The following is a 57,671-nucleotide window of genomic DNA, read 5'->3' as shown; positions in this document are numbered from 1 at the left end:
AGGTGTATATCAACCAACTACAGGTACTATTGATTTTGCTGGTAAAAGTTTAGTTGGATTAAAACCTTATCAGATAACTTCTCGAGGAATTGCACGTACTTTCCAGAACATAAGATTGTTCTCGGAATTAACTGTTTTAGATAATGTAAAGATAGCATATGATTCTCATGCAAAATATAGTTTAGTGGAGTCTGTACTTCGTTTGGGCAGATATTTCAAAGAAGAAGATGAAATCACTAAAAAAAGTCTAGAATTATTAAAGATTTTTAAATTAGAAGATAAAGCTTATGAAGTGGCAAAAAATTTACCATATGGGGCACAACGTCGCTTAGAAATTGCCAGAGCTTTGGCTACTAAACCAAAATTATTATTGTTAGATGAACCAGCAGCAGGTATGAATCCACAAGAAACACAAGAATTGATGGAAATGATACGCTGGATACGTAAAGAATTTGGTTTATCTATTTTACTTATTGAACATGATATGAGCTTAGTAATGGGAATTTGTGAACGCATCTATGTTTTGGAATATGGTTGTATTATTGCCAGTGGAACTCCAGAAGAAATTCAGAAAAATCCTGAGGTTATTAAAGCTTATTTAGGTGGGGAGGTGTAGAATTTATGTTAAAAATAAATGATATGAATGTTTATTATGGTGCAATTCATGCTTTAAAAGGAATTAGCCTAGAAATCAATGAAGGTGAAATAGTTACTTTGATTGGAGCTAATGGGGCAGGAAAATCTACAACTCTACGCACTATTTCAGGGCTTTTAAAACCAAAGACTGGTACAATTGAGTTTGAAGGTAAAAATATTGCCGGAATGCCAGCACAAAATATCGTAAAAGCAGGTATTTCTCAAGTACCAGAAGGTAGACGTGTTTTTGCAGAAATGACTGTTATGGAAAACTTGGAATTAGGTGCATTTATTCGTAAGGATAAAGCTGGTATTGCCAAGGATTTGAAAATGGTATTTGAACGTTTCCCAAGACTTGAAGAAAGGGTAAATCAACAGGCAGGAACTTTATCCGGTGGGGAACAGCAGATGCTTGCTATGGGACGAGCTTTGATGAGTAGACCTCGTTTATTACTTTTAGATGAACCGTCCATGGGTCTTGCACCATTATTGATAAGAGAAATTTTTTCAATAATACAAGATATCAATAAAGCAGGCACTACAGTTTTATTAGTAGAACAAAATGCAAATATGGCACTTTCTATTGCTAATCGTGCATATGTTTTGGAAACAGGACGAATTACACTTTCTGGTGATGCCAAAGAACTTGCTGCTAGTGAAGAAGTAAGAAAAGCATATCTTGGTGGCTGATTTTATATAGATAATTGTTGTATGCAGGGATTCGTTAGATTTATAGCGAATCCTTTCTTATAGGATAATAAAATAAATTTATATGAGGTGAAAAAAATGTTTGTTATTAATAGAATGACGAAAAATCCTATGACAGTAACAGATGATACTAAAGTTGATGAAGTAGCTCATTTAATGAAAAAACATAATTTTCGTCGCTTACCTGTTGTAGATGATGGCAAATTAGTAGGATTTTTAAGCGATAGTGATTTAATGCGTGTAGCACCATCGTCTGCAACAACTTTATCAAGATATGAGATAAATTCTTTACTTGCAAAAATTTGCGTTCGAGATATCATGAAAAAAGATGTTGTTTCTGTAAATGTAGATGCAACTATTGAAGAAGCTGCACTTATTATGTATAAAAATAAAATTGGCGGTATGCCAGTTGTAAGTAATATGGGTGCTGTAGTAGGCGTTATCACAGAAACAGATATTTTCAAAACATTTGTAGATGTAATGGGCTTAGCTGATGGAAAAACTCGTATTACTTTGGAAGTTACAGATAAAATTGGTGTAGTTAAAGATATCGCAGAAATCTTTGGACAAGCAGGTGTTAGCATTGATAGCTTGATAACTTGCAAAAAAGAAGATAATAAATACGAAATCGTTATTCGTGGTGATATTACTAATATTGATGATATCAAAGCAAAATTAGAAGCTAAAGGTTATAAAGTTATTCATACAGTAAAAATTGGCTGATTTATAAAAATAAAAATGCACTGCTAAATTTATATTTAGTAGTGCATTTTTTGTTTAAAGATTATTATTCAAGATATTAGGAAATAGTAGTCCACCATTTGTTGAATTGTTGATTATTTTGGTCAAGAAATACAGCTTCCCCTAATAGTGGAGTGAGCAGTTTATATGATTTATTTTGACTAGCTGTATAAATACGTTCAAAAGGATCTTGCCAGTGGTGAGGGCTTAGAGCAAATTTTCCACAATGTACAGGTAAAAGCATTTTAGCTTGTAAATCCATAGTAGCTTGAGCTACTTCTTCTGGCATCATATGAATTTGTGCCCAAGATGTATTATATTGACCATTTTCCATGATAGCTAAATCAAAGCCTTGGAAATAATCACCAATTTCACGGAATTGAGGACTATATCCTCCATCACCACTATAAAAAATTTTTTTGGTAGGTGTAATGATGGCAAAAGAAGCCCAAAGAGTTTTATTATTATCTAAAAATCTTCCTGAAAAATGGCGAGAAGGTAGGATATGAATTTTTAAATTATCACTAAGTTTTATTTCACGATACCAATCTTCATCATGAATTATATCAGGATTAAATCCCCAATGATAAAAATGACTACTAACACCTAGAGGGCAAACAATATGCTTGATTTTATGCTTTAGGCTCATAACAGTAGCGTAATCTAAATGGTCCCAGTGGTCATGAGAGATGATTAGAATATCAATATCAGGCATATCATTAGCTGTATATATATTTGTACCAGCAAAGGCTTTATTGATGAAAAACAAAGGGGAAGCATAATCACTAAATACAGGGTCAACTAATATCTTGATACCATCAATTTGCAAATAAAAACTAGAATGACCAAACCAAACAAGTAAATTTTCTTTAGGATTTAAAGCGTTTAAATCTGTTTTTTGCGTAGGAATATTTTCCTTAGGTATAGTTACACCTTTAGTAGGAAATAGAATTTCTTTGATACCATTATAATAATTATCTTTATTGACTAAAACAGATGTAGGCTCAAGATTTTGAAATTCTCCATTTACATAGTGAGGAGATTTTAAAATCTTAGTCAATTCATCATCCTTAGGTGAACGACCAATTTTAGGTTGATTGATAAAACCAATATCACCTATAGCTAATAAAGCTGTAGTAATACCGGCTAATTTAAAGAAATTGCGACGAGAAATAGACATAAAAATTACTCCAATATATAATAATTAATTTAATTATACATATTGGAGTAAACTTAAAGTCAACATTAAACTTACTTTTCTTTGGTGGGCAAAGAAAAGTAAGAAAAGAATATCCACCGCAGATAAAATTTTAGTTTTGAAAATAATTATCGCTTCATACAACGCTTAGAAACTCGCTTCGCTCAAACATTCAGACTAAAACCGTATTCAGCGATAATTATTTTCAATAACCTTTGGTTACCACTAAAATTTTATAATCCGGAAAATAAAAGTTACAAATTATTATTATATAGTGAATAATAATTTTATAATTAAATGTTAAAAATAGAGTTAATTATAATAAATGCAAATTTTCCATGCATTAGCAGACTTTTACGGTAGCTGAAAGCTATTGACAAAGATAAAACTAGGGCTACGGTTTTAGTCCTACTGTTTGAGCGAAGCGAGTTTAGAGCGTTGTAGACATAGTTTTATCTTTGTCAAAGTAAAATCAATATTGCGGGGCTTTTCTTTTTGGTTCATTTTTCTTTTGGTTAAAAGAAAAACGAACAGATAGATGATTATTTTTTTACGAGTAAGCATACAGATTCATCTGTATCTTGTTTGTACCACCACTGTTTTGAATGCTTGCCATCAGTAAAGATAGGGAACTTGAAGGTGATGCCATTTACGTATCGGCCATTCGATAAATGCGCAGGGAACAACTCTGCACGTTCTATTACTTCGTTCACCATACCATTCTTTTCCTGATCGGTATATCTATCAGACCTGAAATTGTCTCCAAGATCCACCAGCCTGATTGCGACTGCAGAGTCTAACGACACTTTTGCATCGGCCTACTGCTGTATCCCTATCTCTACATCCTGTATTTGCTTCTTCCATCCTTGTATAGGCAACATTCCCTTGATGTCCATACGACGTCGTCTGCCTGCGGATAATATTCAAACTGTTGCGGTAATAAGTCTACATCACCTGTAACCAATAATCCGTCACCCCAAGTTGCTCCTTCAACACGTAGTTCGCGTGTTTTTTGTTTCTCTTTGTCTTTGTCTGTGATAGGATACTTTACGTTTGATGAATATCCTTTAATGATCTCACAAACGTATACATGTTTAGTATCCCTCTTTGTATCGTATCTCCATATAAAAATAAAACAAAGGTGTTTCAACAATTCCCTGTCACTACTTGTATCTGCCATCAGTCACCTGCATAAAACGTCCACTGGATCTTTTATTTGTCTCCCTCTATTATATACAGATGTCTTCCTAATAAAACGTACCACTGGCACCTTTTAAAGTTCAAACATCAGTAAAAATAGCGCTATATCAAATCGTTATCTTCGTTTTGCTATCTGGTAACAGTTTTTGTTGAAACTTCAGAACCATTGCGGCGATACATCTCCAAGAAACTCAAAGTTGCACCGCTCGTCACTAATCGTGATTTACTATGGGTATCAGGGGCAAGCACTCCGCTCTTTGTCTGCTCCTGATATCCCGAATTTTCACATTTATGTCGGAACGCTGCCTTCCTGTTCGCTTGTTTTTATAAGGGAACAGACAACTTAACGTTTTTCTTTCGCTTATCCGTTAAGCGTACGTTCATATGTTTAGCATGTCTTGTACACTTCACTGAGCCTTTTCTTTTTATTGGATGTTTCCGCCATTGTATCCACTATATCCATTAGTGTTGTATGAAGGTGTTGTCATTGTTTCTGACATCTCAAGATCCTCGATGTTCGCTGCAGCATTCACCGTAGCTTTCTCACATCTTATCTTACATGCAGAGCTCTGGTGTGCCTTACGCTCTCTGATCTTTAAGAGCTAAGGTTCAGACTTTATTACAGCCATTGATACGAGAGCGGCAAGCACTTTTGCAACGACTATAACTCCATCTTTTGGCAATGCTGATAGCAGCCAGCCTCAACGTTACGAAAGATTTCATCATTGATCACAGTCAGTACAGAGGAGCGGTTTTCTTTCACTGTCTCAAGCTGAAGATCTTCGATTTTCTTTTGATAATCTGCAATCTTTTTCGAATAATTTTTATTTGCCATATATAATGTTCTCACTTTCGTTAGTGCAAAAAAATAAGCCCGATGACCTACATTCTTGTAGCTCATCGGGCAAAACATACAACACAACTACGGTCCGTAGTTTCTATTTGGATCATTTATAGTATAACATGCATTTTCAAAATTTGGTAAGTCTGTAATTATCAGTGTATTTTGTATCACCAAATACTTTGAATTCTACAAAAAGCCCATAGAACCTCACCAAGATATAAGACATCAAAAGACATACTTATCGCAGTGATAATTGTTATTTCGTTGGTTTTCTCTTTTTAGAAGTATCTTCCTTCTTGCGTTGATATTTTCCTTTTAATTTCACATTGCCGGTATTATCTTCTGTCAATACAGATAAATATTGTTCTCGCGAAATAAAACGCTGTTGGTAACAATATTTTAATACTTTTGTTAAAGCTTTCACTTCAATCTGACGAACACGCTCACGTGTAATACCAATTGTACGTCCAATACCTTCTAACGAAGTTAATGGATAACCATCAAATCCATATCTACGTATCAGAATTTTTTGTTCTCTCTCAGATAAAGTATTTATGGCATCTCTAATTACTTTTCGGTCATTAATATCAATCCATTCATCAAATCTATTTTCATAATCAGTATCTTTTAGGAATTCCTCACGCAGAGGATCCTCTAAAATGTCTTCTATACTTTCAGATGGACGAAGTATAGAAATCCAATGATATGCTTCTTGTGTTGTATTGCATCCCGCATACTTCATCAATGCAGAATACAATTCACAGTTATCCATTTCATTTATATCATCACATTGGCAGCCATCAAATAATAATTGCATGACCTGATGAATGTGTTCTCGATAGTGAACAGGAATGCGCATATTTCTATCATATGGAGAAGCATTTCGATCCATGACTTGTCTCATCCACATTGATACATATGACGGAAATAACCCCATAACGTTATCGTTATACTTTCGAGTAGCCATTATGATACCGATACAAGCTTCTTGAAAGGTATCCTCAATGTCGACACCAGTTTTTTTATAATGATATAATGCACTTTTTACAGATGCTCTCATACTCATGTCGAATAATCGATTTTCTGCAAACTCTTTGTTTGGAGAATCTGTATGGATATCTTTCAAATAGTAATCATATTCTCCTAAACGTGCTGCTTGGATATTTCGAACATAATCAATCACATCCTTCATTCCAGGAGAGATTTCAAGCACTTCTTGATAAATAGACTCATAATCAAGTTGTGCCATATCGAAGTCTTCAAGCTCATCTTCATCAGCATCTACCCACTGAAGATGTCGGTTATTCCAGCGATCTTTAGTACCTTGGATTTCTCTATCAGCAATAACTCGCTCCTGAAGACTTTGCAATCCAGAATCTGTACTTTCATACAAAGCCAGAAGCGCATTTTCAACTTTTAGCAGATGTAATATTTCATCTTTTAAATATGAAAATTTGTTGTCCGATATCACAGGTTCAAGAACATCGGTAGAAAATATCAGCTCCTCTCCATTAAGATCATATAATTTTAATACCTGTGAACTTCCTTTACTTCCTTTTTCTAAAAAAGCTGACGGTAAAGCCTTAGATACTTTATATACTCTCAAGAAAAGTAAAATACCACTTTTTCGGTCAGAAAAATAATCCAAATATGGCTTTATTCCCCATGCAGGCATATGTTCTCGACTAAGCTGCCTAATCACGGAGGGTGTAACTCGAAATTCAACCTCCGTATCAATTACTGCAACATAGTTGCTCGTCGGTACACAACTATTATCTTCTATTGACATCATGATGTCTGTTACACCACCACGATATTTACCGTTATACCCAGTGAAAGGTGCAAAATACATATATTGTCGAAAAAACTCAGGACGAATAATATTTCTTCCGAATACGGTAATCTGACAATATTTATCGTAGTGTCGGCCAGCATCTTGCAACAAAAATATTGAATTTTGATCTTCACGCAAAGCGTACGCTACTTGCACCACAATGATTCACCTCACATATTTTTGTTTATAGGAAATAATCTGCCATCTTCAAGCAAATCTCCAAGTTGATTTAAGCCATAGCACATTAACACTCTTGCAAATTTATAAGGAGTATCTTCACCTGGATATAACGCCTTCATAATATGCGCAATGTATTTATCAGGATCAACAGAACCAATATTGTAATGATTGCCTTGGGTGTCGTAGATATTATCCAAATCTATCAATTTATCGGAGGTTCCTACCTCATCCCAATAATACTTAATAGCATATGCCATCCCAAATTTCGCAGCCACTAAAGCGTCAGGGAAATTACCACTATCCTTCATACAATTTGCAATCTTAGAGGCATGCTTGGATAAACTAAAAAATGTTATATTCTCAGCCATGATTTTACCTCCTCACTTAATCTCTGTATGCATAGATGATACACGTTCAAGCTTATATTCATGAATCAACTTATTACCAATCTCTTTTCGTGCAACCTGGTCATCAATCTCACCTGTATAAGCTAACAGTATTGCCTGTTCTGCCATTGATGACAGTGTATGTGCAATATTCGCTTTGTGTGTGGGATCCAATCGTCCAAATGGAGAGTCCATAATGATAGGTCCACGCAATGGAGCATTCATATGTAGTGCACCAATAAGTGATAAAGCAACAATATGCTCATAGCCAGAAGACCTTCCAGGAACTTTACGACCTGAACGATGAATGATTTCTAAACCATAGTTATCGTTAATCTGCAGACCAACATAATCCTTATCGCCTGTCAACTTTACAAACAGTTCAGTTGCATCTTTTTCAACGTTTTGTTTCAGTCGTTCACGATACAGTGATTTACTTTTTTCGAAAATCTGATAAACATGTTCGCACAGATCATATTTACGACTGGCAACACGATAATCAGTACCGCCTGCCATCTTATCTATGGTAGCTGCAACCTTATCTTTATTCACTTTTAATTCTGCTACTTTTTTTGTTTCATCTTCTATACCACGTCTGATATCACGAAGATTCTGCTCGACTTCAGAATGTTTACGAGAAATACTCAACACGTCTGCTTCCTTTACATTTTCGCCATATCGTGAAATATTTTCACGAAGCTCTTCGATGGTCTGCCTATACATTCCGATATCCAATTCAAGTTCATCTTTTCGTTCTTCTAGCATCGCGATTTTTGTCTTCATATTTTCTGTATCAGAAGATAAATCTCTAATAGTCGACAACTGTAAATTCAAGTCAGAAAGGCGTTGTCTTTCTTTCTCTGTCAATCCTGCAAATTCATTTGTCGATTCACTAATGTGATTACGAAGCTTCTGAATAATATCACTAGATACATCCTGTCCACACACAGGACAAACACGATCACTGATGGCTTTCTTCATTTCAAGAATGAACCTATCCGCAACCTTCTTTTTTTGACGCTTTCCATCAAGAATTGTTATTTCAGACTCAATGTTTTCACGAATATCACGAATTGTATTAAGCAACATTCCACGCCATGCATTGCGCATAACTTCACGAAGTTGCGCCTGAATATCAGCTAATTTACCTTCAGCTTTCTTTTTATTTTGCTCAGCTTCATTTCGCTGAGTGATCCAATTACGAAGTTTATCAGTATCCTGCATTTTTCCCTCAAGATTATTTTTCTCACGTATCAGTTCAATCTGTTCAGCCTGTTTTTCTCGTATAATATTCTGATGCTCTTCAATATTTGCTGTTAGATTTTCTAGTTCTTGACCAAGTTGCATTGTCTTGTCATCTGCACGCGCAGCTCTTGATTTCTGTCGTTCATAATTAGATAGACAGTCTTCAACATCAACTACTCCATTCTGCAGTACAGGAACGCCAAGAATCTTTTCGATAGATGTCTTTATCTGATCTCCATCAGCAGTATTAGTTTCCAGCAATTCTTCATACTCCTGAAGAAGTTCTGCATCGAACAAGAAGAATCTCGCCACCTGTTCAGGCATGATAACATTTAACTCATGTTCTCTATCCTCAGGTGACAAGATAGAACCATTCTTATTCAAAGAAAGCACTTTTTCATAATCTTCTTCACCAGCGGGTTTAACAACGCCAGGCCTTAAAGCCAGTTGTCGAGTCAAACGATAAGTATCACCATCATTCGTCATATCCAGAATAACAGAAAAACCGTATCTTTCTTCAACAACTGCCTCAGCGTTACACATCGCACTTAAATTTTTCAAAACACCATTTCTTCGCTGAACTACTCCAAATAACCCGTAACGGAAAGCATTCAGCAACGTCGTTTTACCGCGTCCATTATTGCCCCAAAAAATGGTTACACCTGACTGATCAGAAAAATCAATAACCTGCTCGCCTTTATATGGACCAAAATCACGAAGCGTCATTTTTCTAAAATGTAACATAGTTTGCCTCCGATTAACTTATCTTATTGACATATGATGCAATCACCTGTATTGTCTCAATTCTTGCCTTATTACGGTCATCCTGATTATCAAACTGTGCTAAAGCAATCTGTTCTATCATTTCTTTTGGCACATCTGGATATTCATTTGATCGAATTTCTTCCAAAACGGCCAGAAGTTCAGTCACGTTCTGTCTTGTCATCCTCGATTCCTCCATCCTTAATATCTTGATAATTAATGCCATATCTTCGCGCAATAATACGCAAATCTGACACACACGATGGGTTTTCTGCCCATTCGCCAAATTGAATTGCACGTGACAATTCAGCCATAACAATTGAATTGCTAGCATCTTCCTCATCATCAAATGAAATCTCAGGCATTATAATCGCATCATATAACTGTGCGAAATATTTCTCTGGATATCGTCTAAGTATGCGACCACGTCGCTGAATAAATTCTCGTGGATTCTTTGAAGATGCTAAGATCAATGCATGTGTCGTTGACGGTATGTCAACGCCTTCATCCAAACAACGAATGGAAACAAGTATACCGCCATATTTTCCGAAATAGCTTAAAGTCTCATTTCTATCGCCATCCATATCAGAATGATATTCATACGCATTAAATCCATTATCTAAGAGCAAGGAGAGAATATCTCCAAGTTGTCTTTGATTATCACAATAAATAATCCATCTTTGCTCATCCTTGTAATATTTTTTGATTATTTCAAGAGCAAGCGGTATTTTATTGGCTGCTTGTTTTACGATGCGTGCTCTTGAAAGTAACTTCATCTGTATTCTTGGATTGGATGCAATTATTGTACTAATGGACTCACCTGATCTTTTCTCTATAGCAATCAATCGACTTATTTCTTTGGATATTGATTTCCACTCATCCTGTTCCTCTGGGGTTAGATGAACTTGAAGCGGATGATAATAATATTTCGTAAGTACATTGCTTTTTATGGCATCTTCCAATGAAAAAACAGGTGGTACAACACCGCCAAAATATTCAAAAATTGCAGCAGTTCCTTCTGGATCTCCATAACGGATTGGTGTTGCTGACAGACCTAATCTCTCACCTGCATTAATTTTCAAAATATTTCTTCTTGCAGGACTACCAATGCGGTGCACTTCATCAGTAACAAGCAATAAATGTGAGCCATCAACCACATTGCGAATAAAATGATCACCACATGCTGTATCCATAATTGCAATAGTTATTTTCTTCTGCGTATCGCTTGGTCGTGTCCACAACTGCAATGTATTATTAGTTTTCCAGGAATTGAATCCATCACCACACATTAAATATCGGACAGGGATATCCTTTATATTATCTTCGATTTCTGTTTTCCATTGCCGTAAAAGCTCTTTTGACGGGACCAATACTAAAACTGACTTGTCACGATCTAAAGCATCACGAATGGCGCAAATTGCCGTAAAAGTTTTTCCACTGCCTGTTGCATGCTCTAAAATACCACGTCTTCCATTACTTACCCAGTTCTCCAAAGCCATTAACTGATGCTTTCGTGGTGATTTTGACGCATTTTTTTTATTTGGTGCCCATTTTTTAGCAAGTGATATTGATGTAGATATTTCTTTTACAAGTGTTTTCCAGTCGTATCCATTACTTTTATCAATCAAACTTTTTCTAACAGCATCAGGAAAATCATAAACTAAAACGTGTGGCTCGGATTTATTCCAAAGTCTATTAAAATAACTCGTAGCACTTCGTACTCGCTGTGCATCCCGAACATCTGCCCAACTCGGAAATACATCTATAGACTCTAAATTTCCACCATCTGACAATCCTTGAAAAGTTTCATTCATAGAACCTCTAAATCCTACTGCACTTCCATGTGAATCGGTAAAGACTCCTACTTTATCATGAAATAATCTCTCAAGATCTGGTTCCATTCCGCTTTCAGGTACTGCAATCTTGACATCTATAACACCTTCAGCTACGAGACAGGCCAAAGCACGTGCAGGTTTTGAAAGACTATCAAGTGCAAATAACTCATTCAATTCCTTAGATAGTGATTCTTTTAAGATTACGTCATTGATTGCAGAATAACCTTCGGTCATTGCGTCTTTATCTGTGTCTGAAATTACAGGCGAACAAATAATGCGAATTTTTCCGCCATTTGCAACAAATGCTTGAAGCGCAGACCAAGCAAGAATGTATATTGTACTTCCAAAATAACCTGATATACGGTCATATTGACAAGAACTACGCATAGCAGGAAGATAAAAATCATCTGCTATGTCATGTTCGTTCTTATTATAATCAGGCCTGAAATCATGTTTCTGTAACTCCATGTTTCGCCCTCTCTAACATTATTTGAAGATCAATGCTAAATCGCTTTTGTAACGCATCTTTGAGATACTGTCGTTGAGCAATTACGAGGATCTCCTTATTATTTTTCTGGCATACGTAGATTTTTTCCTCAAGTGCAGGCAATATTTGTCTCAGATATACCTGAATATTTGCTGAATATGCAAATTCCTTATGTTTATCTAATTCAAATAAAACCCAAATTCCACCAGACAGATCGATAAACGGTGTTGCATATCCGACTATCAATGTTGTCCTACCATCAGATGTATCAAATTTTCCTCTTTCTCCACGTTTTTGACCATCCAAAATCAATTGGACCTTAAACTCATCTATTGACCTTCCGCCTGGCGGCGCTGTGCAATTGAAAAGATATACTTTCAATTCACGATTGAATGGATACTTTAATCGTAACATTAATGGCTTATGACCATTATTTTCAACATCCTCAGCACAAATGCCTAAATCTTCCAAGAATAGATCATGCAGTTCCTTCTGAGATAAACGATGGCTTGCCATTTCTATAAATCCCCTTATACTTTGTCTGAATAGATGGGCTACATATCATGTCGACATTATCGCCCTTATAATCTTTATTCATCCAGTTTTTTAAATCATATTTCGCAATCAATAGCTCTGGCATAGGCATGTTATTAGCATCAGTTGACAATAAACTATTAGCAACGTTCCAATTTGAATCGTTCTTCAGAAATTCCGTTAATCGGGCCACAAAAACAGTCTTTGTTTGAGGCTTTTCATATAAACCAACTGTAGGGAACCACGCTTTATAAAGATCATATAAAAAGCCAAAAGGTAATAGGGACCATTTGCATTTTGGAAGCATATCCGTGCAGAAGCGGTCCATATTTTTGTTGTATACTGCATCAGAAGAAAATTCTACTTCATACCACTTTTGTGCCATTTCATGATATTCAGGATTTATCTCAATATATCTGAAGTCACGTCCTAGTCTATGGGCAACAATAGCAGTAGTTCCAGAACCACCAAATGGATCAAGTACAACGTCTCCTTCATTTGTACCTGCTTTAATAAAGAACTCAACAAGTGATTCGGGAAAACGTGCTGGATGACCAATTCCAAACTGTTTACATAAACGATGAAATGTATCATTGCTACTCGTATTACTTATTGAGATAACACTTCCTGGATCAGAACCTCCATTATTTTTCCATGCACGGCTTAAATCGAAATTATGCCTGCTCGGACGAGAATTCGCACTTCGGTCGCCCTGCGGAGCAGATTGAAACAATTCCATCATTCTATCACCATATGGTTTTCGAATAGGATCCATGTTAAATGTCCACTTGTCTGTTTTACTGAACCATAAACAGTATTCGTGAGATTTTTTTGTTCTACCCATTGTACCTCTTGAAAACACATTTGGAGGTGTTGCTGGATTATACCAAATATAATCACGCACAAGATGAAATCCCACTTGTTCTACCAACATTACGACCAGCTTAAATACAAATAAACTTTGAAACTTACCATCAAGTTTATCATTGATATTTAATACAAAACTTCCTTCTGATTTCAATATTCGATACATTTCTTGAGCACGTGGTAAAAACCAATTATCAAATTGATCAGGTTTAATCTTTATCCCAGTAGCTCCATAATCTTTGATTTGATTAGCGTATGGCGGTGAAGTAAAAATAAAATCAATGCTCTCATCAGGCATTTTTTTCATTTCCTCTAAGCATTCACCATTAATAAATTCATTCATATATGTATATCATCCTTTTATTATCTGATTATCACTTCACGCACTTTTCCTGAATCCATTCATGTAATAGATCGCTTACAGTCGTATGATTCTTGAGCGCATGCATTTTCACAATATCACTGTCCTCTTGTGTGATTGACAGTGTAATTTTTGTTTTGGCAACCTTTTTGTTGGGCGCAACACTAGTTACCGCAGCAGTAATCTTTTCTTGCTCCTGTACTCTTGCCTGAACTGCACTATCAAAGATATTTCCTTTTTTTGCCATATCTATTTCCACCCTTTCATCGGGAAACGTATTATGTCCATACGTATATGATTATAGTCGTATGCACTTTCCAAGTCAATTATTCCTTAGGTAAACCAGCTAGTTCATGTACCGTATCACATAGCTCACGAACTGCAAATGTGGCAGAGCTGTGCTTTGCATACGTAAATATTTATAGTGATAATTTATTAGATAGTTTAAGTAGTTTAATTATGCTTTCTACTAAAATATATAATATCATAATTAATAAACTTACAATACAGTATTTTAGGTAAGATGTTATATATTATATAGGGTAAGTATTTTTGACTCCATATAAAAACTAACTCACCATATATTGATTCCTGTACGATTGATTCATTCTATGAAATCTTCAGGCACATCGTGTTATTGTTATTTGCTTTGAACTACTCCAGGAAATCACTGGATGCGTGCCATCTCTTTTATGCATTCAGAACATAGATAATCTTGTAATATGTAAGTGCATTTGCCTTTACGGTAGTCTGTATCTTTTGAAGAGGTTCAATATCTCTCGATGTCGTATGTGTTGGGATCACCAGATTCTTCTATCATGGTACATACGATACGAACGATTTTAGCAGCTCGCTTATTACGCTCTTTTGCAATACTTGTTTTGATCAGGTAACTATGATGTGGCTCAAACAAAAACTTTCCGTTCGCTTTCTTCTATTTGATCCCTTTATTATTTACTCGGCTAGAATCATTCATGATCTGATACTTTTTCGTTTTGCTTTCCATAGGTCTTGTTATCTTAAATCCTTTTTGTTTTCAAAAAAATAGGGCTGCAAACAGATGATCAGGGGAAATTCCTAAGTATCTGTTCACAGCCTTCATATCACAAACTTTTGCTATAAGCTTATACGGTAGAATATACACTAACGGTGAACATTTATTATTAACTTATGATTGTATTATAACAAGCAAAATATCAGAAGCCAATACGTACTTACTTTTATCGTGTATAATAACACACAAAAAAGGAGCCAGAACTTTGCTGCAAGTATTGGCTCCTTTGACTGCATTACTGCAGGTTAATTTTTGGTTGTGTTTAATTTTCGGATTATATTGAAATGCTTCAGCGCATCCATGATTATCTGTTCTTTATCAGCAGGTATCTGAGGCTGCTTACTGTCAACACTCTTCGGTTTATTGAAGCATTCACGCTTATCAATGCCCCCCTTCTCCTTGATCTGAGCTATAAACGTTAGCATTATATTTCGTTGCGATATACTCTTTGATCTTTTTGTATGTCGCGCTTCCAGGTATCAGCTCCTAGTTATCATTCTCTGGTTTATATGGTACTGAAACCTACTTTGTATTTTGATGGGATAATAGACATACAGATTCTACATGACCTGTTTGTGGGAACATGTCTACAGGTTGGATTTCTGTAGCTTTATAGCCTAATTCGTCTAAGATACCGATATCGCGAGCAAGTGATGCAGGGTTACAAGATACGTAGACAATGCGTTTTGGTCTCATAGCAGCGAAAGTTTTTAAAACTTCTGGTGCACAGCCTGCTCTTGGTGGGTCAGTTACGATTACATCTGGACGAAGTCCTTTGCGATAAAGTTGAGGCATTAATTTAGCAGCATCGCCTGTTAAGAATTCAGCATTTCTTATATTGTTATCACGAGCATTAGCAATAGCATCGCGGATTGCTTCAGGTACGATTTCCATACCATAAACTTTTTTTGCTTTTTGAGCTAAAAATAAAGAGATAGTACCTGTGCCGCAATAGCCGTCAATTACAGTTTCTTTACCTGTTAAATTAGCGTATTTTAAAGCACATTCATATAATTTTTCTGCTTGTTCTGTATTTACTTGGAAGAAGGAAAGTGCAGATATTTTGAATTTTAGACTGCCTAATCTGTCTGTGATATGAGAGGCACCCCAAAGAATTTTGCACTCTTTGCCCATGATGATATTATTTCTACCAGTATTGATATTTTGTACTACACTTGTCAAATTTGGAATTTTGGAGCGTAAGAAATTCACGATTTCACGTACGCGAGGTATTTTTGGTTGAGCAGTAACGAGTACGACCATACATTCAGTTTCGTCGCGATTAGTACGACCTACGACATGGCGTAAAAGACCATAGTGAGTTTTTTCATCATAGACACTTAATTTAAATTTTGTTGCCATTTCACGTACAGCATTGGCGATTACATTATTTGTATGTTTTTGAATATGGCAGTTTTCAGTATTGATGATATTATGACTGCTATGAGCATAACAACCGACGATAATACCTTCTTTTTTACTTCTGCCGATTGGAAATTGCATTTTATTGCGATAGTGCCATTCATGAACAGATGGCATAGTAGGGTGAATGATGATATCTTTTTTGATGGCGATATGTTCCATCATATCGATTACTTTTTGTTTTTTTGCATTTAGTTGAGCTTCATAAGAATAATGTTGAAGTTGGCAAGCACCACAGTCATCATATACTTTACAGATTGGTTTTATTCTGTCTGAAGTTTTTTCAAGAATAGATACTATTTCGCCTGTAGCATAATTTTTTTTCACAAGTGTGATTTTAGCTTCTACAGTTTCTCCAGGAAGTGCATAAGGAATAAATACAGTGAAATTTTCAAAGCGTCCAACGCCTTCACCGCTTTGCCCCATTCCTGTGATTTTTATTTCATATTTCTGTCCTAATTGAACAGGAATTTTACTTTTCATTAATTAAAAAATCCTTTCTATAATAAAAAATTATTTAGCAAATGATACTTGAGTTAATAAATCAAGTGGTTTAGCAATTAAAATATCTGCGCCATTTTGTTTTAATTCATCAGCAGGTCTAAAGCCCCATAATACACCAACAGCTAACATATCGGCATTTTTGGCAGTCTGCATATCTACATCAGAGTCCCCAAGATAAGCTATTTCTTGAGGCTTTAATTGCCAATTTTGGGCAATCATCAAGACTTTGCCTGGGTCGGGTTTGCGTTTTAATCCAGCTTTATCGCCGATTATTTCGCTGAAAATACCTTCACCAAATAATAATTTTACGATATTTTTGGCAGCTTCATCATGTTTATTTGTACAAATACCGAGTTTTATATTTTGTTGTTGCAATTTTTTTAATAAAGTTAAGATATCTTCATAAGGTGCTGTATGGTCTAAATTATGTTTAGCGTATACTTGTTTGAATTTAGCTAAAGCTTCATCTAAAAGATACTGTTTATCTTGAGGTAGGGAACGCTCCATTAATTTTTTTATGCCATTACCTACACGATATTTATAACTTTCGATATCATGAGTAGGTAAATTATATTCAGTAAGTACAGTGTTTATACTATTTGCTAAATCTGTTAAAGAATTAACAAGAGTGCCATCAAGGTCAAATATAACGCCTTTGTAGTTCATAAAATCAACCTTCTTATATTTGTAGTTTTATATTAAAAATTAGTATGTGATTTTTCTAATTCTAAGAGATAATTTTTTAATTTTAATCCACCTACATAACCGATTAATTTTCCATTAGAGCCAATCACACGATGACAGGGAATGATAATAGGCAGTGGATTTTTATTATTAGCCATGCCTACAGCTCGACATGCTTTAGGCTTATTGATTTTTTGAGCGATTTCTTTATAACTAGTAGTTTGTCCATAGGGAATATTTTGAAGTTCTTTCCATACTGCAAGTTGAAATGGCGTACCTGTTAATTTAAATGGTAAAGAAAATGTAGTGCGTTTCCCTTGGAAGTATTCATCTAATTGAATAGTAGCCATAGATAAAAGCTCTGTTGTTTGTAACAGAGCTTTTTGTGGTTGCGTAAATTGAATATTAATTAAATGAGTTTCTGTCGCTACTAGATATAAAGAGATATTTTCAAATTGATATTTACAAGAATAAAACATCTTTAGACCTCTTTTATCATAGTGGTTAAAATTTCAGCGATTTGTTTTAATTTCCAAGGTTGCATTTTCAATACAGGTATGGCTCTTTTATATTGATATATAGTCGCCATAATGATGACATCACTAGTTTCTTTGCTTAAATCAGCACAATGACGAGAGATAGCAACTTCGCCACCTTTGCTTAAAAATGTTTGTTTTAAAATATTGGCAGCTTTGCTATTTACATCATAGAGTTTTATCACTTTGAAAAGAGCTTTATCTTGCATTATTTTTATGCCAGCATCAGTGCAGTGGATATCTTGCATAGCTTGGCGCGCTTCATCAATAGTATTTAAATCTAAGATTTCGGGTGAAAAATCATTTATCATTTTTATTTAACCTAAATAAGGATTGATTTGTTTTTCATAGGCAATAGTAGTTGCTCCACCATGACCAGGAAAAACAGTTAAATTTTCATCTAAAGTCAAGATTTTTGCTTTTAAATTGGAAATTAAATCAGTCATAGAGCCAGTAGGAAAATCAGTTCTACCAATAGAGCCAGCAAATAAAGAGTCGCCACTCATAACAACGCCTTCACCAACAAGGCAAATTCCACCAGGTGTATGCCCTGGAGTATGGATTACTTTTAGATTGCAATTGCCAAAAGAAATAATATCGCCTTCATGTAAGATTATATCGGCAGGTTGAGAAATTATAGGTCTACCCATATAGCCATTTTCAGAAAGATTGAGATGTGGGTCAGTGAGCATACAAGCATCATCAGCATGAATAGCCAATTTTGCTTTTAGAGCTAAACCTAATTCTTTATTAGCGCCAATATGGTCAGCATGACCATGTGTATTTACAATATATTTAATATGAAGTTTTAAATTATTGATCACATTTAAAATACTTGTAGCTTCATCGCCTGGGTCGACGATTATGCCTTCTAAAGTTTGTTCATCATATAAAATATAGCAATTTTCCATGATTGGGCCAACTACTAAGGCTTTTATTTTCATGATAATGCTCCTTTGTAATTTTTATTAGTTTATTTTTCTTTAGCAGAACTACTCAAATTACGACGAACGCTATAAACATCTTTGAGACGGCGGAGTGTATTCATTAATTGTTCTGCACGAGCTAAATTTTTTGTATGGAAAGTAATAGTCATGACAGCAGTTTTATTGCTAGGAATACTGCGAGAGGAAATATTTTCAATATTTATTTTCGCATCAGAAATTCTAGCGATAATTTCAGTTAAGATACCTTGTCTATCGTAGCAACCAACTTCGATAGTTACAGGATAAGATTGGTCTGTGCTGATATCCCAATTTACATCAATGACGCGCATCATATCATTGCCTTCACGCAATACATTTGGACAATCGGCACGATGGACAGATACACCGCGACCACGAGTTATATAACCGATTATTTGGTCGCCTGGGATAGGATTACAACATTTTGCTAAATGCACAAGGAAACCATCTTCACCTTCGACTAAAATACCATGACTTGCTTTTTTCTTAGGTGTTTTAGGCTTGATTTTTTCAAGCATTTGTGAAATATCCGGAGGGGTGATTTCTTGTAGGTCTTTTTTATAAAAAGCAATGAGTTTACTCATAATACTATTTACAGTGATACCACCAAAACCGATAGAAGCAAACATATCATCAGTATTTTGGATATTTAATTTTTGAGCTACTTGTAAAAGTCTATCATTTTTGGCTAAATCTTTAAAATTATAGCCTAAATGTTTAGCTTCATTTTCTAATAATTCAAGACCACGGGCGATATTTTCTTCACGACGTTGTTTCTTGAACCATTGGCGGATTTTTGTTCTTGTCTGTGAAGAAGCTACGATATTTAACCAATCTGGACTTGGGCCATTATTTTGTTTATTGGTAATTACAGAAACGATATCACCGTTTTGCAAAGTATATTCAAGTGGAACAATTTTGCCATTTACTTTAGCACCTACACAGTGATTGCCAATATCTGTATGAATGTGATAAGCAAAATCTATAGGGTTTGAGCCTTTTGGTAAATTGATAACATCACCGCGAGGAGTATATACGAATACTTCATCGGAGAAAATATCAATTTTGAGTGCTTCAAAATATTCGCGTGGGTCGGAAAATTCATCTTGAAGTGTAATCATTTGGCGAAGCCATGAAAGTTTTTTATCGTATTCGCTATTGGCTCCTATACTTTTATTGCCAGCTTCTTTATATTTCCAGTGAGCAGCAATACCATATTCAGAAATAGCATGCATAGCAAAAGTACGAATTTGAATTTCAAGTGGAAGACCATTATCTGTGATTACAGTAGTATGCAAAGATTGATAGCCATTAGTTTTTGGTACAGCGATATAATCTTTAAATCTACCTGGTAGTGGTTTCCACATAGCGTGAATAATACCAAGTACAGTGTAGCAATCAGGGATAGTCTGCACTAATACACGCACAGCGAGTAAATCGAAAATATCGGAGATATCTTTATTGCTTTTTTTCATTTTGCGGTAGATACTGTAGAAATGTTTTGCTCTACCTTTGATTTCACCTTTTAAATGAATTTTATCAAATTCTTGCTGTATTTTTGCTACAGCGTCATTGATAAAACCTTGACGTTCTTCACGTTTTTGGTTTACTTTATCTACTAAATCATAATAAGTTTCAGGTTCAAGATAACGCAAACATAAATCTTCAAGTTCCCATTTGATATTGGAAATACCAAGGCGATTAGCAAGTGGTGCATAAACTTCTAGCGTTTCCTTAGCAATGCGTTTTTGTTTTTCTTCACGCATATATTTTAAGGTACGCATATTATGCAAGCGGTCGGCTAATTTTATCATGATTACACGAATATCTTTAGCCATAGCTAAAAACATTTTGCGATATGTTTCAAGCTGTTGGTCCTCTTTGGATTTATATTTCATTTTGCTGAGTTTAGTTACGCCGTCAATGAGCATAGCAACTTCTTCGCCAAAGAGTTCTTTCATTTGTTCAATGGTATAGATTGTATCTTCCACAACGTCATGCAATAAGGCAGCAGCAATAGTAACATCGTCGATATGTAAATCAGTTAAAATCATAGCGACATGTAATGGGTGTGTGATATACATTTCACCTGAAATACGTTTTTGGTCAGCATGTGCCTCATAAGCAAGATTATAAGCTTTAGTAATTAAATCAAAATTAGCTTGTGGATTGTAACTTTTTACGGTATTGATAATATCATCAATTGTAATATCCATATTATCAGTTTTCATCTTAATCACTCCAGAGATTATGAAAAACATAATCATAAAATTTATCGAAAGACTAAAAAGGAATATATAAAATTATAAAATAATGATAATATATATATATAACATAATCAAGATAATATATGTTTTATAATTTATCAGAGATGCGTTTTTATTTTTATATTGACGATAAAAAATATATTTTAATGAAGGAATGGTGCAAAATGAATTTAAAAGCAGAAAAATTTAAAGCTTATATAGCAGAAAATAATATTACAAATTTCAAAGTAGAAGAAAGTATAAATAATAATGAAGAAGAAAATGCACGAGTTACTTTTCATACATATGTAAAAGTATTTGGTCAAAAATTGCCTGCTGTAATCGTGATGGATGAAAGTATTTATGTTATTTTACGTGTGCAAGTAATACCAGACATTGAATATATGAAAAATAAAGATGAATTCATTCGTTGTGTAAATGAGATGAATATAAATTATAAAGCAGTAAAATATTATTTAGGTGCAGATAATGCGTTATATTTAGATATGTATATTCCTAATAAAAATGATGATTTAGATGGTGAATTAGTAATGGATTTATTAAATGCAATTACAGTTCATTTAGAAAAAGAATATCCAAATTGGATGAAATTATTATGGAATTGATGATAAAACTCTAATTTGATACAGTAAAGATACAGTAAAAAAGCAAATAAGATAAAGTGAAAAGAAAGCCATTACTAAAGATATAGTGATGGCTTTCTTTTAGGAATGTTAATGTGTCATTAATAGGTAAGTAATCTTGACACTGTTTCTAAAAACCTTTACAATACTTCTATATGGTTACGTCAGCTATATGAATTTGTAAAGAATATTTAGAAAAATTTAACGTAAAGGGGGGTGGAGATTATCGTTGAATTATTATTAGCGATAATACTTGCACTAGTTGTAGGCTTAGGTGTGGGCTATTGGATGAGAAAACGCAGTGCAGAATCACAAATTGGCTCTGCTGAAGCTGAAGCAAGAAGAATTGTTACAGAAGCCGAAAAACAGATTGAAACTAAGAAAAAAGAAGCAACTCTTGAAGCAAAAGAAGAAATACATAGAATGCGTCAAGAGTTAGACCGCGATACAAAAGACCGTAGAAATGAACTTTCCCGTCAAGAACGTCGTTTGGTACAAAAAGAAGAAAATTTAGATAGAAAAATTGATTCTTTAGAGAAAAAAGAAGAAGTTTTAAATCGTAAAGAAGCTGAGATTGATAAATCTCAAGCAAAAATAGAAGCACTTCATGCAAAACAGTTAGAAGAATTAGAACGTATTTCTGGACTTACTACAGAAGATGCACGCAGTATGTTACTTGCAGACGCTGAAATCGAAATCAAACACGATAAAGCTGTAATGATTAAAGAATATGAACAGCAAGCAAAAGAAGAAGCAGAAAAACGTGCTAGAAATATCATTTCTTTGGCTATTCAAAGATGTGCTGCTGACCATGTAGCAGAAACTACTGTTTCTGTAGTAGCATTGCCAAATGATGAGATGAAAGGTCGCATCATTGGTCGTGAAGGTAGAAATATTCGTGCTTTAGAAACAATGACAGGCATTGATTTAATTATTGATGATACACCAGAAGCTGTAATTTTATCTGGTTTTGATCCTGTTCGTCGTGAAATTGCACGTATTGCTTTGGAAAAACTCATTACAGATGGGCGTATTCACCCAGCTCGCATTGAAGAGATGGTAGAAAAAGCTCGTAAAGAAGTAGACCAACGCATTAAAGAAGCAGGAGAACAAGCTTGCTTTGAAACTGGTGTACATGGATTACATCCAGAAATTGTAAAATTATTAGGTAGATTAAAATATCGTACAAGTTATGGTCAAAATGTATTAAATCATTCTGTAGAAGTATCTCATTTAGCAGGTGTAATGGCTGCTGAATTAGGTGTTGATGTAAATCTTGCTAAACGCGGTGGTTTATTACATGATATAGGTAAAGCTATTGACCATGAAGTTGAAGGTCCACATGTTACTATCGGTGCAGATTTAGCGAAAAAATATCGTGAATCTGCTGATGTTGTAAATGCTATAGCTGCTCATCATGGTGATGAAGAAGCAAAAACTGTGGAAGCTGTACTCGTTGCAGCAGCTGATGCTGTATCAGCCGCACGTCCAGGTGCTAGACGTGAAAGTTTAGAATCTTATTTGAAACGTTTAAAACGTCTTGAAGAAATAGCAGAATCCTTTGAAGGTGTTGACCGTTCATTTGCTATTCAAGCAGGTAGAGAAATTCGCATTATGGTTAAACCAGAAAAAATGGATGATATCTCAACTGTTGCTTTGGCTCATGATATCACTAAGAAAATTGAAGCTGAACTTGAATATCCAGGACAGATAAAAGTAACTGTAATTAGAGAAACTCGTGTAGTTGATTATGCAAAATAAAGATAATAATTTCTTTTGACATAAAGTAGAAGCAAGAAAGTAGTTATTAATATTGATAACTACTTTTTTTGCATTAAATCTCTTTTTGGATAAATTGAATAGATATAAAATGAGTTTGTGATTAATATTATTTGATTTTGCAGTGAGGTTACAATAATGCAAATTACTAAAACTAAAGATGAGAAAAAACCTAATATGGATTGTGTTAATTTATTGACATCAGTATTAATTTATTATCCAGAGATTAGCAAGATATCTATAGAACCAGATGAAAAAATATATATAAATTATATTATCCAAAAGATATTGACTGATGAAGAAATAGAAAAAACACGAACTTTATTAGAAGAATGTTTAAAGTCCTATCATTATTTAGAAAAAACGCAAGTGGAATGTGATGAAGTAAAAGTAAATATAGAAGAAAAAGCTACTTTTATAACGATAAAAAGAGATATGAAAACTTTTTCTCATGGAGAACTTCGTTTGATAAATACGTTAATTAATGAAGAATTTGGCGAATTACTGATTATGGATACTGATAAAATTCCTATGATAGATAGTACAATGTTAGCGCAAATGGATTTAATAGATACGATGTTTGCGAGTTTGAAAATTAATCCAGTAGTAGAAAAAATGATAGGTATTCGCGAAGCTGGTAGAGTCATTGTGTTTAATAAATAATTATAGATTTTGTGAAGAATAAAATAAGAGGAGAATTTATTTTGAAATTTTTAATTGTTGGCGATGTATGTGGTAGACCAGGTAGAGAAGCATTTAGAAAATATGTTCCAGAATTGAAAAAAGAACATAATATAGATGTAGTTGTAGTTAACGGCGAAAATATTGCAGGTGGCAGAGGTATCAGTCGCAAAACTTTAGATGAAATTTATCGAGCTGGAGCAGATATAGTAACTTCAGGTAATCATATTTGGGATCAAAAAGAAATTGTATCTTTTATAGATGATGAACCATTTTTGATACGACCTGCAAATTATCCAGAAGGAGCACCTGGCAAAGGTTATTGTATCTATCCATTTAAAGCTAAAAATATCGGTGTAATCAATGTATCTGGTAGAACTTTTATGCCACCAATGGACTGTCCATTCCAAAAGGTCGACGAAATTTTAAAAGAAATTAAAAATCAGTGTGATATTATATTGGTAGATATACATGCAGAAGCTACGTCAGAAAAGATAGCAATGGGATTTTATCTTGATGGTAGAGTAACTTGTGTGGTAGGAACTCATACTCATGTGCAGACAGCAGATAATAGAATATTACCTAAAGGAACAGCTTATATCAGTGATTTAGGTATGGTAGGGCCTTATAATTCAAGCCTTGGTATAAATGTAAATAATGCAATAGATAAATTCATCACATGTAGACCAGTGCGTTTTGAAATGGCAGAAGGTCCAAATATTTTTTCTGCTGTTGTTTTAGAATTAGTAGAAGATAATAGCGTAAAATCCTTTGAAAGAATACTATTTAACGAAGAATAAAGAATATACAAGTATACAGTTATAAAAAAAGGATTTTGGAACTTGTTTGGCGAACTTATATAATAATTCCTAATCGTTAAGGGGTGTACATTATGGAAGTATTAAGAGTATCAACAAAATCCAATCCAAATTCTGTAGCAGGAGCTTTAGCAGGAGTATTAAGAGAAAAAGGAACAGCAGAATTACAAGCAGTAGGTGCAGGAGCATTAAATCAAGCAGTAAAAGCAGTAGCTATAGCACGTGGCTTTGTGGCACCTAGTGGCATTGATTTAGTTTGTGTACCAGCTTTTGCTGATATAGAAATCGATGGCGAAGAAAGAACTGCAATAAAATTGATCATTGAATCAAGATAAGGTCGTATGAGTACATAGACTAAATTATTCATATTCGCTAATTACTTTTTAGGTTAAGTTGAATTTTAAGACAGGGTATGTCTAAGGTTTAGTAATTTATTTATTGAGCTTTAGACATACTTTGCGTTTAAGGATAATAACCATTATAATTATATATAATATGAAATAATAACTGTATTTTTAAAATATATTGTTGATAAAAAACGAAAAATTCTAAAAATATGTTAATTAAGTAGCTTAATATTGATAAAAAGGAGCATAAGATATGGATGTTATTGCGTTAGTAGGACCAAGTGGAACAGGAAAATCCCATAGAGCATTAATGGTAGCAAGACAAAATAAAGCTGATGCCATTATAGATGATGGGATTTTGATAAAAGACAATAAAATCATAGCAGGTCATTCTGCTAAAAGAGAAGCAAGTAAAATCATGGCGATAAGACGAGCTGTTTTTGTAGTGCCTGGACATGCCGAAGAAGTGAGAACTGCTATAGAAAAAGAACAGCCAAATAGAATTTTGATTTTAGGCACTTCTGAAAATATGGTGCATCGCATTGATAAAGCTTTGAATTTGCCACCAATTAGCAAAATTATCAATATAGCAGATATTGCTACAAAAGCAGAAATGGCAAAAGCTCAATTTTATCGCAATCGTGAAGGTAAACATATCATTCCTGTACCAACTATTGAGTTAAAACCACATTTTTCAGGTTATTTGATAGATCCAATACAATCATTTTTCAAAAAATCAAGTACAAAACGCCGTCGTTTAGGTGAAAAATCCATAGTACGACCAATTTTTAGTTATTATGGAAGACTTATCATAGATGATGCTGCAATTTTATCCATTATTAAGCATATTGCTAAGGATAAAGATTTTGATTTTAAAGCTTCACACATACATGTTGACCATGTTTGGGAAAAAGGTGAAGATAAAGGTATAAAAGTTTCTTTTGAAGTAGTTTTAAATTATGGAAGTCATATTCCAACAATGATACAAGGCATACAAAAGAAGATAAAAGAAGTCGTAGAATATATGACAGGTATGTTTGTGCATGATGTTGATATTGTAGTCAAAGGTTTGAAATTTAAATAAAATATTGTATCGATACAATATTGACTTTTTTCGTATTTTAATTGACTTTTAACTAATAGATATCTATAATTTTAAATAAATTTTTTATTCTATTAGATAAAGGTGATAATATGGCATTAGAAAATTATAAAGCATTGACTATAGCAGGTTCTGATACTTCTGGTGGAGCTGGTATGGAAGCTGATTTAAAGACTTTTGAAGAGATGGGCGTTTATGGAATGGTGGCACTAACTGTAATTGTGGCACAAAATCCAAAAGATTGGGCTCATGATATCTTTCCTATAGATTTGCCTACTATTGAACGTCAGATTGCAACTGTTGGTGAAGGTATTGGCATTAATGCCATGAAAACAGGTATGTTAGGTTCAGCTGCTCTTGTAGAATTAGTAGCGAAATCCATAGATAAATATAATTTTAAAAATGTAGTAATCGACCCTGTAATGGTTTGTAAAGGTATCGACGCTATCATGGTACCAGAAGCAGCCGAAGCAATAAAATCTTTATTGGTGAAAAAAGCTGATGTAATAACACCAAATACAGTAGAGTCTGCTTATCTTGCAGGTATGGAAAAAGTGGAAACTGTAGAAGATATTAAAGAAGCTTGTGTAAAAATCAATAAACTCGGTGCAAAAAATGTCATTATAAAATCTGGTAGTCGCGTAGATGGCGATTATATGGTAGATGTCTTATTTGATGGTAAAGAATTTACTATCCAGAAAAAAGCTAAGATGAAAAATATCTATAATAGCGGTGCTGGTTGCACTTTTTCCGCAGCAATAACAGCAGGACTTGCTAAAGGTTTAGATATCCATCAAGCCTTTGAAAATGCTCAAAATTTCATTGATAAAGCTGTAGCAAATTCATTTAAATTGAATGAATTTACAGGAGCATTAGCTCATTGGCAAACAAGATAAATAAGTAAAATAAAAAGTATCTTTTTCTGACTTATATTTCAGTTAGAAAAAGATACTTTTTTTATTTATATTTAATTGAAATTAGCGCGCAATAAAGCTATTTCTTGAGCATATCCATCATGGTCATTTGGTGTTTCTAAAATAAATGGCAAATGTTTTAATTGTGGATGGTTTATAATTTTTATGATAGCATCAAGACCTATTTTACCTTGACCGATTTTTTCATGGCGGTCTTTATGAGTGTTTAAGTCATTTTTACTATCATTTAAATGTATAGCTTTTAATTTATCAAGACCGATTATTTTATCAAAATCAGCTAGGACATCATCTAAATTATTTACAATATCATAACCGCCGTCCCAAATATGACAAGTATCAAGGCATACACCTATTTTATCTTGTAAATTAATACGCTCAATAATCGCTTGAAGTTCAGCAAAAGTTTTGCCAACTTCAGTGCCTTTTCCTGCCATAGTTTCTAATAAAACAGTAGTCTGCTGTTTAGACCACATCACTTCGTTTAAGCAATTACTGATAGCTTTGATGGCGAAATCTATGCCTTGCCCTAAGTGATTTCCTGGGTGGAAATTATAATAATTATGAGGCAATTTTTCCATGCGAAGTAAATCATCAGCAATTGTTTGACGAGCAAATTCGCGCACTTCTTCACGATTGGAACATGGATTTAATGTATAAGGTGCATGAGCTACTAATTTATGGAATTTATATTGTTTGGCTAGTGCTAAAAATTGTTGTACATCATTATCGTCTATATCTTTGGCTTTGCTACCACGAGGATTTCTAGTAAAAAAAGAAAATGTATTAGCATTTAAACTTAAAGCTTCTTTACCCATTTGTAAAAAACCTTTTGAAGAAGATAAATGGTTACCTATATATAAAATAAAAATCACTCCTATAATTTAAATTAATTAAAAATAAATATTAGTTAATATATATTATATCATAGCTAAAATGTTTTTTAAATTAACAGGATTTTTTTATTTATATAGTGAATTAATAAATTAGTAATTAAATAGAAAAAGAGGGATACAAATGGAAAAGGCAAAAACTTTATTAGAGATAGCGCGAATTATAAGCGGTAATGATGATGATGTATTAGCGGAAATAGAAGAGAGTATCGATAATATAGAAGCATATGCACAAGAGCATTTAGAAGAGTTTGAAGAGCGCAATATCAGTATAAAATATGATTCTGTAGAAGATTTGCAATGGCTAGTTACAGTGAATATTTTAGTCAGAAATAATTATGTAATGCAAATACAAGAAGATTGTAGTATTACTGATTTTGGTTGGAGCCTGAAGAGTTTGCGAACTTTTAAAGAATATAATCTAGCTTTGGATAGTAAGTTTGAAGAAGAAGATTATGAAATAGATAAATATGACTATAATGAAGATGATGAGTACGATTATTACAATGAAGAAATGGACTTTATTGATGATGAAAATATTATAAATTGGTGTAAATATCTTGATAGTAAATGGTTTGATGAAGATATTTGTATTGGTATGATAGATTTAAGTCCAGATATTTTCACTTTATTTTTAGCATCAGAAGAAAATCTTGAAGACTTAGAAGATTTGGCTGATAGTCTAGGAAAAGTAATATCTACAGTATATTAAAATGAATTTTAGGGCATAATAAAAGACACTAGATTATTTCTAGTGTCTTTATTTTTTAGTAGATTTAATTATTACTTCGTTCTGTTTGGCTTACTGCGATAGTTACAGCAGCATCACCTGTAATATTAAGACAAGTACGGATCATATCTAATACACGGTCAATACCAGCAACGAGTGCAAGACCTTCCATAGGAAGACCTACAGTCTGTAATACAAGTGCAAGCATGATAACACCAGCACCAGGAACACCAGCAGTACCTACAGAAGCAAGTGTACCAGTTAAGACGATCATAAGCATTTGACCTGCTGTTAAATCGATACCATAAACATTAGCGATAAAGATAGCGCAAACACCTTGATAAATAGCTGTTCCGTCCATATTGATAGTTGCACCTAAAGGAAGTACGAAGCTAGCAATGGATTTATTAGCACCAAGATTTTCTGTACAGTTTTTCATATTTACAGGAAGTGCAGCAGCGGAGCTACAAGTTGTAAAACCTAAGAGCATTGTTTCTGTCATACCTTTAAAGAATTTCAAAGGACTCATTTTACCAAGTGTAGAAACGATGGAAGAGTATACAACAAGTGCATGAATAATGCAACCGATATAAACAGTAACGATAACGGATAAAAGTGGTAATAAAACTTTTGGACCATTAGCAGCAACTACTGGTACTAAAAGAGCAAATACACCATAAGGTGCAAGGTTCATAATCATGGAGATTAATTTATAACTTACTTCTGCTAAAGAATCAAAGAATGTGAGAAGTGGCTGACCTTTTTTGCCTACAGCAGTGATACCAATACCAATAGCTAATGCAAACACAATGAGAGGAAGCATATCAGCTTTTGCCATAGTCATGATAGGATTAGATGGTATCATACCAACTAAAACGTCCATAAAACCGGGAGCTTCTTTAATATCAGGAGCTTTTTCAGCTACTAAATCCATACCTAAACCAGGTTGTAAAACAGAAGCTAAACCAAGAGCAATGATAAGAGCAACAGCAGTTGTTACTAAATATAACAAAATAACTTTGATACCAATGCGACCAAGTTTTTTTGTATCACCTAGACTAGCAACACCACAAACTAAAGACGCTAATACTACAGGTACAATAATCATTTTGATTAAATTGATGAACATTGTACCAAATGGCGCAAGATAAGCTTTCAGCCATGGTAAATTTTCTTCGCCAAGGATAAGACCAACAATTACGGATAAAATTAAAGAGATGAAAATTTTTACAGATAAGTTCATATCCAAAACTCCTTTATGTAAAATTTATTTTCTAAGAAATATGAATGATAAATAAAAAAGGCTCTTAGAAAAAATACTTGTATATTATATAAAATATTTTTTTGGTTTACAATATTTTTAGCTAATGAATAAAAAATACATTAAAGTACAAAATAAAAAGACAAGCCAAATGACTTGTCTTTTTAGAAGAGATTTTTTATTTTAAATTATCAATAGCAGATTGTTCAATAGCAAGACCATTGCGATATCTAGTCATGAATGTTTCAAAACCTTCGATACCTTCTTTTGTTGGAGCAATAGTTTCGGCAACGCTATTTTTGAATACTTTAGTGCTTAAATATTCATCAAGAGATAAGTTTTCTTTATTATTCATATAATCAGCTAAGAGTGCAATACCCCATGCACCGCCTTCGCCTGCTGTTTCCATAACTGTTACAGGAGCGCCGATAGCATTAGCCATGATTGTTTGACCTACGCCTTTAGTTTTAAATAAGCCACCATGACCTAAAATTTGTTCGATAGTAACATTTTCTTCTTTTGTTAAAATATCTAAACCAGTTTTCATAGCACCAAGAGCTGTAGAAAGATGTACGCGAATGAAGTTTGCTAAATTGAATTTGCTGTCGGATTTACGAACAAATAATGGACGACCTTCAGTAAAGCCTGTGATATGTTCACCAGAATGATAGCAATAAGCAAGTAAGCCACCGCAGTCAGCATCGCCTTCTAAAGCTTTATTATATAATGTAGAGAATAATTCATTAGCATCTACTTTTACGCCAAAGCTAGTGAGGCATTCATGGAAGAGGCTAATCCAGCTATTTAAATCTGTTGTACAGTTATTGGAATGAGCCATAGCTACTAAATCACCAGCAGGAGTAGTAACCATATCAAGTTCTTCATAAACTTTGGATAAATCACGTTCAAGAACAATCATAGCGAATACAGAAGTACCAGCAGATACATTACCTGTACGTTTTGTAACTGTATTTGTAGCTACCATACCAGTACCAGCATCACCTTCTGGTGGGCACATAGGAGTACCAGCTTGGAGTGTTCCTGTTGGATCGAGAAGTTTTGCACCTTCAGCAGTTAAATAACCTGCATTTTCACCAGCAACTAAAACTTTTGGTAGAATTTCACGGATAGACCATGGATAATTTTTATCAGCGATATGTGCATCGAAATCAGCAAGCATTTTTTCATTGTAATCTTTAGTGTTGATATCGATTGGGAACATGCCAGAAGCATCACCGATACCGAGTACTTTTTCACCAGATAATTTCCAATGAACAAAACCAGCTAATGTAGTGAAGAATTTGATTTTATCTACATGTTCTTCATTGTTTAAAATTGCTTGATAAAGATGAGCAATGCTAAATCTTTGAGGAACATTGTACTTGAATAATTTAATTAATTCATGAGAAGCTTGACCTGTGATATTGTTTCTCCAAGTGCGGAATGGTACAAGTAAAGTATCTTTTTCGTCAAAAGCAAGATAGCCATGCATCATTGCACTGAAACCAAGACCAGCTAATTTAGTGATACTAACGCCATATTTTGCTTTTACTTCTTCAACTAAATTTTTGTAGCAACCTTGAAGACCAGCCCAGATTTCTTCTTCGCTATAAGTCCAAATGCCATCGATAAGACTGTTTTCCCAATCATAAGCACCAACAGCAATTGGTTCATGGTCAGTATTAATTAATACTGCTTTAATACGAGTGGAACCGAATTCAATACCAAGAGTAGTTAAACCCTGTTCAATAGTAGATTTAATCATTTCATTTGTTTGCATATTATAGAACCTCCGCACATATATTAATATTTATTAAGATTTTTACAAAGTTGTATGATAAATATTTGATTTATCTATATTATATAGTATATTATAAATTATTTCAATTTTTTTAATAATTTATAACGACTTTCATAACAAAATCTATTATATATCAATATTCTAAGAAATAAAAGGGATTTTGTTAAATTTTAATAAATAATTTTTTTACTTAAAAAAGATTTTTGCTATATGTACATGTTTATTTTATCTTATAAGTTGTATGATAATATATTGTTTTGATAGTTTTATAAGAAAATTAGTATTATAAATTATTATGATAAAATATTTGTAAAAAATAATAATTATTTGTTAATTTTTGTGATGAAGTCACTGAACTATGATTGAAAATCATTTATAATAAAATCATCAAGTGAGATAACTTATAGAATTATTCAGTTTGGAGGCAAAAATAATGTTAGTACATGCAGATGCAAATGCTTTTAATAAATTATTAGAAAATAAAGGGACTTTTGTAGTAGATTTCTTCGCTACATGGTGTGGCCCTTGTAAAATGTTGGGTGCTGTACTTGAAAAAGTAGCTCCAGAATATGATTTTGATATTTTAAAAATAGATATTGATGAAAATGTAAAACTTGCTGAAGAATATGAAGTAATGGTAGTACCTACTTTATTATTCGTAAAAGATGGCGAAATTATTCATCGTGAATCTGGCTTCTTCTCTAAAGATAAATTTAAATCTTTAATAGATGCTTATTTAAAATAAAAACCTCAAAATACCAAAACCCCTTTTTATAATCCTGTACAAGATAAAAGCTGTAGTTTTTAAACTACAGCTTTTGTTTTTTTATTTATGTCTTAGTTTTTGTAATTCAAGTCCTTCTTTTCCTGTTATTTCTTCAATGCTTAATTCTAAAATGCAAGTGCGTTTGATGTAGGTTTTTATTTCTTCTAGTCCTTCTGTAAAATAATCAGCAGAAAATTTACGGATAAATTCTTCTAGGATTATTTGTTTATCATTTTCAGCTGTGATTTCTTTAATAGTGCCAAAAACTATGACACTAGAATAAGCGGTAGTGAATTTTTCCGGAATGACAGTATCTTGATTTATAACACAAAAAGAAGCTTTATTATTTTGATGGATAATATCTAATTTGCGACCTACATTGGCACAGTGAAAATAGATTTTGTCATTGAGATATACATAGTTTAAGGGAACGGTATAAGGAAAAGATTTTTCATCGCAAAGTGCCAAAATACCATGAGTTTTTTGTTTTAGAATAGCTATATTTTCTGATGAAGGTAAAGCTTGTTTAAATCTACGCATAACAAATCTCCTTTAAGATGATAAATTAATATACATTAGTTCCATCAAAATGAGGTACAAATTTAGTTGTAGCTGTTTTGCCTTGTTGGATATAACAATTTTTAAAGCCTAAATCAAGTGCATAATCTACAACTTTATCATATTCAAAAGTTGTCAATTTGCGTTTTAGTTTAGGATGCGTAAGTGCTTTATACATAGGCGTATATTGGTTCATAAGGCTAAGATAAACATCATCATGATATTTTTCCCAGATATATTTTACGATTTTCATACTTTCTTTATAATACCATGGCAAGATTAAATGGCGAATGATGACGCCTTTTTGCATGATATTATCTTTAAATTGTGGTTTACCTACAAGTTCAAACATTTTATCAATGGCTTCTTTGACTACTTGAGGATAATCAGGAGCATGGGAAAATTCTTTGGCTGTATCTGGTGAGTAGTATTTAAAATCAGGTAAAAATACATCAATATAGTCTTTGAGCATTTCTAAGACTTCAACTCGTTCATAGCCACTTGTATTATAGACTACAGGAATAGATAGACCTTGTTTTTTGGCTAATTTTAGAGCTTCAATTATTTGTAAAACGTAGTGAGTAGGTGTTACTAATTCTAAACAGTGGGCATTACGAGTTTGTTGTTCTAAAAAAATTTGAGCTAAACGCTCAATAGTTACAGGAAATCCTTTACCTTCAGTGCTGATTTTGTGATTTTGGCAGAAGATACATCTCATATTACAATGAGAGAAAAAAACCGTGCCTGCTCCATTTGTTCCGGATAGGCACGGTTCTTCCCATTGATGTAAGGATACGAGAGCAATTTCCACTTTATCACTAGCATGACAGACACCATAATTTTTAGTGCGGTCAACATGGCATAAACGAGGGCAAAGTGTACAATTTTGCATATCCATAAAAAACACCTTTTACTTAATGATTTGCTAATTTAAAAATAGCATAGACGTCTTGATAATTTAATGGTGAAAAATTGCCGATGGTTTTTGTATTATTATCTGTACACATTGAAGTGAGATAAGTCAATTCTTCATCAGTTAATGTTTTTCCTACTAATTGGCTGATATTTATAGGTAAGTTTAAACTAGTGAAGAAGTCTTCAAAATGTTTGATAGTTTCAAGGGCAATAGTTTCATCAGTTTTATTTAATGTATCAATATTAAATAAGATTTTTCCTAGATGACAAAAACGCCGAATATCTTTTTGATAGATATATCTAGCCCATGATGACCAAATAGCAGTCAATGAGGCTCCATGAGTAGCGTTATATTTAGCACTTAATTCATGACCAAATTTATGTACACTAAAATCTTTAGTGCGACCAAGACCTGTTATATCATTGTGGGATAAAGAACCAGCATACATAATTTCACTATGAGCAATATAATTTGTAGGCTCATTTATCATGATTGGAGCTTGCGCGATGACATCTTTTAATAGACCTTCAGCGATATAATCTGTGAGATAATTATTTTGTTCTTTGGAAAAATAACGTTCTAATGTATGCATTAAAATATCGGCAATACCACAGGCTTTTTGATAATTTGGGGCACTGTAAGTTAATTGAGGGTTCATAATAGCAAAACATGGACGATTGAATGGCGTACTAAGACCACGTTTTTGACCTGTTTGTTCGTTAGTTAAAACAGCAGAATCACTTGTTTCACTACCGGCAGCAGCTAAAGTAACAATGCCACTCATAGGAGTGGTATTAGTCAAGGTTATTTTTTTTGTCCAAATGTCCCAAATATCATTTTGTGGATATTTCAGACCATGTGCAATGGCTTTAGCTGTATCGATGACAGAACCGCCACCGATAGCTAAGACAAAATCAATATTAGCTTGATGTGCTTTTTTTACAGCATCATTTACAAAGCGAACAACAGGATTTGGTTGAACGCCACCTAAGGTCATATAAGATAAATTATCATTGGATAATTGTTGACAAATTTTATCAAGTAGTCCAGAACGTTTTACTGAGCCACCGCCGTATACTATTAATACATTATGACCATTGTATTTTTTGATTAATGAAGCAGTGGATAATTCACTATCTTTGCCAAAAATAATTTCTGTAGGACAGTAAAATTTAAATTTTTCCATAATAAAACCTCAACAAAATTAATTTTGAAGAATATCAGAAACAACTATATCAGATAATGAAGAAACGATTTTATCAGCACGAGATAAATCTTGTGGGCCAGAATTTGGATTATCGTATGCGATACAATAAGCTCCAGCATCTTTAGCCGCCATAATACCAGCAGTAGCATCTTCAATTACTACGCAATCAGATGGTGCAAAGCCTAAAGCCTTAGCTGTTAACTGATAAATTGCAGGGTTTGGCTTGCTAGCAGGAAGTTCTGCACCACTTAAAATATATTCAAAACAATCCATTAAGCCGAATTTTGTTAAAACAGCATTGATAACTTTTCTATCAGCAGAAGAAGCCAAAGCTACAGGAATACCTTCGCTGTGTAATTGATAAAGTAAATCTAAAACGCCATCAATAGGATAGATGGAATTACTTTCTTGAATATATTCTAAATAAATGCGATGTTTATAATCGACCATTTCTTGAATAGAAACGGGAGTTGTAGCAAATTTGGCAAAATCTGTAAAAAATGCTTTGGCAGAACGACCAACATAGGCTACACAATCTTCCATACTACAAGGGATACCAAAATGGGTTAAAGTGCGTATTTTCATATCAGCATGAATAGATTCACTATCGATTATGACTCCGTCCATATCAAAAATAACTGCTTTCAATTAGGTGCTCCTCCATTTTATATATTAATATTGTAAGTAATTTTACACTTACAATAACTTAGCATATCATTCAAAATCTAAAACTGCAAGGATATTTAAGTATATTTATGATTATTCATGGTTAAATTTATCGATTATGAAATTTTGAAAACGATGGGCAGCAAGGGAAAGAGGTTTATTAGCATACCATGCAAGACCGATATCACGAGTGCATTTTGGATTATCTACAGAAATGAATTTTATATCGAGATGTTCCATTCCAGGAATTTTAGGCACGAGTGAAACACCTAAATTAGCTGCTACTAAACTAGCTACAGTAACAATTTCATCACCTTCAAAACGTATTTTAGGGCGAATAGAAGCTACTTCAAAGATATGTTCAGTTTTAGTGCGTAAACCATACATTGGTTTTAAAGTAATAAATGGTTCACTAGCAACTTCTGTGATATTTATAGAACTGCGATGAGCAAGTGGGTGAGTTGAAGGAACGATGATAAATAATTCTTCTGTTAATAATGGAACCCAAGCGATGCCTTCAGAATTTATCGGAGAACTGCAAAGGCATAAATCGGACTCTCCTTTGAATAATTGTTTTGATAATAAGAAAGAATGATTTTGAATAAGGCGAAATTGTATTTTAGGATAGATTTTACGAAACTCTTTTAATAATTCGGGCACAAGATATACACCTAAAGAGTGCATAAAAGATAAATTTACAACTCCGCTATCTGGTTCAGCCATATTAGTTATATCTTGGCGGGCAGTTTCTAATTCTTGCAAGATACGTTCAGCATAAGTTAAAAAGGTTTGACCATATTGAGTTAAATTTACTTTACGGCTATCTCTGATGAAAAGAGGTATATTTAAATCTTTTTCTAAGCGACTGATTGAACGACTAAGTGCTGGCTGAGATACATTCAGAGATTTTGCTGCTTTAGTAAAGTTTTTTATATGGGCTAGAGCAACAAAATATTCTAGTTGATTTAATTCCATAAAAAAGCCTCCAAATCCAAACTAATGGTAGTATTTCTAATGTGAATACTTTATATTTGATTATATTATAAGCTAGATTTGATATTTTGTATAATTATATGAAGCAAATATTGACAATAAATTTAAAATATTTTATCATAAAAGAAAATTAATGCTGATATAGCTCAGTTGGTAGAGCAATGTATTCGTAATACATGGGTCGCAGGTTCAAATCCTGTTATCAGCTCCATTTTGACAGATAATATAATTAAAACTATAACAAAAAGCTACTTTATAATAATTATTATGATGAGTAGCTTTTTTTATTTAAATACTTGCAGTTGAATTTTTTCTGTGGTATTATGTGGTTCGTAACAAACAATAGTGAACAGTATCAATATATATTAATAATTTGAACTGTATCTTAGTTGTTTAATTTTAAATAAAATAATTTAATAAGGTAAAATTTAAAAAGAAAAAAGACGCTTGGATCACTAAGACCGAGACGAACTTGCAGAATTTTAAATATAAAATATAGTTGATGGATTTTTTGTTATGAAATCAAATCAATTATATTTAATCAATAGGGAAAGTGCATTTCGTGTCGAGATGTACTTTTTTTGTGCTTTTATGTAAGTTCATTACAGTCTCTTTTTGTTTGTTATAAGAACATTAAAGGAGAAGAAAAAAATGATTTTATGTCAAGATGTGGCTAAATTACGTGAATTAGTCGCTAATTTTAAGAAGGAAAACAAATCTATTGGTTTGGTACCAACTATGGGAGCATTGCATGAAGGTCATGCTTCACTTATTAATGCTTCAGCAAAAGAAAATGATATTACAATCGTCAGTGTGTTTGTAAATCCTACTCAGTTTGGGCCAAATGAAGATTATGAAGCTTATCCTCGTACTTTGGAAAATGACTGCATAGTAGCACAAAATGCAGGAGCAGATGTAGTATTTGCACCAAAAAATAAAGATTTATATCCTAATGAAGATATGACATGGGTAGAAGTTACAGGTGATGTCACAAAAGTTTTATGTGGCAGAACAAGACCTATTCATTTCCGTGGAGTTACTACAGTAGTTAGTAAATTATTTAATTTATCTCGAGCAGATAGAGCATATTTTGGCTTAAAAGATGCTCAGCAAACAGAAGTTTTACGCCGTATGGTGGATGATTTATTTTTCAATGTAGAACTTCGCATTATGCCTATCGTTCGTGAAGCTGATGGACTTGCTAAAAGTTCAAGAAATACTTATTTATCTCTAGAAGAAAGAAAATCTGCGTTGATTTTATCTAAAAGTTTAAAATTGGCAAAAGAAGCATTTACTAATGGTCAAAGAGATGTAGAAGCTATATTAAATTTAGTAAAAGATACTATACAGTTTGAAAAAACAAGTCAAATTGATTATGTAGAAATGTATAAATTGCCAGGATTAAAACCAGTAGGAAATAAAATTGAAGGCAGAGTATTATTAGCTTTAGCTGTAAAATTTGGTACAACTCGTTTAATAGATAATGTCATTTTGGAGGATAAATAATAATGTTATACAATATGTTTCATGGAAAAATTCATCGTGCTACAGTAACTCAAGCAAATTTAGAATATATGGGAAGCATCACTATCGATGAAGAGTTGTTAGAGCTTGCAGGTATTTTACCAGGAGAAAGAGTACAAGTAGTAAATAATAACAATGGTGCTAGATTAGAAACTTATACAATTGCAGGTAAACGTGGTAGCGGTGTGATTTGTTTAAATGGAGCAGCAGCACGTAAAGCACAAGTTGGCGATACAGTTATTATTATTGCTTATGCGATGATGACAAAAGAAGAAGCTCAAAATTTAGTACCAGATGTAGTCATGGTTGATGAACATAATCGACCAGTAAGAGTACGCGGTACAGAACTTGAAGGCGAAATTGGTTAATATATAATATTATTTTAAATAGAATTTTATAAAATAAGTAAAAATAGGTTGAGCATGGATTTATGAAAATAAAGTCTAAAGTGCTTAACCTATTTTTTTTTAGTTTATTGCTATATAATAAAATTTAGCAATTTATGATGGAGATGATTTTGGTGAAATTAATAACTTTAGCAGGGCCACCATCTGTGGGCAAAACTTCTGTAATTTTGCGATTAATAGAAGTATTACATAAAGAAAAGCAAAAAGCAGGCGTTATTAAATTCGATTGCTTGACGACCTTTGATAAAGAACCGTATGAAAAAGCGAATATACCAATACAGATTGGTTTATCAGGAAAATTTTGTCCAGACCATTTTTTTATCAGCAATATTGAAGAAGCTGTAGCTTGGGGAAAAAGTCAAAATTTAGATTATTTAATTACCGAAAGTGCAGGTCTTTGCAATCGCTGTTCACCATATATTCAAGATGTATTGGCTATTGGTGTAATAGATTGCTTATCAGGGATTAATACGCCGAGAAAAATTGGGCCAATGGTGAAATTTGCAGATGTAATAGTCATCACTAAAGGAGATATTATTTCTCAAGCTGAACGCGAAGTATTTATGTATAATGTCTATCAAGCAAATCCTAAGGCACAAGTTATTTTTATCAATGGCATAACTGGTCAAGGTGCATTTATGTTGAAAAAATATATAAATAAAATTGAAGATATAGATACATTAGAAGGAAAAAAATTGCGTTTTACTTCGCCGGCTGCTGTATGTTCATATTGTACAGATGAAATGCGTATTGGTGAAAAATATCAATTGGGCATGACTAAGAAAATGGAATTTAATTGATTAGGTGGAAATTATGGATTTTAAAGAATTTGTAGAAACTCACACAATTGGAGAAATAAAAAAAGCATATCCTCAAATTAAAGATTATTTGGATAATACAGGTCTATGGAATTTGCCAGATAATTTGACTTTTGCTAAGGCTTTTGAAGATATAGATGAAGAAGATTTATGGCAAGTTGGTATTCGTGATGGCAATATTGCTGATGAACTAAAAAAATATCTTTCAGCTATGCAGAATTTAGAAAATAAAGATGAAGTAAAAGTACATAAATTAACCATTAATGGTGGCAAAAATAAATTGGGCGAAGCTGAAAATATCCAAGTAGAGATTTTTGCAGGGCAAGTAATAAGTATTGTAGGGCCAACAGGTTCAGGAAAAAGTAGATTGCTTGCAGACATTGAATGTTTAGCACAAGAAGATACACCGACAAAACGACAGATTTTAATTGACGATGAAATTTTAGATGATGAAGCTAGATTTAATTTAGAAGGAAAATTAGTAGCTCAATTATCACAAAATATGAATTTTATCATGGATATTACTGTAGAAGATTTTTTGACTATGCATGCTAAAGTTCGTTTAGGTAAAGAAATAGAAAATGAAAAGGCTATAATCGCTAAATGTTTTTCTATGGCAAATGAATTAGCTGGCGAAAAATTTACTTTAGATACGAAAGTAACTCAATTATCCGGTGGTCAATCAAGGGCTTTGATGATAGCAGATGTGGCATGTATAAGTAGTTCACCAATTGTATTGATTGATGAAATTGAAAATGCAGGAATAGATAGACAAAAAGCTATAAAATGCTTAGCAAAAAGTGAAAAAATCGTCATTATGTCTACGCATGATCCATTATTGGCTTTAAATGCCGATAAACGCATTGTGATAAAAAATGGCGGAATTAGTAAAATTATAGAGACAACAGCAAAAGAAAAAGCTTGTATTGAAAAAATTCGCCAATTAGATGAAACTTTATTAAATATTAGAAGCAGATTGCGTTTAGGTGATTTGATAGAAAATATAAATTAATAATTGAAATATATAATAAGTATAATGAAAATAAAAGAGGTTAGTATTTTGAGATTTTTTATAAGTTCGATTGTTATTTGTTTAGGGATTATTTTTAGTAATATATTAAATGTAGAGGCTAGAATACCTTATACATATTTAAATATAGGAGGACTTACTCCTGACCAACAGATAGATTCTTGCTTTTATGTATATGGTAGACCAACAGCAAATTTGGCAGTGCGAAATTGCAATGGTTTTAATATAAATGAAGTAACTTATAATAGCGAATTAATGGTTTATTATATAAATGGCGGATATAATGAAAATGGCAGAATTAGAGCGATAATCTGTAATGAAGATAATATCACTACTAATTTGGGGATAAGAGTGGGCATGAACAAAAATGATGTATTATATGCTTATGGTGATCCTGATAGAAATTATAGAGAAACACAAGGGTCTACTTGGTGCTATTTAGCTGACAGTGAAGATCATCCGAATATGCCACTATATTTTTTCTTTGATAATAGAGAGGTTATTAAAACTATTGTTGTTGGTGATATAGGATATTATTATTGATAATTTTTATAATAATATTGAACTTGAATGTTTAGTTATTAAATTATTAGATAAGTTACCATAAGAAATTAGAGCTTTTAGGATTAATTTCCTAAAGGCTCTTTTATTATTTTTGTATAAATTTATACATATTGTTTTTTTATAATATTTTGGATGAGAAAAAATGTATTTTTTCAGATTAAATATATACTATTAGTGAATAAATTGACTTTGATAGTTTATAGATAAATATGCTTTAAAGTAAGATAATTATTTAGGGAGGTATGTTTATTATGAATGATGAGTTGGACAATAGATTGATAGGTATAAATATTGCTTATTATAGGAAATTGAAAAAATATACACAAATGAAACTAGCACAAGAAACAAATATTAGTTTAAGTTATATGGCAAAGATAGAAAGTGGTTTGGTAACAGGATGTGTATCTTTACCAGTATTGTATAAGATATCTAGAATTTTAGATGTTAGTTTAGATAAATTAGTGAAGAAAAACTAAAATGTAGAGGTTTAAAGAGAGAAAGTATCACTAAAAGGGAATATTTTTACTTTATAGGTTTATAGAAAAAAAACAGTATTTATATCATAATGGTTTTTATAAAATAATCCATATATTGAGTTGTTTTCATAGTAAATATTTAAAATATTATTGAATTAAAAGGAGGTTTAATTATGAGTGTAAATTTAAAAAAGGGACAAAGAGTTGAGCTGAAAAAAGAACAAGGTGGGAATTTGCATCGTGTAATGGTAGGTTTAGGATGGGATGCAGTAAAAAAAAGTAGTTTCTTTTTTTCTAATCCTATAGATATAGATTGTGATGCTACAGCTTTTTTATGTAAAAATGATAAATTAACAAGTATAGACGATATAGTTTATTTTGGTAATTTAAAACATTTTACGAATACTGTCATACATATGGGAGATAATCTTACAGGTGATGGTGATGGTGATGATGAACAAATTTTAGTTGATTTAGAAAGATTACCATTAGAATATAATAAAATTGTTTTTGTAGTGAATATATATAAAGCAAAAGAAAGAAATCAAGATTTTGGAATGATAAAAAATGCTTTTATAAGAATTTGTGATGGAGATACTGGTAAGGAATTTTGTAAATATAATTTATCAGAAAATTATTCGGGTATGACAGCTATGATATTTGGTGAATTATATCGTCATAATAATATATGGAAATTTAATGCAATTGGATTAGCAACAAAAGATAATGATATTGGTAGTTTAGCAAATAGATTTATAAATAATTAAAAATAGAGATTTATAAATAGTAAAAGAATGAAATTTAATAAGTATTATTTTTACTAAATGTATAAATATAAAATAATATTTATATACTTGTAATTATATATAGAAGTTTATCTAAATGGATTGATAATAATTTGTAATAGATATGATCTTAAATAATTTATAAATTATAGGAGGAATAAAAAATGGGAGTAAATTTATCAAAAGGACAACGTGTTAAGCTTGGAAAAGATATGCCATTAGCCTTGATAGGATTAGGATGGGATGTAAACAAATATGATGGTGGAAATGATTTTGATTTAGATGCATCTGCTTTTTTATTAGATTCAAATGGAAAAGTAAGAAATGATAGTGATTTTATTTTTTATGGAAATTTAAAACACTCTTCAGGATCTGTTTGTCATACTGGGGATAATAGAACTGGCGAAGGTGATGGAGATGATGAAGTTTTAATTATTGATTTTAGAAAAATTCCTAGTGATATTCAAAAAATTGCTATTACAGTAACTATTTATGAAGCAAAAGAAAGAAATCAGAATTTTGGACAAATATCTAATGCATATGTTAGAGTAGCAAGAATGGCTAATGAGAATGATTTAACAGGTATTGAAGAGTTAAGATTTGATCTTGTTGAGGATTTTTCAATAGAAACAGCATTAGTAGTTTGCGAAATATATAGAAATGGTTCTGATTGGAAATTTAATGCAGTAGGCGCTGGATATCAAGGTGGACTAGAAGCATTATGTAGAACATATGGAGTAAATGTTTAAAATAATAAATTAGTTTAGATGTGAAAGGGCGATTATTATCGCCTTTTTATATTAATTAGTAAAAAGAGGTAAAATACGTTGAATAATAAAAAAATATTGGGATTAAGTAACGAAGATGTAATAAAATCTAGAGAGAGATATGGAACAAATAAGATAAAAGAGGCAGAGCCTATTACTTTTTGGCAATATTTTCTAGAAGGATTTCAAGATCCAATGATTAAGATCTTATGTATAATTAGTTTAATTATGCTTATAATGTATTATCTGGGTTATAGCGATTGGTATGAACCAATAGGAACAATTATAGCGGTATTATTAGTTAACTTTGTTACAGCAAAAACAGGAACTAGCAATGATAAAGCTTATAAAAATTTAAAAGATAGTCAAAAAAAAGATACTGCAAAAATAATTCGTAATAGTAAGTTAATACAAATAGAAATAGATGATATTGTAGTTGGTGATATAATTTTATTACAAACGGGTGATAAAATTTTAGCAGATGGTATTTTAATTGATGGAAAGATTTCTGTAGATAATAGTTCTTTAAATGGGGAAGCTGAAGAATGTAAAAAAATAGCAGCACCTGAAACATATGAGTTAGTAAAAGAAATTACAGGAGATACATTTGTAGATAAACATAGTTTATTTAGAAATACTGTTGTGGTTGATGGCGAAGGATATATGGAAGTAAAAGCTGTAGGGGAAAAAACTATGGCGGGAAAAATGGCTGAAGATATGAAAGATGATGAACCGGATAGTCCATTAAAAGTAAAATTAACTAAATTAGCAGGACAGATTTCTAACTTTGGGTATGTTGGTTCTATTGTAATAGCTTTAGCTTATTTAATACATTATATTATATTGGCAGGAGGTATTTCTGCATATTTAAATGAGGATTTAGGCACAATTTTAGTTGGTATAGTAAATGCTGTAGCTATTGCTGTTACAATAATTGTGTGTGCGGTACCAGAAGGTTTACCATTAGTAATAGCTTTAGTATTAATGCAAAATACTGGGAAATTATATAAAGCAAATGTTTTAGTGCGTAAATCAATAGGTATAGAAACAGCAGGAAGTTTAAATATATTATTTTCAGATAAAACAGGAACAATAACAAAAGGAAAATTAGAAGTAGTAGAAGTTTTAGATGGAAATGGTAAGATTATTGACACTGAAAAAAATAAATATATTATAGAAACTCTTATAGAAGGAATAGCCAATAATACATCTGCTGAATTTGATATTAATGATAATGTTGTTGGTGGAAATATGACAGATAAAGCATTAATATCTTTTATTGGTAAAAATAAATATTATGATAATAAATTTAGAATAGTTAATAAGCAAGAATTTAATAGTGCGAATAAGTTTAGTCAAACAGAATATATTAATAGAGAAAATCATTATATAACGGGATATAAAGGGGCTCCAGAAGTATTATTGGCAAATGCCAAAAATTATATGAATGATAATGGAGAAATATTACCTATAGATATGATTAGCTTGAATTCTAAAATTGATGAATTGGCTAATAGAGGTATGAGAATTTTGTGTTTTGGATATAGCTTAAAATCTTTAACAGAAAATAAAATAAATGATGATATTGTAGTTACAGCATTAGTAGCTATTAGAGACGATGTGAGATTAGAAGCTAAAGAAGCTATAAAAGAAGTACAAAATGCAGGTATTCAAGTAGTAATGATTACTGGAGATAGAAAAGAAACAGCAATAGCAATAGCAAAAGAAGCAGGACTATATTCTAGTAATAATGGAGATTTAGCTTTAACATCAAAAGAATTAAATAAAATGTCAGATGAAAAAATAAAAGAAATTTTACCAAAATTGAGAGTAATAGCAAGAGCTTTACCAACAGATAAAAGTAGAATGGTTAAAATTTGTCAGAGTATGAATTTAGTAGTAGGTATGACGGGTGATGGTGCAAATGATGCTCCTGCGCTTAAAGCAGCAGATGTAGGTTTTGCTATGGGATCAGGAACAGATGTTGCTAAAGAGGCTAGTAAATTAGTTATTTTAGATGATAATTTTAATTCTATAAAAAATGCGGTTTGGTATGGAAGAACATTATATAATAATATTCTTAAATTCTGTAAGATGCAGTTAACAATAAATGTAGCAGCAGTTGTTGTTTCTGCTATTTGTCCTTTTATTGGAATTGAAGCGCCATTAAAAGTGACACATTTATTATGGATTAATTTATGTATGGATGCATTAGCATCATTAATGTTTGCAGGAGAACCTGCTTTAAAAAAATATATGAAGGCTAAACCAAGAAGAAGAGATGAGAACATTATTTCGAAAGAAATGGCAATGCAAATTGGCATTATGGGAGGATGGTTGACACTAATAAGTATTTTGTGGTTTAAATTATCATTTGTTTCTACGTATTTTGATACAGAGGCAGAATTTTATACAGGATTTTTCTGTATGTTTGTATTTGCGTTTATGTTTAATGCTTTTAATGTTAGAACAAAATCACTTAATATATTTGAACATATCAAAGAAAATCCAGCATTTATTAAGATTTGGATTTTAATAATAGGAGTACAGATTATATTAGTTTCTATGGGTGGAATTATTGGTGAGATTTTTAGTTGTGAAAAATTTTCATGGATAGGATGGTGTATAGTTATAATTTTTGCATTTACAATGTATCCAATAGACTTAATAAGAAAACTTTTATTTAATAAATAATTTTTTATAAGATAGACCGCCAATATATTATTGGCGGTCTATTTTTCTTTTGCTAAAATATATTTATAAATTTATTTGATAGAAGGTTAATATATGAGTGATTTTGTCAAGCAGTTTATAAATGATAAATATAAACAAATAGATATTTGGAAGGAAAGTGATAAGAGTAAGATTGTTTTGGCATATGATGAGTCAGATAGACAAGTATATGTTATAAAATATTTAAAAAATAAAGATGTTCCTTATCAGGAATTGAAAAAGATAGATAATAGGATACTTCCTAAGATTTATTATATTTTTGATGGTGATGAAGAAATAATTTTAGTGGAAGAATATATCTGTGGCATAACTTTAAATGAATTAATAGAGCAAAAAAAATATATATCTGATGAAGAAATACAAGATATTTTAGTACAATTATGTAAGGGATTGAAGAATTTACATCAAAGGGATATTATTCATCGTGATATAAATTTGAATAATATTATGCTTACAAATGATGGTGTTGTTAAGTTGGTGGATTTTGATACAGTGCGTATTTTTAAGTATGACCAGAATTTTGATACAACATATTTGGGGACAAAAGGCTTTGCACCACCGGAACAATATGGTTTTAGTCAAACTGATGCTAGAACAGATATATATGCTTTAGGTATGACGATAAAAAAATTACAGCCCAAATCTAATTTACTACAAAAGATAATAACGAAAGCAACACAATTAGACCCAGAAAATCGCTATCAATATGTAGAGGAAATTTTAAATGAAATTGAAGATGAATATAAATTTGAGCAAAAACAGAATAAATTGACTTTAAAGCAAATAGAAATAATGTTGAATGATAAATTTAACTTATTTGAAATACCTATGCCTGTACAAGAAAAAGATTATCCGTTTGATTTTAATAAGATACCTTTTTATACTCCAATCAGTATGGTTGATGATTTAGATTATGAAAGTGTAGAAGAAGCTCAAAAGGCTATGATAGAGGATTTTGAGAACAATGTATTTTCTTTAATGAAAGAATATATCAAGGATATATTAGAAACATATAAAATCTATCAGTTAAAGAAATATTATACGTACTGTGAAAATGAGCAGAATTATTATTTTAAAGTAAATAAAGAAATAGAGCGTATTATAAATTTGATGGTAAAACGATTTAAATTGGATTTGCCGGAGTATTTAAAGCATTTTAATTATGTGCCTAGTTTTACTAGACTTTCAGGAAAACAAGATGAACAGATGTATCATCTTTGTCAGTTAAAGCATTTAGAAGAAACAAATTATGTAGAAGAGATAAAAAGAGAATTTAAAGATAGAACATTAGCTTATGATGCTGAGAGATTTTTTATATATGTAACGCAATACTTAAAAAAAGATATAAACTTAGAAGAATTGACGATAGTTGATGACAAGACAAATGAAGAAAAAAAGGTCTATCATTTTAATTTTGATACTTTAGCACAATGTTTCTTTGAAGAATTAATGAAAAGCACTGATTTTATCATTAAAGATAATCCTTTTTTACAAGAAGATGTAGAAGGCGTATTGATTAAGTATTATTTACCAGAATTAAAAGAGGCTTTAAAAGCAAAGACTAATGAAATCATGACGTTTTTAAAAGAATATAACTAAATTTAAATTATGATAAATAGCCTTAGATATTAGTATCTTAAAGGCTATTTTTTTATGTAAAATGGCTTAAATTGTTACTATTAATATGAAAAAGCAGTTAAATTATCCCTATGGGACAACAAAGAAAGTTCTATTTTTATTATATTGTTATTAAAGATTAATACATATTATAAAAGGAGCGAATATTTATGTTTAAGTATTGTACAAATTGTGGTAGCAAGATGCCAGCAGATAATTTATTTTGTACTAATTGTGGTATGAAATTTAATCAAGAGAATAATTATGATGTAAATCTACAAAATAATTTTAATACTCCAGTACAAAATACTAATTATCAGCAAAATGCAAATAGAATGGTTAACACTAATATGCAGATGAGAGCACAGAATAATTATCCAAGTGCAAATAATTATCAGCAAAATCAGATGCAGCAACATAATCAAATGATAAATAATCAAGCAATGAATAATAATCAAATGGGTATGAACGAATTTAACATTGGTAAAAATTATTTGCAAATGAATATGCCTTTGCCAAATTATGCGCAAGCTATAAATTATCTGCAAAAAGCAGTGAATATGGGAGTGAAAGAAGCTTCTATTTATTTGATGATTGCACATCTTTATCAAAATATTGATATGTTAAAACAAAATAGTATGTATATAGCAGAACATACGAATGGAATGAACTATATTCAGCCAATGCAAAATGCAAATTATGGTAATAATTTCGCAAATGGATTAAATGGTAATATGATGGCAAATAATTTTAATAATAGAGCGAATAATATGCCAAATAATCAAGCAATGGCTAATCAACAAATGCCTAATAATATGAATAATAACCAAAACAATCAAGAAAGTGGTTTAAAAACTTTTGGCAAATATGCAGCAGCTGCTGCTGTAGGGGCGATGGCTAGTTCTCTTTATCATAATGCAACAGCGGAAGCTTCTAGTGGTCATCAGAGTTCTTCATCTAGTACAGAACAACCAGCACCAACAGAATACATTCCAAATGAAGTAACTCAGCCAGTCCAAGATTATATCGACCCAATGTACGCAAATCCAGTTGATAATATTCAAGCTTATAGTGAGCAAGTAGTGCCAGATATGAATAATGTGGTAGCACCTGAAATCATGAATAGTAATGTAGTGGATAATATCCAAGCTTATGATGAAAATATTATTCCTGATAATATGCAAAATAATAATGAAATACAAAGTAGTGAAGAAATGCTACAAGAAAATCCTGTAGATAGTATTCAAGCTTATGATGAAACTAATACTCAAGATGATACATCAAATAGTGAAGACACATCGGCAGATTATGAAGAAGAATACACAGAAGAAGACTCTTTTGGCAATTTTGATGATGAGGATGAAGATAGCTTCTTTTGATTATTAATCGTCAAAATGAGAGGTGAGCATTATGCAAAATTTATATTGCCCTAAATGTGGTCAAAATTTAAACGGAAATACTAATTTAAAATTTTGCCCTAAATGTGGAGCAAAAATACAAACTAATATTTCTGGGAATAATAAAAAACAAGATGATATAGATAAACTGATGAATTCAGATTTTATACAAATGATAAAGCGAGATTATTTTTCTTATACAGGAAGACTAAATCGTAAAACCTATTTTATACGCAGTTTAGTTTTAGTTGTTATAGAATGTATACTTTTTGTGTTAATTGATGAATTAGATACTAGGTCAGATGATTTTAGTTTAATCTTGATGTTATTGAGCTTTATACTTTTATGTTTATGTATAGTAGCTGATTTTATGCTGGATATGAGAAGATTTCATGATTTGGATAAATCGGGATATTTTGCTTTATTATCACTTATACCAGCGATAACACCTTTTCTGTATTTATATTTATTTTTGATGCCAGGTACAAAAGGTGCTAATCAATATGGCAATGATCCTTTAGAAAATACGTACTGATTAATAGTTGTTGATAGTAAAATGAGGAGCGATTTTTATGCATAGATTAAAACAGAGATATTTAATGGTATTCATAGCGTTACTTACTTTATCTAGTGTGATGTTTTCTGGTTGTAGTTTATTGGAAGATAAACATGTAACTTTAGTCAAAGAGGGTACAATGGAAATTGTTCCTAATGTAAAAATAGGTAAGGCTTTTGACCAATTTTTCAGTGATGGTAAATGGGAGTATTTTGTAGCTACAGATAATTCAAAAGTTGTAGAGTTCACAGGTACATGTCGTTGGCAGGATAAACCAGCAAAAGCTAAAGTCCAATTTGTGATTTTAAATGACACTAGATTTCAGCTTTGGACGATTGAGATAAATGGCGACAATATGCGTGATTCTGATGCTATCGCTGTAATGAAGAAGATATTAACTCAATATCATGCAAAGTAAATTTAAAATTAAAACGTACAGAAATGAGGAATAGATATGAATATTTGTAGACAATGTCAAAAACAATTTGATGATAACGTGCTTTTTTGTCCAAGTTGTGGCAATAAATTAGAAAAACAAAATCTACAAGTAGCAAATAATATTATTTGTCAAAAATGTGGAAATACTTTAACTGGTGCAGATAAATTTTGCCCTAAATGTGGTGAAAAAACGCCAGCATTTTATCAGACACCAATGGTCAATAATATGAATACTAATGTAGTAAATAATAATCAACCAATACAGTCAGTAAATCAGTCATATCAGCAAAATATGAATACAAATTTTAATGTAAATAATAATAGTGCTGATGGTATTTTAAATAAAATAAAAAATGAATATTTTTGTTTTGAAGGTAGAATAAATAGAAAATTTTATATAACACGTAGTTTGATAATCGCAGTTGTAGTAATGGTACTTTATTTTATCATCTATGCAGCGACAACAGATATTTTTGGTATAATGTCCGATTTTGGCATGATGTTAACTTTAATAGTGCAATTAGTGGGAACTGTAGCTGGTATATCTTTAAACATTAGAAGATTTCATGATTTTAATAAATCAGGCTGGTGGATATTGATTTTTATGGTACCATTTGTAAATCTTTATTTTAGCATTAAATTATTATGTATTAGAGGCGATGTGGGTACTAATAATTATGGAGCAGACCCATTTTGATGAGAGGTAAATAAAATGAGTAAATTTTGTTTTAAATGTGGTACCCTAGTTAATGATGGTGAAAAATTTTGCCCTAAATGTGGTACTAATTTAGGAGTATCAACAAGTCCACAGATACAGCCAAATGTAAATAAGAATATAAATAGTAATAATATAAACAATAACAATAGTGATAATAATAAAATGAAAATAGTAATAGCTATTGCAATTGTAGTCGTTATCGTTGTAGGCAGTGGTCTGGGATATTTTCTTTATCAAAAACATGAAAAAGATACGCAAATAAATACAAATACTAATACATTGGTGGAAACGGCAAAAGCTACTGATGATACGTATCAACAGCAAAAACAAGATGATGAAAATCTAAAAAAAGCTAATGATATATTAAAAAATAAAAATACTAATTATAAAGTCAGTGCTGTATCGACAATTGATGATAATGGTTTCTTTGGTTTGATGACAGGAAAGGGATTGAGATTTGTCATTTATGATAAAAAAGATGATATGATAGCTACTATTCCTTTTGATAAAGAATTATTAAATCCTAAAAAGTATGCTAATACAGATAGAGCACTCTATTTTGATATGAGTGTAGAATATGATAATGTAAATAGCAAAGATAAAAAAGCTGGATACTGGAGTGGTTCTACACATACCATTCCTATAGAAATCTATAGTGAAGAAAAAGATGGTGTTTTATCTCCTTTGGGAATTATGACTTATTATGGAAATAACAAAGGAAAATACGATGAGTATTTGTATGAAATGCAAAATGTTAATTTAGCTAATTTAGTAATTCTTCATGGCGATGGTTTGAGAGTGGATATCACAAATAGAAATATAGACCTTCCATAAATAGAAAATATTTATCATAGGGATTGTACTTATATTAACTTAATAAATATGAATATAGGTACAATCTTTATGAAAAACTTACATATTAAGGCATAACTAATACTAATAAGGTGATTATTGGTATGAATATGAATTGTAAATATCTTAGATAATGAGATAATTTTATTAGTATGTATGAGAGGGGTAATATTTTTGTGTTTGAATCTGAATATAGACAAATTGGAGCTAAGATAATGTATTTTCGAAAGATGAAGAAATACACACAAGAAGAATTGGCGTTTAGAGCGTCAATTAGTGCCTCATATTTATCAAGAATAGAACGTGGTGTTTATAAAAAAGGTTTGCCAATATCTACACTTATGAAGATTGCTAAAGCTTTGGAAGTCGAATTAAGTGCCATTTTTGAAAAATGATGATAGCTGATAAAAATAAAATAATATATACATAAAAAAGCAATATCTGTTGTTGAAGGTTAAAACTATAGATATTGCTTTTTGTTTGTAAATATAAATAAATGATATTTTTTTTATTTTATAAATTGGGATAATTAAGCTGAAAAAATAACTAAATAATCCATTTTATTGTCCTGCTAGTACAACTAAATTGATAAATTTTTCGCTAGAATAAATTTAAAGAATATAGCAGAAGGTGATTTTATGGTAGATTTTTCAGCACAATATAGATTGATTGGGGCAAGAATAGCTTATTTTCGCAAATTAAAAAGATATACACAAGAAGAATTAGCATTTAGAGCTTCAATAAGTACATCATATTTATCAAGAATTGAAAGAGGAATTTATAGTAAAGGAGTACCGATATCTACATTAATGCAAATAAGTAAAGCTTTGGATATTGATATTAAATTATTATTTGAAGAAAAAATTTAGCCCAAAATTCAGAGAAAAGTAAATAAAAAATATAGAAAGATATAATAGCTTTAAACTCAAAAAAGATATGATATAATATAGATTAATATCTTATGTAGAAGGTGGCTATTTATAATGAGCGAAAATTGTAATCATGATTGTGCAAGTTGCGGTACAACTTGTGGAGAACGTACAGCTCCTCAAAGTTTATTAGCACCAAACAATCCAAGTTCAAATATTAAAAAAGTAATTGCTGTAATGAGTGGTAAAGGTGGCGTTGGTAAATCCTTAGTTACTTCTATGATGGCAGTAACGATGCAACGTCGTGGTTATAAAACAGCAATTTTAGATGCTGATATCACAGGTCCATCTATACCAAAAGTGTTTAATCTTAAAGAAAAAGTAACAGGAACACAAGAAGGCATGACACCAGCACAGACAAAAACTGGTATAAAAATCATGTCTACAAATTTGATTTTAGATAATGAAACAGATCCTGTTGTTTGGCGTGGCCCTATTATTGGTGGAGTAGTAAAACAATTTTGGAGCGATGTAAACTGGGGTGAAGTAGATTATATGTTTGTGGATATGCCTCCAGGAACAGGTGATGTACCACTTACTGTATATCAATCTTTGCCAGTTGATGGTATTATCGTAGTTACAACACCACAAGAACTCGTATCTATGATTGTAGAAAAAGCTGTGAATATGGCTGGATTACTCAGCGTGCCAATTATTGGTATTGTAGAAAATATGTCTTATTTTGTTTGCCCTAATTGCAATGAAAAACATTATATTTTTGGTAAATCAAAAGTTGAAGAAGAAGCTAATAAATATGGTATAAAACATACAGCTACACTTCCAATAAATCCAAGTTTAGCTCAAAAATGTGATGAAGGTAGTTTTGAAACTTTTGAAGGCGATTTTTTAAATTCTTTAGGTAGCATTTTAGAAGGAAAATAATTCATAAAAATAGAATTTAATAAGTAAACTAAAAAGTCTTTCTGTTTAAGCAGAAAGACTTTTTTTATAAAAAATATTTAAGATTAGAGGGAGTAAAATGAGTCAGCAAGTATATTTACCAAGTTATAGCATTGGTGAAGATGTATATAAGAGAGTACCTCAAATCTGCAGTAATTATGGCAAAACGGCGATTGTAATTGGTGGTGAAATTAGTTTAAGTAAAGTAAAAGATAAATTACTTACTGCAATGAAGGGGACAGATATAAAATTATTGGATTTTATTTGGTATAGAGGTAATGCTACACGAGAAAATATTGAGCGATTAAAAAATATGAAAACAGTGCAAATGGCAGATATGATATTTGCTGTTGGCGGTGGTAAAAGTATGGATACATGCAAAGCTTTAGCAGATATGCTGAAAAAGCCAGTATTTACATTTCCGACAATAGCATCAAATTGTGCTCCTGTTACAGCTTTATGCATTTTATATGGCAAAGATAAAGTAGAATTTTATGATGCACAAAAACCGGCTATTCATTGTTTTATAGATACAAAAATCATAAGTAATGCACCTATAAAATATTTGCGTGCTGGCATTGGTGATGCTTTATCTAAACAATATGAAGTTTGTTTTAATACAAGAGGTAGAGTTTTAAATCACACAAATAATTTAGGGGTGCAGATAGCAAAAGATTGCTCAGAAAGATTACTAAAATATGGAGTAAGGGCAGTAGATGATGCTCAAAAAAATATCGTATCTGATGAATTTATCCAGACTGTATTGACTATTATTGTAAATACAGGATTAGTTTCTGTTTTAGTAAATTTAAATTATAATAGCAGTTTGGCTCATTCACTTTATTTAGCGAGTGTGAAAATACCAGATTGTAAAGGTCATATGCATGGTGAGATTGTCAGTTTAGGTGTATTATTATTGCTACTTGTAGATAAGCAATTAATACAGGCAGAGAAAGTATATGATTTTAATCAGAAATTAGATTTACCTACTTCTTTAATGAATTTAGGAATAAAAGATGTAAAGCAAATAATTGATTTAATTTTACAAGATAAATATTTAAGTTTTGCTCCATATAATATCACAAAAGAGATGATAAAAGAAGCAATAGATATGCTCGAAGCCTTAAAGCACAAGAAAACTTTTTGAGTTCTAAAATATTTTGATATATAATATATGTATTGGTTTTTCACGAAAGTTGTAAGATAAGTAATAGATTATTTTTTATCAAGAATGAGAAAAAATATTTTGCAGTAGTGAGTGTACTCTGATTGTGATATACTAATAAAAGATTAAGTTATTACGCCATTAATAATAGAAAGGGATTTGCATGATAGAATTACCAAGCATTCAACAATTAGAAAATTTTATTATTTATAGCAAAGTAAAAGATATAGCAACGGCAGCTAGAGAAGCAAATGTTACTCGTTCGGCATTTAGTTTTCAAATGAAAAAATTGGAAGAAATAGTTGGTACTCAATTAGTTGTTCACGGAGAAAATACAATAGAACTTACTAAAGAAGGTCAAATCTTCTTAGCTAAAGCGGAAAAAATCGTATCGGAATTAAAACAATCTTTAAGTGAAATGAAAAAATTAGCAGGAGAAGAAGTTTCTTTATCTGTAGGTGCGTTGATGTCTTTAGGCGATGTATTTATCAATCAGCACTTAATTTATTTTAAAAAATACAACACTAATATAAAGATTAATGTTTATAATTTAGAAGCAAAAGAATTGATAAATCAGTTAGAAGCAGATAAATTAGATATAGTATCATCATTTTCCTTAAAGGATTTACAAGATGATGAGTATGAAAATATATTTTTCTGTGATGAAGAAATGGTTTATTATGCGCCAAATATTGAGCATTTAGGTAATATCATCAATGTAGAAGAAATCGCTCAATATCCAATGGTACAGTATTCTCCATATTATTTAATGAATTCTACTATAAAGAATTATTTTAGTAAATTAGGTTGTCATCCTCAAGTAGAAGCTTGGTTTGCTACTCCATATGCGATTATGCATTATTGTCAACAAAATCAGGTGGGGGCTGTATTGCCAAAACGCTTGTTAAATGCTATGGGCTTTTTTGATGGTTATTATGATATAGAACCAGATTTTACTTTAAAATGCCATCTATTGTATAAAAAAACAAATCCAAAATATAAATATATAAAGATTTTCATTGATTATATCAATACTTTATATAATAAAAATAACAATAATTGAGTTTAGTGTATGCAGGATAATTGAAAATATTAATTAAAATCGTCAGTGTAAAAAGCTGACGATTTTTTATTATAAAATGTATGATTTTATCGTTGAAATGAATAAATTTGTGTTATAATAATAAACTATAATGTAATGATGTTAATCTAGGAAGTGATTTTATGACAAGAATTTCAGTTGAATTAGTACCAAGAGATATTGAAGTATTAAAAGAAGAAGTAAAAACAATAAAAGAAAAATTAAGCGATGTTGATTTCATTAATATTCCAGATTTGTTGAGTTGTGATACTAGAAGTTGGGACGGAGCAAATATTGCAAAAGCTTATTTCGATGATGTAGTACCACATCTAAGAGCGATGGATTTTGATTTTACAAAAGAGTTACCGATAAAAGATAAATTGAGAGAATATAATATAAAAGAAGTTCTTGTTGTAGAAGGTGACCCACCACAAAGTATGCTTTATCAAGTATATCCAACAATAAGTACAGATATTATTAAAAAATTTAGTGAAGAAATGCCGGAAATTACAGTATATGCAGGAATTGACCAATATCGCAGTAGTATGAAAGAAGAAGAATATCGCATTCGCCGTAAGCAATTAGCTGGAGCAAAAGGATTTTTTACACAACCATTTTTTGATATGCGTTATTTAGAAATGTATGCAGACCTTTTAGATGGTTTAGATATTTATTGGGGAGTTTCTCCAGTTTTATCCGAACGCTCTGTAAGTTATTGGAGAAATAAAAACAATGTTATTTTTCCAAAGGACTTTGAACCAACATTAGAATGGAATATAGAATTTGCTAGTAAAGTGATAGATTTTGCTCGCAAACATAATCATAATGTTTATTTAATGCCAATAAAAGCAAAAATAATGCCATACTTAGAAGGTGTTTTCGCTAAATAATAAATCTAAAAGCTGTGAAATAAATTTTTTTCACAGCTTTTTTTATTTACAATTGAATTCTATAATAGTCATATAAAAAACTGAAAATTAAGTAAAAACTTAAAATTTTTTATAGTATGATAAATTTTTATTATGATATTGAATTTGGGAAATGAGGAAAGTGTTATGTTTAAGATTTTAAATAAGAAAGTTTTACATGAAAATATTTTACAATTTACTTTAGAAGCTCCTTTGATAGCGAGAAAAGCAGAGCCTGGTCAATTTGTGGTGTTAAGAGTTAATGAATATGGAGAGCGAGTACCATTAATTATTGTTGATTTTGATAGAGAAAAAGGAACTATAGATATTATTTTTATGGTAATAGGTGCTTCAACTACTGTATTAGCATCATTAAATGCAGGCGATAGTATTTTAGACTTAGTTGGTCCTTTGGGTAAAAAAACAGATATTAGACCTGATATGGGAACTGTAGTTTGCATAGGTGGTGGTATAGGTGTTGCTCCAATTTATCCTATTGCTAGAAAGATGAAACAAGTGGGCAATCATGTGATAACAATTATGGGAGCAAAAAATAAAGATATTTTGAAAGATGAAATGGAAAAAATATCTGATGAAGTTATTGTTACCAAATGCGAGCGTAAAGCCCCTAAATTTATTTATGGGGATATAAGCTCGCTAAAAAACAATGATTCGATATCATT

The 57,671-nt window shown here is 31.7% G+C and carries 58 protein-coding genes, 1 tRNA gene and 1 pseudogene (1 of these 60 running past the window's edge); 35 read left to right on the top strand and 25 right to left on the bottom strand.

The genetic code is table 11. The features are described 5' to 3' along the window. The 3 genes from BMX03_RS03000 to BMX03_RS02990 all read left to right on the top strand — a co-directional run. Positions 1 to 616, top strand: partial view of an ABC transporter ATP-binding protein gene (locus BMX03_RS03000; protein ID WP_008539875.1) — the 3' portion only. It extends 149 nt beyond the left edge of the window; 616 of the gene's 765 nt are visible here — the last part of the coding sequence; its start codon lies beyond the left edge, outside the window; it ends in the stop codon at positions 614 to 616. Positions 617 to 621: 5 nt separating this feature from the next. Next, on the top strand, positions 622 to 1,326 hold the full coding sequence (locus tag BMX03_RS02995; protein ID WP_008539876.1) for an ABC transporter ATP-binding protein: 705 nt from the start codon (positions 622 to 624) through the stop codon (positions 1,324 to 1,326). Between the two features lie 96 nt (positions 1,327 to 1,422). Beyond that, positions 1,423 to 2,067, top strand: a complete 645-nt coding sequence (locus BMX03_RS02990) for a CBS and ACT domain-containing protein (protein WP_091693706.1) — start codon at positions 1,423 to 1,425, stop codon at positions 2,065 to 2,067. 76 nt (positions 2,068 to 2,143) lie between these two features. On the opposite strand, the gene BMX03_RS02985 is transcribed toward BMX03_RS02990, so the two are convergent. From BMX03_RS02985 to BMX03_RS02900, 17 genes are all read right to left on the bottom strand, one after another. After that, entirely contained in the window at positions 2,144 to 3,265 is a 1,122-nt protein-coding gene (locus tag BMX03_RS02985; RefSeq protein ID WP_091693704.1) for an MBL fold metallo-hydrolase, read from the bottom strand. A gap of 560 nt (positions 3,266 to 3,825) precedes the next feature. Further along, positions 3,826 to 4,089 (bottom strand): hypothetical protein, encoded by a 264-nt coding sequence (locus BMX03_RS11215; protein ID WP_091693701.1) that lies wholly within the window; start codon positions 4,087 to 4,089, stop codon positions 3,826 to 3,828. 1,055 nt (positions 4,090 to 5,144) lie between these two features. Next, positions 5,145 to 5,318, bottom strand: coding sequence for a hypothetical protein (locus tag BMX03_RS11085; RefSeq protein WP_177159343.1), 174 nt, complete (start codon positions 5,316 to 5,318; stop codon positions 5,145 to 5,147). Positions 5,319 to 5,583: 265 nt separating this feature from the next. Then, a complete protein-coding gene (locus BMX03_RS02970; RefSeq protein WP_218138519.1) occupies positions 5,584 to 7,299 on the bottom strand; it encodes a sigma-70 family RNA polymerase sigma factor in 1,716 nt (571 codons plus the stop codon). 32 nt (positions 7,300 to 7,331) lie between these two features. Beyond that, a complete protein-coding gene (locus tag BMX03_RS02965) occupies positions 7,332 to 7,709 on the bottom strand; it encodes a hypothetical protein (protein ID WP_091693694.1) in 378 nt (125 codons plus the stop codon). A 12-nt stretch (positions 7,710 to 7,721) separates the two neighbouring features. Beyond that, positions 7,722 to 9,716 carry an AAA family ATPase gene (locus tag BMX03_RS02960; protein WP_091693690.1) on the bottom strand — a complete coding sequence of 665 codons (1,995 nt, stop codon included), beginning with the start codon at positions 9,714 to 9,716 and terminating at the stop codon, positions 7,722 to 7,724. Positions 9,717 to 9,729: 13 nt separating this feature from the next. Then, positions 9,730 to 9,918 carry a hypothetical protein gene (locus BMX03_RS02955; RefSeq protein ID WP_091693687.1) on the bottom strand — a complete coding sequence of 63 codons (189 nt, stop codon included), beginning with the start codon at positions 9,916 to 9,918 and terminating at the stop codon, positions 9,730 to 9,732. Then, positions 9,896 to 12,037, bottom strand: coding sequence for a DEAD/DEAH box helicase family protein (locus BMX03_RS02950; protein ID WP_091693684.1), 2,142 nt, complete (start codon positions 12,035 to 12,037; stop codon positions 9,896 to 9,898). The genes BMX03_RS02955 and BMX03_RS02950 overlap by 23 nt, the downstream gene beginning before the upstream one ends. Continuing rightward, complete coding sequence (locus tag BMX03_RS02945) at positions 12,018 to 12,572, bottom strand: hypothetical protein (protein ID WP_091693682.1); 555 nt, start codon at positions 12,570 to 12,572, stop codon at positions 12,018 to 12,020. The genes BMX03_RS02950 and BMX03_RS02945 overlap by 20 nt, the downstream gene beginning before the upstream one ends. Further along, positions 12,535 to 13,800 (bottom strand): DNA-methyltransferase, encoded by a 1,266-nt coding sequence (locus tag BMX03_RS02940; protein WP_091693679.1) that lies wholly within the window; start codon positions 13,798 to 13,800, stop codon positions 12,535 to 12,537. Before BMX03_RS02940 ends, BMX03_RS02945 begins: the two co-directional genes overlap by 38 nt. Positions 13,801 to 13,831: 31 nt before the next feature. Next, positions 13,832 to 14,065, bottom strand: a complete 234-nt coding sequence (locus BMX03_RS02935; protein WP_091693677.1) for a globin family protein — start codon at positions 14,063 to 14,065, stop codon at positions 13,832 to 13,834. 1,329 nt (positions 14,066 to 15,394) lie between these two features. After that, positions 15,395 to 16,777 (bottom strand): 23S rRNA (uracil(1939)-C(5))-methyltransferase RlmD, encoded by a 1,383-nt coding sequence (gene rlmD / locus BMX03_RS02925; protein ID WP_091693672.1) that lies wholly within the window; start codon positions 16,775 to 16,777, stop codon positions 15,395 to 15,397. Positions 16,778 to 16,807: 30 nt separating this feature from the next. Further along, entirely contained in the window at positions 16,808 to 17,464 is a 657-nt protein-coding gene (locus BMX03_RS02920; protein ID WP_091693669.1) for an HAD family hydrolase, read from the bottom strand. A 32-nt stretch (positions 17,465 to 17,496) separates the two neighbouring features. Further along, positions 17,497 to 17,961, bottom strand: a complete 465-nt coding sequence (locus BMX03_RS02915) for a methylated-DNA--[protein]-cysteine S-methyltransferase (RefSeq protein WP_091693666.1) — start codon at positions 17,959 to 17,961, stop codon at positions 17,497 to 17,499. Positions 17,962 to 17,963: 2 nt separating this feature from the next. Continuing rightward, the gene (locus BMX03_RS02910) at positions 17,964 to 18,329 is read right to left on the bottom strand and encodes a hypothetical protein (RefSeq protein ID WP_015562125.1); all 366 of its coding nucleotides are present in this window, start codon (positions 18,327 to 18,329) and stop codon (positions 17,964 to 17,966) included. A 6-nt stretch (positions 18,330 to 18,335) separates the two neighbouring features. Beyond that, positions 18,336 to 18,962, bottom strand: a complete 627-nt coding sequence (locus tag BMX03_RS02905; protein ID WP_091693664.1) for an MBL fold metallo-hydrolase — start codon at positions 18,960 to 18,962, stop codon at positions 18,336 to 18,338. A gap of 29 nt (positions 18,963 to 18,991) precedes the next feature. Next, entirely contained in the window at positions 18,992 to 21,214 is a 2,223-nt protein-coding gene (locus BMX03_RS02900; RefSeq protein WP_018999769.1) for a RelA/SpoT family protein, read from the bottom strand. 200 nt (positions 21,215 to 21,414) lie between these two features. Between BMX03_RS02900 and BMX03_RS02895 the strand changes: the two genes are divergently transcribed. The 7 genes from BMX03_RS02895 to thiD all read left to right on the top strand — a co-directional run bounded on the left by BMX03_RS02895 (position 21,415) and on the right by thiD (position 27,496). Continuing rightward, entirely contained in the window at positions 21,415 to 21,855 is a 441-nt protein-coding gene (locus BMX03_RS02895; protein ID WP_008539887.1) for a hypothetical protein, read from the top strand. Positions 21,856 to 22,089: 234 nt separating this feature from the next. After that, positions 22,090 to 23,634 (top strand): ribonuclease Y, encoded by a 1,545-nt coding sequence (gene rny / locus BMX03_RS02890; protein ID WP_022228723.1) that lies wholly within the window; start codon positions 22,090 to 22,092, stop codon positions 23,632 to 23,634. A gap of 156 nt (positions 23,635 to 23,790) precedes the next feature. Continuing rightward, a complete protein-coding gene (locus BMX03_RS02885; protein WP_022228722.1) occupies positions 23,791 to 24,315 on the top strand; it encodes a hypothetical protein in 525 nt (174 codons plus the stop codon). Between the two features lie 41 nt (positions 24,316 to 24,356). Beyond that, a complete protein-coding gene (locus BMX03_RS02880; protein ID WP_075554747.1) occupies positions 24,357 to 25,133 on the top strand; it encodes a TIGR00282 family metallophosphoesterase in 777 nt (258 codons plus the stop codon). Positions 25,134 to 25,225: 92 nt separating this feature from the next. Beyond that, positions 25,226 to 25,486 carry a stage V sporulation protein S gene (locus BMX03_RS02875; protein WP_008539893.1) on the top strand — a complete coding sequence of 87 codons (261 nt, stop codon included), beginning with the start codon at positions 25,226 to 25,228 and terminating at the stop codon, positions 25,484 to 25,486. Positions 25,487 to 25,751: 265 nt separating this feature from the next. After that, on the top strand, positions 25,752 to 26,582 hold the full coding sequence (locus BMX03_RS02870; protein ID WP_015562119.1) for an Asp23/Gls24 family envelope stress response protein: 831 nt from the start codon (positions 25,752 to 25,754) through the stop codon (positions 26,580 to 26,582). 110 nt (positions 26,583 to 26,692) lie between these two features. Beyond that, on the top strand, positions 26,693 to 27,496 hold the full coding sequence (gene thiD / locus BMX03_RS02865) for a bifunctional hydroxymethylpyrimidine kinase/phosphomethylpyrimidine kinase (protein ID WP_008539897.1): 804 nt from the start codon (positions 26,693 to 26,695) through the stop codon (positions 27,494 to 27,496). A 71-nt stretch (positions 27,497 to 27,567) separates the two neighbouring features. On the opposite strand, the gene BMX03_RS02860 is transcribed toward thiD, so the two are convergent. Further along, positions 27,568 to 28,398: a deoxyribonuclease IV gene (locus BMX03_RS02860; protein WP_091693732.1), complete on the bottom strand. Its 831-nt coding sequence runs from the start codon at positions 28,396 to 28,398 to the stop codon at positions 27,568 to 27,570. A gap of 151 nt (positions 28,399 to 28,549) precedes the next feature. Here BMX03_RS02860 and BMX03_RS02855 point away from each other — a divergent pair, with 151 nt between their 5' ends. Continuing rightward, positions 28,550 to 29,137 (top strand): DUF6630 family protein, encoded by a 588-nt coding sequence (locus BMX03_RS02855; RefSeq protein WP_008539901.1) that lies wholly within the window; start codon positions 28,550 to 28,552, stop codon positions 29,135 to 29,137. 64 nt (positions 29,138 to 29,201) lie between these two features. Here the strand turns inward: BMX03_RS02855 and BMX03_RS02850 are convergent, their stop codons facing one another. Both BMX03_RS02850 and BMX03_RS02845 read right to left on the bottom strand, forming a co-directional pair. Beyond that, the gene (locus tag BMX03_RS02850; RefSeq protein ID WP_008539902.1) at positions 29,202 to 30,398 is read right to left on the bottom strand and encodes a dicarboxylate/amino acid:cation symporter; all 1,197 of its coding nucleotides are present in this window, start codon (positions 30,396 to 30,398) and stop codon (positions 29,202 to 29,204) included. Between the two features lie 196 nt (positions 30,399 to 30,594). Next, positions 30,595 to 32,196 carry a xylulokinase gene (locus BMX03_RS02845; RefSeq protein WP_091693661.1) on the bottom strand — a complete coding sequence of 534 codons (1,602 nt, stop codon included), beginning with the start codon at positions 32,194 to 32,196 and terminating at the stop codon, positions 30,595 to 30,597. A 454-nt stretch (positions 32,197 to 32,650) separates the two neighbouring features. Here BMX03_RS02845 and trxA point away from each other — a divergent pair, with 454 nt between their 5' ends. Next, complete coding sequence (gene trxA, locus BMX03_RS02840) at positions 32,651 to 32,962, top strand: thioredoxin (protein ID WP_008539906.1); 312 nt, start codon at positions 32,651 to 32,653, stop codon at positions 32,960 to 32,962. An 81-nt stretch (positions 32,963 to 33,043) separates the two neighbouring features. Here trxA and BMX03_RS02835 read toward each other — a convergent pair whose 3' ends face one another. The 5 genes from BMX03_RS02835 to BMX03_RS02815 all read right to left on the bottom strand — a co-directional run bounded on the left by BMX03_RS02835 (position 33,044) and on the right by BMX03_RS02815 (position 37,305). Continuing rightward, positions 33,044 to 33,523 (bottom strand): pyridoxamine 5'-phosphate oxidase family protein, encoded by a 480-nt coding sequence (locus tag BMX03_RS02835; RefSeq protein WP_091693657.1) that lies wholly within the window; start codon positions 33,521 to 33,523, stop codon positions 33,044 to 33,046. A gap of 25 nt (positions 33,524 to 33,548) precedes the next feature. Further along, on the bottom strand, positions 33,549 to 34,439 hold the full coding sequence (locus tag BMX03_RS02830; protein WP_091693654.1) for a radical SAM protein: 891 nt from the start codon (positions 34,437 to 34,439) through the stop codon (positions 33,549 to 33,551). A gap of 16 nt (positions 34,440 to 34,455) precedes the next feature. Further along, positions 34,456 to 35,643, bottom strand: coding sequence for an iron-containing alcohol dehydrogenase (locus tag BMX03_RS02825; protein WP_091693652.1), 1,188 nt, complete (start codon positions 35,641 to 35,643; stop codon positions 34,456 to 34,458). An 18-nt stretch (positions 35,644 to 35,661) separates the two neighbouring features. Next, complete coding sequence (locus BMX03_RS02820) at positions 35,662 to 36,312, bottom strand: HAD family hydrolase (RefSeq protein ID WP_091693649.1); 651 nt, start codon at positions 36,310 to 36,312, stop codon at positions 35,662 to 35,664. A 111-nt stretch (positions 36,313 to 36,423) separates the two neighbouring features. Then, the gene (locus BMX03_RS02815; protein WP_015562107.1) at positions 36,424 to 37,305 is read right to left on the bottom strand and encodes a LysR family transcriptional regulator; all 882 of its coding nucleotides are present in this window, start codon (positions 37,303 to 37,305) and stop codon (positions 36,424 to 36,426) included. A 153-nt stretch (positions 37,306 to 37,458) separates the two neighbouring features. On the opposite strand from BMX03_RS02815, the gene BMX03_RS02810 reads away from it, so the two are divergent. From BMX03_RS02810 to BMX03_RS02700, 23 genes and pseudogenes are all read left to right on the top strand, one after another. Then, a tRNA-Thr gene (locus BMX03_RS02810) sits at positions 37,459 to 37,534 on the top strand. Between the two features lie 440 nt (positions 37,535 to 37,974). Further along, a complete protein-coding gene (gene panC, locus BMX03_RS02805; protein WP_022228714.1) occupies positions 37,975 to 38,829 on the top strand; it encodes a pantoate--beta-alanine ligase in 855 nt (284 codons plus the stop codon). A gap of 2 nt (positions 38,830 to 38,831) precedes the next feature. After that, positions 38,832 to 39,215: an aspartate 1-decarboxylase gene (gene panD / locus BMX03_RS02800; RefSeq protein WP_008539924.1), complete on the top strand. Its 384-nt coding sequence runs from the start codon at positions 38,832 to 38,834 to the stop codon at positions 39,213 to 39,215. Positions 39,216 to 39,367: 152 nt separating this feature from the next. Continuing rightward, positions 39,368 to 40,054, top strand: a complete 687-nt coding sequence (locus tag BMX03_RS02795) for a GTP-binding protein (protein WP_008539925.1) — start codon at positions 39,368 to 39,370, stop codon at positions 40,052 to 40,054. 13 nt (positions 40,055 to 40,067) lie between these two features. Continuing rightward, positions 40,068 to 41,084, top strand: a complete 1,017-nt coding sequence (locus BMX03_RS02790) for an ATP-binding cassette domain-containing protein (RefSeq protein ID WP_019000121.1) — start codon at positions 40,068 to 40,070, stop codon at positions 41,082 to 41,084. A gap of 48 nt (positions 41,085 to 41,132) precedes the next feature. Continuing rightward, positions 41,133 to 41,645, top strand: a complete 513-nt coding sequence (locus tag BMX03_RS02785; RefSeq protein ID WP_091693646.1) for a hypothetical protein — start codon at positions 41,133 to 41,135, stop codon at positions 41,643 to 41,645. Between the two features lie 272 nt (positions 41,646 to 41,917). After that, on the top strand, positions 41,918 to 42,142 hold the full coding sequence (locus tag BMX03_RS02780) for a helix-turn-helix domain-containing protein (RefSeq protein WP_177159342.1): 225 nt from the start codon (positions 41,918 to 41,920) through the stop codon (positions 42,140 to 42,142). A 173-nt stretch (positions 42,143 to 42,315) separates the two neighbouring features. Then, on the top strand, positions 42,316 to 42,909 hold the full coding sequence (locus BMX03_RS02775) for a TerD family protein (RefSeq protein WP_091693639.1): 594 nt from the start codon (positions 42,316 to 42,318) through the stop codon (positions 42,907 to 42,909). 182 nt (positions 42,910 to 43,091) lie between these two features. Then, positions 43,092 to 43,676, top strand: coding sequence for a TerD family protein (locus BMX03_RS02770; protein WP_091693636.1), 585 nt, complete (start codon positions 43,092 to 43,094; stop codon positions 43,674 to 43,676). Between the two features lie 78 nt (positions 43,677 to 43,754). Further along, positions 43,755 to 46,388, top strand: coding sequence for a calcium-translocating P-type ATPase, PMCA-type (locus tag BMX03_RS02765; RefSeq protein WP_233432693.1), 2,634 nt, complete (start codon positions 43,755 to 43,757; stop codon positions 46,386 to 46,388). A 93-nt stretch (positions 46,389 to 46,481) separates the two neighbouring features. Beyond that, positions 46,482 to 48,026, top strand: coding sequence for a serine/threonine-protein kinase (locus BMX03_RS02760; protein WP_091693633.1), 1,545 nt, complete (start codon positions 46,482 to 46,484; stop codon positions 48,024 to 48,026). Between the two features lie 188 nt (positions 48,027 to 48,214). Continuing rightward, complete coding sequence (locus BMX03_RS02755) at positions 48,215 to 49,423, top strand: zinc ribbon domain-containing protein (protein ID WP_091693630.1); 1,209 nt, start codon at positions 48,215 to 48,217, stop codon at positions 49,421 to 49,423. A 31-nt stretch (positions 49,424 to 49,454) separates the two neighbouring features. Further along, the gene (locus BMX03_RS02750) at positions 49,455 to 49,976 is read left to right on the top strand and encodes a DUF805 domain-containing protein (protein WP_255361398.1); all 522 of its coding nucleotides are present in this window, start codon (positions 49,455 to 49,457) and stop codon (positions 49,974 to 49,976) included. Between the two features lie 37 nt (positions 49,977 to 50,013). Then, entirely contained in the window at positions 50,014 to 50,415 is a 402-nt protein-coding gene (locus tag BMX03_RS02745; RefSeq protein ID WP_015562091.1) for a hypothetical protein, read from the top strand. Between the two features lie 36 nt (positions 50,416 to 50,451). Beyond that, positions 50,452 to 51,132 (top strand): DUF805 domain-containing protein, encoded by a 681-nt coding sequence (locus BMX03_RS02740; protein WP_015562090.1) that lies wholly within the window; start codon positions 50,452 to 50,454, stop codon positions 51,130 to 51,132. Positions 51,133 to 51,147: 15 nt separating this feature from the next. Next, positions 51,148 to 51,987, top strand: a complete 840-nt coding sequence (locus BMX03_RS02735) for a zinc ribbon domain-containing protein (RefSeq protein ID WP_091693628.1) — start codon at positions 51,148 to 51,150, stop codon at positions 51,985 to 51,987. A gap of 233 nt (positions 51,988 to 52,220) precedes the next feature. Beyond that, positions 52,221 to 52,400 carry a helix-turn-helix domain-containing protein gene (locus BMX03_RS02730; RefSeq protein ID WP_230974266.1) on the top strand — a complete coding sequence of 60 codons (180 nt, stop codon included), beginning with the start codon at positions 52,221 to 52,223 and terminating at the stop codon, positions 52,398 to 52,400. Between the two features lie 243 nt (positions 52,401 to 52,643). Further along, the gene (locus tag BMX03_RS02725) at positions 52,644 to 52,874 is read left to right on the top strand and encodes a helix-turn-helix domain-containing protein (RefSeq protein WP_008539932.1); all 231 of its coding nucleotides are present in this window, start codon (positions 52,644 to 52,646) and stop codon (positions 52,872 to 52,874) included. A gap of 114 nt (positions 52,875 to 52,988) precedes the next feature. After that, entirely contained in the window at positions 52,989 to 53,816 is an 828-nt protein-coding gene (locus BMX03_RS02720; protein ID WP_008539933.1) for an Mrp/NBP35 family ATP-binding protein, read from the top strand. A 97-nt stretch (positions 53,817 to 53,913) separates the two neighbouring features. Next, positions 53,914 to 54,981, top strand: coding sequence for an iron-containing alcohol dehydrogenase family protein (locus BMX03_RS02715; RefSeq protein ID WP_091693625.1), 1,068 nt, complete (start codon positions 53,914 to 53,916; stop codon positions 54,979 to 54,981). Between the two features lie 181 nt (positions 54,982 to 55,162). Continuing rightward, positions 55,163 to 56,062: a LysR family transcriptional regulator gene (locus BMX03_RS02710; RefSeq protein ID WP_008539935.1), complete on the top strand. Its 900-nt coding sequence runs from the start codon at positions 55,163 to 55,165 to the stop codon at positions 56,060 to 56,062. 161 nt (positions 56,063 to 56,223) lie between these two features. Continuing rightward, positions 56,224 to 56,970 (top strand): methylenetetrahydrofolate reductase, encoded by a 747-nt coding sequence (locus BMX03_RS02705; protein WP_022228622.1) that lies wholly within the window; start codon positions 56,224 to 56,226, stop codon positions 56,968 to 56,970. A 165-nt stretch (positions 56,971 to 57,135) separates the two neighbouring features. Then, positions 57,136 to 57,671: pseudogene (locus tag BMX03_RS02700) on the top strand (hypothetical protein); the annotation flags it as partial.

Source organism: Megamonas sp. Calf98-2 (genome assembly GCF_900110235.1).
Classification (GTDB): Bacteria; Bacillota; Negativicutes; order Selenomonadales; family Selenomonadaceae; genus Megamonas; species Megamonas funiformis.
The sequence above is the reverse complement of the archived record's forward strand: the minus strand, read 5'-3'. Positions and strand labels throughout refer to the sequence as shown.

What these genes read in the sequence shown, in the direction of transcription:
- BMX03_RS02900 (WP_018999769.1), bottom strand. Translation starts at nt 21,214, where the DNA reads ATGAAAACTGATAATATGGATATTACAATTGATGATATTATCAATACC.
- BMX03_RS02995 (WP_008539876.1), top strand. Translation starts at nt 622, where the DNA reads ATGTTAAAAATAAATGATATGAATGTTTATTATGGTGCAATTCATGCT.
- BMX03_RS02730 (WP_230974266.1), top strand. Translation starts at nt 52,221, where the DNA reads ATGTATTTTCGAAAGATGAAGAAATACACACAAGAAGAATTGGCGTTT.
- BMX03_RS02750 (WP_255361398.1), top strand. Translation starts at nt 49,455, where the DNA reads ATGCAAAATTTATATTGCCCTAAATGTGGTCAAAATTTAAACGGAAAT.
- BMX03_RS02915 (WP_091693666.1), bottom strand. Translation starts at nt 17,961, where the DNA reads ATGTTTTATTCTTGTAAATATCAATTTGAAAATATCTCTTTATATCTA.
- BMX03_RS02885 (WP_022228722.1), top strand. Translation starts at nt 23,791, where the DNA reads ATGCAAATTACTAAAACTAAAGATGAGAAAAAACCTAATATGGATTGT.
- BMX03_RS02955 (WP_091693687.1), bottom strand. Translation starts at nt 9,918, where the DNA reads ATGACAAGACAGAACGTGACTGAACTTCTGGCCGTTTTGGAAGAAATT.
- BMX03_RS02770 (WP_091693636.1), top strand. Translation starts at nt 43,092, where the DNA reads ATGGGAGTAAATTTATCAAAAGGACAACGTGTTAAGCTTGGAAAAGAT.
- BMX03_RS02725 (WP_008539932.1), top strand. Translation starts at nt 52,644, where the DNA reads ATGGTAGATTTTTCAGCACAATATAGATTGATTGGGGCAAGAATAGCT.
- BMX03_RS11085 (WP_177159343.1), bottom strand. Translation starts at nt 5,318, where the DNA reads ATGGCAAATAAAAATTATTCGAAAAAGATTGCAGATTATCAAAAGAAA.
- BMX03_RS02760 (WP_091693633.1), top strand. Translation starts at nt 46,482, where the DNA reads ATGAGTGATTTTGTCAAGCAGTTTATAAATGATAAATATAAACAAATA.
- BMX03_RS02845 (WP_091693661.1), bottom strand. Translation starts at nt 32,196, where the DNA reads ATGCAAACAAATGAAATGATTAAATCTACTATTGAACAGGGTTTAACT.
- BMX03_RS02740 (WP_015562090.1), top strand. Translation starts at nt 50,452, where the DNA reads ATGAATATTTGTAGACAATGTCAAAAACAATTTGATGATAACGTGCTT.
- BMX03_RS02855 (WP_008539901.1), top strand. Translation starts at nt 28,550, where the DNA reads ATGGAAAAGGCAAAAACTTTATTAGAGATAGCGCGAATTATAAGCGGT.
- BMX03_RS02905 (WP_091693664.1), bottom strand. Translation starts at nt 18,962, where the DNA reads ATGAAAATAAAAGCCTTAGTAGTTGGCCCAATCATGGAAAATTGCTAT.
- rlmD (WP_091693672.1), bottom strand. Translation starts at nt 16,777, where the DNA reads ATGAAAAGTAAAATTCCTGTTCAATTAGGACAGAAATATGAAATAAAA.
- BMX03_RS02715 (WP_091693625.1), top strand. Translation starts at nt 53,914, where the DNA reads ATGAGTCAGCAAGTATATTTACCAAGTTATAGCATTGGTGAAGATGTA.
- BMX03_RS02745 (WP_015562091.1), top strand. Translation starts at nt 50,014, where the DNA reads ATGCATAGATTAAAACAGAGATATTTAATGGTATTCATAGCGTTACTT.
- BMX03_RS02935 (WP_091693677.1), bottom strand. Translation starts at nt 14,065, where the DNA reads ATGGCAAAAAAAGGAAATATCTTTGATAGTGCAGTTCAGGCAAGAGTA.
- BMX03_RS02910 (WP_015562125.1), bottom strand. Translation starts at nt 18,329, where the DNA reads ATGATAAATGATTTTTCACCCGAAATCTTAGATTTAAATACTATTGAT.
- BMX03_RS02775 (WP_091693639.1), top strand. Translation starts at nt 42,316, where the DNA reads ATGAGTGTAAATTTAAAAAAGGGACAAAGAGTTGAGCTGAAAAAAGAA.
- BMX03_RS02920 (WP_091693669.1), bottom strand. Translation starts at nt 17,464, where the DNA reads ATGAACTACAAAGGCGTTATATTTGACCTTGATGGCACTCTTGTTAAT.
- trxA (WP_008539906.1), top strand. Translation starts at nt 32,651, where the DNA reads ATGTTAGTACATGCAGATGCAAATGCTTTTAATAAATTATTAGAAAAT.
- BMX03_RS02945 (WP_091693682.1), bottom strand. Translation starts at nt 12,572, where the DNA reads ATGGCAAGCCATCGTTTATCTCAGAAGGAACTGCATGATCTATTCTTG.
- BMX03_RS02835 (WP_091693657.1), bottom strand. Translation starts at nt 33,523, where the DNA reads ATGCGTAGATTTAAACAAGCTTTACCTTCATCAGAAAATATAGCTATT.
- BMX03_RS02895 (WP_008539887.1), top strand. Translation starts at nt 21,415, where the DNA reads ATGAATTTAAAAGCAGAAAAATTTAAAGCTTATATAGCAGAAAATAAT.
- BMX03_RS02735 (WP_091693628.1), top strand. Translation starts at nt 51,148, where the DNA reads ATGAGTAAATTTTGTTTTAAATGTGGTACCCTAGTTAATGATGGTGAA.
- BMX03_RS02830 (WP_091693654.1), bottom strand. Translation starts at nt 34,439, where the DNA reads ATGGATATGCAAAATTGTACACTTTGCCCTCGTTTATGCCATGTTGAC.
- BMX03_RS02815 (WP_015562107.1), bottom strand. Translation starts at nt 37,305, where the DNA reads ATGGAATTAAATCAACTAGAATATTTTGTTGCTCTAGCCCATATAAAA.
- BMX03_RS02825 (WP_091693652.1), bottom strand. Translation starts at nt 35,643, where the DNA reads ATGGAAAAATTTAAATTTTACTGTCCTACAGAAATTATTTTTGGCAAA.
- BMX03_RS02965 (WP_091693694.1), bottom strand. Translation starts at nt 7,709, where the DNA reads ATGGCTGAGAATATAACATTTTTTAGTTTATCCAAGCATGCCTCTAAG.
- BMX03_RS02870 (WP_015562119.1), top strand. Translation starts at nt 25,752, where the DNA reads ATGGATGTTATTGCGTTAGTAGGACCAAGTGGAACAGGAAAATCCCAT.
- BMX03_RS02875 (WP_008539893.1), top strand. Translation starts at nt 25,226, where the DNA reads ATGGAAGTATTAAGAGTATCAACAAAATCCAATCCAAATTCTGTAGCA.
- BMX03_RS02950 (WP_091693684.1), bottom strand. Translation starts at nt 12,037, where the DNA reads ATGGAGTTACAGAAACATGATTTCAGGCCTGATTATAATAAGAACGAA.
- BMX03_RS02755 (WP_091693630.1), top strand. Translation starts at nt 48,215, where the DNA reads ATGTTTAAGTATTGTACAAATTGTGGTAGCAAGATGCCAGCAGATAAT.
- BMX03_RS02990 (WP_091693706.1), top strand. Translation starts at nt 1,423, where the DNA reads ATGTTTGTTATTAATAGAATGACGAAAAATCCTATGACAGTAACAGAT.
- thiD (WP_008539897.1), top strand. Translation starts at nt 26,693, where the DNA reads ATGGCATTAGAAAATTATAAAGCATTGACTATAGCAGGTTCTGATACT.
- BMX03_RS02710 (WP_008539935.1), top strand. Translation starts at nt 55,163, where the DNA reads ATGATAGAATTACCAAGCATTCAACAATTAGAAAATTTTATTATTTAT.
- BMX03_RS02790 (WP_019000121.1), top strand. Translation starts at nt 40,068, where the DNA reads ATGGATTTTAAAGAATTTGTAGAAACTCACACAATTGGAGAAATAAAA.
- BMX03_RS02940 (WP_091693679.1), bottom strand. Translation starts at nt 13,800, where the DNA reads ATGAATGAATTTATTAATGGTGAATGCTTAGAGGAAATGAAAAAAATG.
- BMX03_RS02850 (WP_008539902.1), bottom strand. Translation starts at nt 30,398, where the DNA reads ATGAACTTATCTGTAAAAATTTTCATCTCTTTAATTTTATCCGTAATT.
- BMX03_RS02780 (WP_177159342.1), top strand. Translation starts at nt 41,918, where the DNA reads ATGAATGATGAGTTGGACAATAGATTGATAGGTATAAATATTGCTTAT.
- panC (WP_022228714.1), top strand. Translation starts at nt 37,975, where the DNA reads ATGATTTTATGTCAAGATGTGGCTAAATTACGTGAATTAGTCGCTAAT.
- BMX03_RS02985 (WP_091693704.1), bottom strand. Translation starts at nt 3,265, where the DNA reads ATGTCTATTTCTCGTCGCAATTTCTTTAAATTAGCCGGTATTACTACA.
- BMX03_RS02720 (WP_008539933.1), top strand. Translation starts at nt 52,989, where the DNA reads ATGAGCGAAAATTGTAATCATGATTGTGCAAGTTGCGGTACAACTTGT.
- BMX03_RS02960 (WP_091693690.1), bottom strand. Translation starts at nt 9,716, where the DNA reads ATGTTACATTTTAGAAAAATGACGCTTCGTGATTTTGGTCCATATAAA.
- panD (WP_008539924.1), top strand. Translation starts at nt 38,832, where the DNA reads ATGTTATACAATATGTTTCATGGAAAAATTCATCGTGCTACAGTAACT.
- BMX03_RS02705 (WP_022228622.1), top strand. Translation starts at nt 56,224, where the DNA reads ATGACAAGAATTTCAGTTGAATTAGTACCAAGAGATATTGAAGTATTA.